We start from the raw sequence: 55,424 nt of genomic DNA on the forward strand, positions 1-55,424 counted from the left end.
ACAATTCAACCATAAACTTCATCTACCTTTCCTTTATTTGGATCTGAATCTATCATATCAAACTATCATTTTTCGAACAAGCGTTCGCGTTATCCACAAGTACATGTGGAAATCCTGTGTATAAAATGTGTGTAAGCGTTATAAAGGTACTAGCTACACAGTGGACTATGGGGATAATAGTTATACACAGGATTGAACCACTTGTATACAGCTAAAAATATATTTTTATTGTAAATAAATTACAATGTTATTTACCCCAAAAGAACGCAACTAAACGCAATTTTATCTTACTACTCTATTATCGTCAATTCTTAAAATAATTGTTAATTTATTGAGGTCTTGTATTAACCTCCAGAATCCATATTTTCCCTGAATAATCTACAGCATAATCAAAGCCCAGCTCACCTATTCCCGGAAAATGCCGTTCCATAATTCCGATACATACATGGGTTAGTCTCCGCATTTCTGCTTTCTTCGCTGAAGCTTTAATCCGCGGCAACGATCTACGAAGTCCTTCACGACATGATAGCATCGTTCCCCCTTTACAAAGATTGGTCACGAACAGACCTGGCCGAGCCAATCTACCTACCATGGAGCGAAATTCCCAAACATCACCATTTTTAACTACTTTGACCCGATAATCAATAGGCCGCCCGCCGATTCTCGCCAGGGAAATCCCTTGTTGAATCAAATATCTGCGTCTTGCTTTCACAGTATTAAGCGCATGTCTCATGGATCCAAAATCCTTGTAAATTCGAGTTCTGTCCATATAGGTGAATCCATAACCGCGACTATCCCGAAAAACTTTGATTACACCGTAACCTCCGCCACCCACAATAGGTTTAATGACAACATTTCCATATTTACGAAGCATTGCCAGGAGCGTTTCTGCCCTGTACCCCCTCGTCATTGGGATATAGGGTGCAACCCGAGCATCGGTCAGCAACGCCTCTGTCTTCAGCCACTTACTGGCCAATTGTCTTCCTGCCATCGTCCTTTCCCTCCCTTCACAATCCAGCCTACCCTATACATTACTCAGAGAAGGTCTCGCCCTCTTGTATGATTGTCCGTGTAAGATGCCGCTCTTAGCAAAAAGGGCTTAGTGTTTAGCACAGCATCAGTCGACAGCGACAGGGTACAACCGCGGATTTTGTAGATTCAGTTCTCAAGAAATTCGACATCATTATCTTAATGGATGAGTTCACTATAACTAGAATAATCTTCAAAATCGTTGTATTATTAATAGCGGTTACATTTTCAATTTCTACTATTATAGTGAGTACTAACAGAATCACTAAAAAGCACAGCGCGGGGAGGGCTCAGAATGGCACAGTTTTTTGAGGTTTTATATTGGGTGGCTATGCTTGGGATGTCCATTGTATTGGCTGGAACGACTATACTGATCTGCGCCATCGGCTTTAAATTTATTAAAGACAAACGCAGAGCACTGGGTACGGGCTGTATCGCCTTCTCCCTTGGAGCTGCAGCGCTCATCGTATTTATGATTAATTACAAGTTTATTATTCCAGCCTAATGTACGCAGGGACTGCCTATAAGCAGCTTATTTCTATGAACAGACGGTCCGACCATCGCAAAAAACAACAGAGCAGCGATTCTCCAGTTATGTGGAGAATCGCTGCTCTGTGTTTTTAATCAATAGCTATCTGCTTCAACAGTGTCGTTAACCCATAAGCGTTTCGGACCCAGATGACGTTATTTGCAGATTTTCAACCTTTTAGGCGTCGTTTCGGACTCCAGTGACACTATTGCTTAAAAAGAGCTTCATATTTACTGATTTTCATAGCAATAGCGGCAATGCGGTCCATTGGCACCACAAATATGGGGAAATGCGGCGTTTAGGGTCATCTGTGTCCGATACAAGGTTCGCGATACATGGTTTGCTTCCTATGTAAAAGAATAAAGAGCTACCCCAGTGCACATTAAATGGCTTCTGAGAAACTCCCCTTTTACTCATAAATCTAGCGACAGACGTATCATATCTATGACTTGAATCCCATTTTCAAAGATCTCTTCGCTGTAATGCCTAATAAAAAAGTCTCTATCAATTCCGGTGATTCTGAATCCGCATTTCTGATAAAGTGCCAATTGTCCAACGCTCGAATTTCCTGTGCCAATTTCAATGGTTTTTGCCCCAAGCAGCTTGGCATTCTGAATCGCATGGTTCAGCAGCTGCTTTCCTATACCTTGCCCGTGTTTATTTTCGTCGACGGCGATATTAACAATCTCTACAGTCTCCGGTCTTGTCTGCAGCACAACGTAGACTCCGATGATGCTGTTATCTACCTCAGCCACACAACATAACCCTCTTCGTAAATATCCGTTAACTAAGCTCTCCGAAGGATCTGCTAATAGAAGTAATTCTAATGGAGGCTGTTCACCAGCTTTTAATTTTCTGATTTCCATTTCCGAACTCCTTGTGATGATTTTTGTCATTGAGAATAAAAAAAACTCCAAGCCTGTGTTGTTAGAATCCAACACGGGGCTTGGAGCCGTAATTGCTGCTATTAGCAAGGCTCTTCGTTCGGTTTCCCTGCATCTGTAGCTGTCCGGAAGCTTGAACCGCAGCCGCAGGTTGCAGTAGCATTAGGGTTGTTGATGGTGAATCGACGTTAGGCTAACGCTCGGCTAAAAACCCCGTCAGATCAACGTTTTAATTCGGTGTCGGGGATTGTTAATCCGCACAACCACTTGTTAATTACGCGCCTCTACAACGCCTAATCTCGCTAACCGTATCTTACCCTAATGACGCGCGGTTTGCAACGTCAAGCGGTGTAGTAGTAATTTTTCCTTCCATTATAAATGTCGAATAATCTTGTACCCTGGTGAAGAGTCTTGCTTCTCATTATTCAGTGGTTTATAATACGAACATATATTCGCATATGAACGGAGGAAATCGAATGCCCACAGTACCCGCAAGTATTACCGAACAGGACCGCACGCTCATTAAGCCCTATGTTATCTTACCGATGGTACAGGCCGCGTTCGAGCGTGATTCTAACGTGTTCCTTAACTTAAAAACGCCGGACCCTTACGTAGATTGGTTAGCGCAAGCTCGTGAACGGTTAGCTAGTGAGGCGCGCAAGATTAAAAACGAAGCGTTTCGGCGCGGTATAAGAATGACGAGTAAACAGCGCATAGACGGCGGGCTTTTGGTGCGTTATCAATGCCGGGGTTTCTTCGGAGATCTTGCGTTACCAGATACGGAGGTCGCGGAAGAAGCAGCGGAATTAATGCGGAGGCTACTTAAATTTTAAACGCAAAAAAAGGCGCAGCCCCTACGGTATTTTCCCCGTAAGAACTGCGCCTTTTAAATCGTTATTACTCCGCCTTATCTCCGCTCACTTTGTTCGCTGCGTCAGAAATACCTTCCGCCAGCATATACGCAACGCACGCACCGACCGCGCCAATCACGCCAGTTACGTGAAGCACCGTATTGTCACCCGCACCGCTCGCCGTAAGTACCGAAGTAGCCAACGCAGCGAGTAGCGCCCAAAACTTTCGCGAGGATAATTTACGTAAGATATCGTTTTTGTTCATCGTATTATTTCGCCTCCTTTACGAATAACCCTACGCGATCTAACAGCGTCACGAACCGGTAGAAATCGTAGCTACCGTCCGCCGTCGTATCGATAAAGCCCGCCAGCTTAGCGTTAACACACGCCCGTGTTGCCCATACTGGAATTGCGCCCAACTTCGCCCTGCCTTCGAGCGATTCAATCCGTTTAGCTAGCGCCTGAACAACCGCAGCCTGTTCCTCTACCGTTTTCTGTAACGCGCTAATCTGCTCCGCAATCATTGCGTCATCCCCTTCGATTAATTTCAGTATCGCGTTTATCTGCGCCTGTGTCGGACATTTTCCAGCGCGATATTGCGCCGTGGTTAATCCGAATGTCATTTCGAAATGCGGCAGGTCAAGGAACGTTTTCCAATCGCCGCCCCACGTAAAGCCGAGCGCTTTCGCAGCCGCTACGACCTCGTTCCAATCCGCCTTGCCGTTCCGATTACCGTCGAGCTTCGTATCCCACGATACTGCGCGCCCGTCATTCGTAAGTAACGCGAAATCAATCGCGACTCCGAAGTTATGATTCGAATAACCTCCGCGCGCATTCGTTACAATACTTCCCGGTTTCGTGCGTCCCTGTTCGTATAGCGCATTCTGCTCCGCAAACGTACGTAACCCTTGCGTAACGACGATCGGAATACCTAGCGCATATGACCGATCAATAAGCGCTTCGGCTGCCGCTTTGACGCACGGAATAAGCCCGACCAACTTAGCGGCGGACTTCGCACGTACCTGTTCGATTGTGAGCGTCATTATTACGCAACATCCTTTCCGTTAATACTCGATTTAATTTCATGAACGTCTTGCGCCAGCCCTTCGTATTGACCCGCAAGCGCTTCGAATCGCGCCGTTAAACCCTCCGCTAACCGCATCAAGCGGTCTTCGCGCGCGAGGGACTCCGTGTGCATCCGTTCGCGCTCCGTCTTGGCTTCCGTACTTATACGTTCTTCACGCGCGCGAGCCTCGTCGGACATTCGGCGCATCTCTTTCCATAGTGTCCACGCGATGACTGCGGCTGCTACCGCAAATATTCCGTTCTTGGCGACCTCCGCCCAAAGTGATCCGTCCATTACGAAGCCGCCTCCGTTTCAGGCGCACGATAATCCGCAAGTGCGCGGCCGATCTCGTCGTCGAGCGCTTGGAGTACGGATAGGCGGGATTCAGCGTTAGGTAATGCGGCTAGGACTGCGCTAATAGTTGCGGCGAGTTCTGGCGCAGGGTTAGCGGTATCTATCGTACATTCGAGTAATGCGCGTACTTTCATAGTAAAACCCCTTTTGATTGAGTTAGATGTTAAAATAAGGTAGGGCGCAGATACATGGGAGGTAAAATGATTGGTAAAAGCTAAATTTACTAGTTCAAATTTGTTCGATAATATCCAACGTAAAGCGGACAAGCTATCCGAAGGGCAGCGTGTTACGTTAGATGAACTTTTTAATTCTTCATTTATGCGCAAGTATACTGACTTTCAATCTATTGATGAGTTATTCGATAAGGGCGGGTATGCAGTCGCTAGTCTTGAGGACATCGAAAAGACAATCGGCCCTAAGTTTAACGCCTACATTTCTGAGCACACTAAGTTCTCAAACTGGAACGAATTCCAGACGAAGGCTGTCGCGGAACAAGTTGCTCGTCAGTTAGGACTTTAGTTAATTTGAGTTATCTGCGCCCTTCCCGCGTTATCTTCAATGAACCTAACTACGCGCGCCTCTTTCTCGCGCCAGCCTGCTCGCATTTTTCCGGCTTCGACTGCCTCTTTTTCGAGCTCGAGTAACCACGGAATCTCGATTCTAACCTTAATTTCTCCGACACTCATTTCGTATCCCTCCGTTAATTAACGTCAATTTTAAGAGTCAATTCCGCTATTCCGCACGCGCCGTCAGCCTTAACCTCAAACCCGCGCAATCCTTTAATCTCGCGACCATCCAGCGTAAGGACTCCGTCAACAATCGCGAATTTGTATAAAAACCCTGCGGTATCTTCCGGCAATTCTCCGTTATAATTCGTTGCCATTCGTATCCCTCCGTTAATTAAAAAGAGCCCCGATGCGTAGGACGTTACGTCCGTAGCACGAGACTCTTTGTTATTTTGCGTTTATTTCGTGAGTTCTGCGATGCGCGCCTCCGCTTTGTCGATGAGTGCTTGTTGTTCAGCGACGTATGCACGGCTGTCCGAGATGCTCTTCTCAACACTGCTGATAGTAAAAGCGCTTTCGGCTGACCCGTTGTCGGATGCTTTAAGCTCAACTAGTCGCTTCTCTCGTGGTGCAATCTCATAAGTATTCGTTCTGTCTATATTCGCTTGGTAGCTTTGTACGTCCGCGTTAAGTCGACTTAACTCAACACTTAATACCTCGGCATCACTTGTTGAAGTTGTTGTGACCATTAGTATTTTCTTCCCTTCCACGTTCAGTGATACTCCTGCAGCCTCAGACACCGATCTGACAGGAGCGTAAGCTGTCCCGTTGATGATTACCGCGTCAGCTACCTTTATGCCGTTCTTCTCAATCGAAAACAACCCTTGAACCTTCTGCCCGATAAGTGATGATGAGTCTGCAAACGCGGATATGCCCGTAAATAAAAACACCCCGACAATTACTCCCGATATGAATTTTTTCAAATTAGTCACTCCTTTAGTCTTCATAGTATTATAACTATTATCGGCTAAGCAGTGATCCAATTCAATCCATTACACGGGAATATTTACCTGTGCAAGTAATGTCCCCGTCCCACTCCAAAGCTTTAGGTTCCGCGTCACTGGGTCGAATGTCATGTTTGAGGCAGCTGCGCTACGCTCTGCTTTGCCGCTCAACGCTGAGTCAAGTCCGTCTACGCTTGCTAATTTAAGTCCGTACACACTCGTCGTATTCGAAAAGTCCACCGTACCTGCGAAATGTACACGGTCCGTAAACGAAAATATCTGCAACGCGCCCATCCCGTTGAGGAAGAACAAATTATCGTCCGCGTACAATCCGCCCTTAACTGTGCCACTCGGCGCCCATAACTCGATCCCGGAGAAGCCGAGATTTCCGTCGTTTGAAATAGACACACGCCGACGCCCCGATGTATCAAACGAACGTAATCCAGCTGCGCTGACTTCGATGCGTTCGCCGCTTGGACTCGTACGTATCAAAGAACCCGTAACTGTCCCGCCTGTTATGTCCGTACCAGTTATTGACGAGGCGCTAATAAATCCGCTAAAGTCACCGCTCGTCGCTCGCATATTACCGGCGGTGTCTACCGTGAACACTCCGTTACCAACGTTAATCGACGAGCCGACGATCGCGCCATTCGTAAAATTGGACGATAAGATATTCGCAGAGTTAGCGGTCAGCTTATTGAGTACGACGTTGCCCACCATATCCAAACGAAAAGGCGCGGAGTTGAAATCGTCATGACCTGCGCTGATACCGTTCGTATTAATCTTGACTACGTTATTACCGCTGCCGATAACCATCGATACGAAACTGCCGAGCTGCCCCGCGATTACCTCCGCTGCTATTCCGCTCGCCGTTATCGCTGTTCGCGCAGTCGCTCCGCCATCCGTCGTTATAATAAGGCCGCGGGATGCGAGTATCATCTGACGGTTAGCGTCCGCGGTCTCCTGCAGGACGATTCCGCGCTCATCGTATTTGATCTCCGTTTTACTCGCGTTGATCTCGTTAACCGCCAGCCGCGCGAACTCCTCGAACACTTCCGCACGGATACGCCCGCCGCTAAACACGTTCTCAATCGCGCGCCGTCCCGCCTCCAAGTCCGCGAGTATCTGCGTGTAGTCGCGTTTCATTACGTTAGCAACGGTTAGCTGCGTATGTTTATCGGGCGCATACGGATACTCCGTCATTTCCGTAATCCGTGCAGTGATTCCCGTCAAGCCGAGCGCTGGGTCTACGAGCGTTACCGTATCGCCGAGACCGGGCCGCGCTTCTTGCTTATCAATCTTAAATAAATCCGCAGCGCTAACGGACACCTCAAGCGCCGGTACTTCGCGTTCGGATAAGCGCAATCTCGCGGCAGCTACGAGCTTTAACGGATCGGTTACGTCTTGCTCCGTTAACAAGTCGTCGTAAAACGGCACACTATCCGAAGCCCACGCGTCAGAATACGGAGATACGAGGTAGTTAACGCGGAGGATTCCGTCAGTGATTGCGCCAGGTATCGCGTTCAAACGTGCCTGTTCCTCCGCAGTTAATATCGACGCAGGCTGACCGATCCACGTCCGCGAGTCTTTCATCTCCGCGTATAATCGCGTACATAATGATGACGCGCTATCCGTAAAAGATGCCGCGATCAAATTGCGCGTTACTTGAATCCGATAGTCTGACGCGGGATTGCCGATCTTCTTGCGCAGATGAAGCGTAAAGTTATCCGGCTCAACTTCCGCACCGTACAGATTTATGACCGCGTTGAGCGCTTCGAGACAGTTGCCGCCGCCGAACGCTTTAACGTCCGCGAGGTCGAACGTATCATCGACGGAAATAGAAAAACGCCCACCGGTTGCCGCCGAGATGAGCGCTGTTAATTGCGTAATATGGATACCGTAGCCTTCATTTATATACGAAGCATACGGAAATTTATAATCCGCCAGTTTAAACATGACGTGCGAACACGATATCTGTGCGGTCAACTTGCGGTCTTCACGCGATCGTTCGCGCTTGTTAATTACGTAGTATTGACCGCGCTCGTCCATTACGTGACCTTTTAGCGGCAACTTATCGCGGAAATCATCGGAAGTCATCGGTACGGTGAAAGTCAGCGTATAATCTGCGTTGGTCCGCCGCGTTCGTGTGATATCGTAAGCGTCGCGTAAGATACCGATGCGCTTGCGGAAACGGTCGTACGATTGTAGTGCGCTTATCAAATGTGCGCGCCTCCTTTAATATAGATAACGGTCACGATGCGTAATACGCGTTAGGATTTCGCGAGCTGTTTCGTTGTCCGCGTAGGTGACTTCGTTAAGGCCGAGACCGAGTTCGAAGAAATCTCCGTCAAGCAAGTGAATCGCGTTGACTCCGTTTAGTGTAATCGTCTGCTTCTTAACGTCGATGACGAGTTTATCACCGGGATTGAATCCGCCAGTAAACGCGAGCTTATCAACGTGCATATAACGAACTTTAGCGCTGAATTGCGTAGCTGACCGTATGCCCGCCGTGTGTAGGCGTTCACGGATCATTGACGTGAGTAATTCCGTAGCAGATTCGAATACTGCAGCGGACGGGATGTCGCGCGTTGGGGCTCCGTTAAATTCCGTCGCGGTTTCAAATACGATACCGACCGCGAAGTCAGCGTTTAAGCGCGCGGATACGTCCGTTTCAGTTGCGATCGTAACGTTAAAGAACGTTTGGATTACGTAAGGGCGATTAAAGGGCGCGCGGTTGAATGCGCCGAGAAACGACATATGCGTGCGCCTCCTTTCTTGTAACGTAAAAAGCCCCCGGAATATACCTGAGGGCTTGCGTGATTGCTGGCGCGTTAGTGCGCAGTATAGTCCTGTAATTCCTTACTATACTAAAACTAATTGTAATATTTTTACTCTCTGATAGAATGAAAGCTGTATATGCTTGTCATATTATAAAAAGGAGATGTATAACTATGGGAAAAATTATCGCTTCGTGTAACAAATGCAAAAAGGAGTTTTTCACTGGTTTCGATATGCCTGTAGAGTCTTTAGGTAAAGGAAATAGCTCTAAATGTCCGTGTGGAAACGTAGTGGTTTTGACAAAGGAAAACGTTAGAGAAGAGTAGTAAAAAGAAAAGGAACAAAATGATTAAGTTGTGTGGAGATGGCGGCAACTTAATCATTTTATTTTTTTATCTGGTATTCAATAAACAAGCATACAACGTCTTATTACGCATCAATAGCACCGTAAAACTCTGGTAAAGTTTTAAGATATTTATAAGCTTGTTTATCCCACCTTGGAGAATCTTCATTCTCATCTGGCTCAAAAGCAAAACTTAAAAATGCTATAGGTGATTTGCCTTCCTCGCACAATTCTCTAGTTAGAAAAATTTCTAAACTGATTGCCACAACACCCTTGTTCCCGTTAAGTCCCTGTACACGGATATAAGCTTGTTCAATAATCAATCCTGATTCTAGTGTCATCTCTTTTAAAAGCGCCATTCCTTATACCTCCTACCAAGTTGCAACCGCAACTCGTCTCCATGTATTTGTGGCGTAGCAAACGTACAAGTAGCTTGCATCCGCAGCCCAATCACCTACAGAGCCAGTAGCAGATGCTGATGCTGGGACGGTTACATATCGACCCGACCTCACCCAATCCGCTACGCTCGATGTTCCGATGGCGGTGTACACCGAATTACCCACAATTGACAACTGTCCGACAAACGCAGGAACCGTTGTTATATTGGTTCTGTATCCGGGTTGATCAACTGTGATCGTGCCTTGCGTATTATAAAAATAATTGAAGATGGTATCAAAGTATGATGCGATCACTCTTCTCGATGTCCCATTTGCATCCAGACCAAGCTGAAATCCAGTTGCCGGCACATCTCCAGAATGTGTAAATCTACATCTATCTAGTGTGTAATAACCACCGAATAATGCAGCAGGATTCCTGTCTCCAGCTCCATTTCCGGTCATTTCAAACCTGCAATTTGTCATTACTTTACGATTCTTTTCTGTTGTTGCCCCGTTAAACGTTAAAAACCTACGATTAACCGCTGTTACTAAGCAATCTATATACGTGTTTGGGAAGTCGTTTCCATCGTTGATGGCGTATAAATCTGCATATTCATCCGTAATTAAAAAATCACAATTCACAAATGTCGTATTACGAATATTTATAGTGGCGCCTTTAAATCTACAAACAGTAAAATTGTTTTTCCCTTTACCCGGAAACCATAAACTTTTACTTGTAAATGTGGATTCAAAATCACAATCATAAGCGTTGATATCGTAGTTATCACCAACTGCCAGCATTGCAGGACCAACGTTACCACTAGACTTGCATGATATAAATGTGACCCTACGATTAGGTGAATTGATAGAGTCATTGGGTTCCAGGTCTATCCCTGCTTGCGGCGCTGTTCCGCTTGTATTGGTAAATACGCAGTTAGTAAAAATAGAGTCCTCCACTCCCACTAAGGAAAGTCCTTGTCTTCGATTGCTATCGGATACAACATTTTCGAATTTTATATGTTTGCTTGTCGTATCAACACCATCAACAACCGTTGAGCCAATGTAAATACCATCTCCCCAAAACTCGTGCGTTTTAAGATTACTTACCTTGATGTTGGATGAACTTTGAATCTGTATTCCGTGTCCGCCTTCGTCTAGTCCTCCACTTGGGGTATGAACATAACGATCTCCTTGAATCGTTCCTCCATTAATTTCAATGTTTTTCTTGTTTCTTATGAGAAAAACTTGATAACCAGGAGAATCATTCGGCATTACTTTTAAAACCGTGTCATCATCTAAAAATATCTTAGAGTTATTTCGAGGGACAAGGGGAGTTAGTCCGTTTATCAAGTAAGTACCGCTAGGTATTTTAACTTTCAGCCCTGCGTTTAATGCGGCTTGGATAGCAGCGGTAGAATCCGTGTTTTCAATCGCTCCAAACGTTTTTACGTTCAATTCAATATCTTTTAACTGCGATTTAGTTTCCGCCAACTGCGCATTAACGCTCACTAATTCCGCACTATGCTCCGCCACATTCTCCCGTAGCGCATCCGCATCGTACGCCGTAAAGTATCGCGCCACTCCTACGCCAGTCGTCCACGCCTTCGCCCCTGTCCCGCTGAATCCGCGCGTTACACCCGTTAAATCGTTACCGCTTTTGCCTTCGTATCGCACCGTCTCCGCGCTCTCATCTACGCCAATCGTCGCAATATTCGGAGCGTCCGGTAGCTTAGACGCGTCGAGTACGGATACGGTCGTTGCTACGTCCGTGATTGCTGCGGTCAATTCCGTTGCCGGAGAATTCGCTTTTGCTGCGAACATTTCTACCTGCGCCATCTATTCGTTCCCCTCTCCGTTATTATTGCGTGAATTTAACCGACGTACTTGAAACCGCGAAACGTGGGCGGTCGCCAACGAGTAATGTGCGCGGATTATCTAGCGGTTTCGTCCATAGTAAAGATCCGCCAGTCGCCGCCGTACGTAATCCGATATGCGTTACGAGTCCCCAATCCGCAGTAGCAACGGGAAATACGACTTCTGCGGTATTTGCTACGGATTGCTGCCCACTAACGAGCGTCGGCGCTCCGAATGTAACTGCCTGCCTTGCGTATGATCCTCCGCTTACCTCCGTGCCGGTATCCGCCGCCGTTGGGTCCGATTTATATAGCGCGATATATATAGTAGATGGTCCGGTAAACGCCGTATTGCGTAAAGCCGCGTTAAGAAGCGCCGCGCTCAGATAGTTCGAAATTTGCATCGCCATTATTCATTCTCCTCCGTATTTGGACAACGCAAAAAGGCCCGGCATATTTGCCGAACCCTCCGCGTTTCCTTCGTTTAATCTTCGAGTGTATATTCGTTCGTTAGCGTAAATCCGTTAACTGTCGTAACTCCCGTATTCGCCATCGTAATAACCGGCCGCGCCCTTACATCCGCTTCCGATTCGATCGCCACCGCTTGCCATGACGTATCAATCGTATACTCCGTAAGCACTTCGCTACCGGTCGGCCACGGATCATTCATGCGCAGATTGACGTCAATCAAACGCGATCCAGTCGCACCGAGCGCGAGCGTCCCCGCGTAAGTCGCTACGTAATACTTGCCAGGCATATCAGCAAACTCTAGCGTAATCTCTCCACGCTTAGCGTTAAATGTACGCGCTAGGTACGCCAACGTCCGGTGAAATTCCGCAGCCGATGACGTAATCTCGAACGTTAGTCCGATGGTACGCGGTCCGTAGGAAGCGCCGAAATCAACGACGCCGTCCGTATTCGCGAGTTTGACCGTATTGTCTTCGGTCTCCGGCAAGACCGGCAAGTTACGTTCATATAGCGCAGCTCCATGCTCCGATAGCCATACGCCATTTACCGCTACATCGTACGAAAAAGACGTAGTCATTACTCTTTCACCCCCATCGATTGCAGACGGGATAGCGCGCGTGTCCGTTCGTCATAAAACGTAGCGATATCGGCTTTATCTGCGAGTGTAACTTCATCTACGCCGAGGTCGATATTCTGCACAATATTCGTAACTGACGCAGGCGCTTGCGGTGACATCCGCGGGCTTGCGATCATATCGAACAACGTCGCTTGCTGCTGCGGATTTAAATACATCTCGCTCGCGTGCGCTATAACCGGAACAGCCGCGCCAGGTGCGCCCTTAACGATGCCGCCGTCCTTAAACGCCTGCAACACGCCAGTATCCGAAGATACTCCGTACAGTTTCCGTAGCTCTTCATTACGTGCGTTAAGCCGCGCCATCTCCGCCGTATTGCCGCTCGCCTTCGCCGCGGTCCATGCGGTTTTATTCGCATTATATTCAGCGAGGTCGGACGCCTTTTTCGACTCCGCATTGATCTGCGTAATCGACGCCATCTTCGCTCGATACTGCGTCAGGAATCCGTCGAGCTCCGTAAGGATCGCAGTGTTCGCGCTGCCACTTGCGCTAACACGATACGCTGCGATCCCGTCCTCTATCGACTTGATATCGCCTGAGTACGCATCAAATGCCGCTGTGAGTGCGTCGTACTGCGCTTCGGCTGCGATCTTCTCTGCTTCGTACGCTTTCGTCTGCGCATCCTTTTCGTCCTTAAGCGCGTCTTGCTGATCCGCGAGCGTACGGTCGGTTAATTCGCGGTCATGTTCGAGTTGCATGCGCGCGATCTCTTTAAGCAGCGCGTCACGTTCGTCTTTGCCCGTTTGTCCAACCGCAGACTCCAACTCCGCTAATCGTACGCGCTTTTCCGCTAATTGCGTTTCATAGTCCGCGTCAACATTTAGCTCTTTGTTGGCGTCACGTAAACGCTGAATAGCGTCAATCCGCGCGTCATAATCGTCGAGTGCCGCTTGCTTACGCTCTTCAATCGATTTAAGCTCCGCATCCTTCGCGTCCTTAATCGCGGCTTTCTGCGTCTTAACGAGATCGGTCGCGAGATCCTGCGTAAGCTTCGTTAGTGACTTGCGGAGGTTGTACAGTTGTTCGTCAGCTTGCGCATAATACTCCGAGTCCTTGGCGTAGCGATTACGTACACGAGTCCACGCGTCGATCTTCATTTGCGCGATCTCTGTCTCCGATTTACCCGCGTCAGACATGCGCCGTTCCTCTGCGCTAATCCACTTCGACGATGCGTTGTACTGAGCGCGTGCTTCCGCTTCGGTTGCGGTTGCTACGTTCTTGCGCGATTGGCGAACTTGATCATCGGCGGCAATATACTCTGCGCTGTCCTTCGCGTAACGATTACGTAGTCGCGTCCAGCTTGCGAGTTTCATTTCCGCGATCTTTAACTCCGACTTACCGCTGTCCTCCATCCGTTTCGACTCCGCATCAATCCACGTAGCCGAAAAGTCATAGCGTGATTGAGCGCTGTCTTCTCCGAGCCGTTTAAGCTGTAGCGCTAGGGTGCGCGCATCGTCTACGGATTCTTTGAGGAAAGTAGCGTGCTTCTTGCGCAACTCTTCGTATTTCTTAATCTGCGCATCAGCCGTCATATCGTAAAAATCCGCTTGGAACTGGACGGTTTTCATATCGGCATCGTACGCTGCTTTGCGCGCTTCGGCGGCAAGTTCTGCGGCTGTTTTGCCCGTCGCTTTCTTTTCCTTCGCCGCTTTCGGGGCATCTGGCGTGATTATATCCTTCGTGAACGTTTGGGTTCCCGTTTCAACCTCCGCGGCCAGCTTTTCGAGATCACGAGCAGCGTCGGAATACTTCTGTTGCTCTTTAAGCGCGTCGTCTCGTTGCTTTTCAAGTTCTTTAGATGCTCCGGACCCCACCATCATCTCCAGCGCGCCATTAGTCACGATGTCCATAACGTTGCCCGACTTTTTGCGTTTGTCAGCCTCCGCCTTTGCCGCCATATCTTCCTCAAAAGTTCCTGCCTTTGTACCGGATACGGCTGCCATCGCCTTTATTAGCCGCGTGTAGTTATCAATTTGCGTCTGTATTGATTTCGCTACCGCTTCACTTTCTTTAGCAGAATTACGTATACGCGCCACGCTGTTATCGGCGGCCATGTCTGTAAAACGCTTGTCCGTCGCAATTTGGTCGATAATTACATCGATGTTACTAGCGCGAATTCTTCCGTCCTCGCCTTGTTGAGCGTTCAATTCCGGATACTGCTCGACTAACTTCTGCGTAATATCAACGAGGCGGCTTTTCTGCGATGCGTCCAGATCCTGCGCTGCGTTAAGCGTTTTAAATTCCGCAGCCATTGCGGACATTTCCTTTAGCGTCTGCTTCTTCGTAGCGAGCGCTGTATACTCCGCTTTGTCCTGAGCGGATAGCGCGATAACACCTTTATCTATGACCGCGTTCATTTCTCCGAGCTTCTGCGTCGCATTCTCTACGCCAGTGTAACCGAGGTCTTCGAGCTTATCGTCGAGTATACTGATTGCATCGATAATATTGGGAAGTTCCGTATACATTTCCGGAAGTGCTGTTCCTGCCTTTTGAGCCGCCTGAAGCTCGTTTAACCGCTCTTGTAGCCGCGCGCGTTCTTCGAGGACAGGCGTTAGCTCCTCCGTTTTCGCCTTTAACTCTTCGACATCCGCAGCCGTGCGATCAATATCCCGCTTATTTAATACCGCATTGAGGTCGGACTGTGCCTTCGCGAGTTCCTTCGCTGAATTAGCGGCTTCTGATTGCGCTGTTGTTAGATAGGCGATACCTCCCGCTAATGCGCCGACTGCGAGAATTGCCCACCCTACCGGACCGGCTGCTAGTTCTAACGACTTTATCGCGCCTGAGATAAGTTTAATCACGGGCGGTACTGTCGCGAGAATGGCGACCAAACCTAACACGCCAACCGAACTCGCAGCGGCAGCGGAGACAAGCGCTTTATTTTCGGTGGTAAACTCGGCGAGCGCAATGATTGTCGGAGTCAACGTTTCGAGCACGGTTTTAAACAGCGGTGTGAACGCTTGTCCGAACGCAACCGTTGCTTCGTCCGTTGCGGCAGTGAACCGCGCTTGTGTGCCGGTGAAATCCTGCATCGCTTGGTCCGCATTTCCGGTGAATATCGCGCCCTCGTTGATAAATCCGTTATATGCGGCCTGGATCTTCTGCGCATCGGTTAACCTGCCCGCCGTCGTTCCGATCGTTCGTGCGTATTCCTTTTGCATAACGGATAGATTCTTCGTAACGCCGACCGCATCGGACAGTACCGAGTTACCGTTCTTGATACCGTCAAGTGACGCTTGGATAGCGCCACCCATCGTATAAAAGGACTGGCGGTTATATGCCGCCGAATCTGCAAGCGAGTTGATTAGCTTTGTTGATTGCTCCAACCCTAAACCGGTTGACATGGCGGTTTTATACGCTAATACCGATTCGGTCAGAGACAAGAATCCGCGCTTTGCTAAGTCCTGGGCGGCAGCCTGCGCATCCTTCGTCTGTATACCGAAACCCTTTGCCACCGCATTGAGTCCCGCAAACGCGTTATATAGTTTCGTAGCTGCGTCGACCGCTTGCTTCATCTCCGAAACAAGCTTCGTAAGGACCGCGCCTGCACCTATCCCGGCTAACGCGGAAGACATATCGCGCATGCCATCCGCACCGCGTCTGCTTTGATCTTCGAGTTCCTGTATCCGGCGCCTCGCTTCGTCTAAGTTACGCCGAAACTCTGCTATATCAAGCGTAATCCGCGCCTGAATTTCACCTACGTTAGTACCGCCCGTACTCATCTTAGCGCCCTCCTTACTGCATCCGCGATAAACTGTTTGTATATCCGTTCATTCGTTCGGAGTGGTCGCGATAAGAACTTTGGACGAGTGCCGGGCGTTGTCGGATTCTTATACTCGCCCATCTCGTGTACACGTAGCGCATAATTAAAGCGCGCACCACTTGCGCCCGTTTCCGTTGCGGAGTAAAATACCTCACCGTATATCCGTCCGTCCCTATTTACGACTTCCTTACCGGCTGTCATCCGCAATGTACTCGACTTTAACGGAGCCTCATTACGTGATGCCGCGAGTAGGTGGTCGGTAGCGTCATGTAATCCGACGGTCGCCCCATCGAGAACTCGCGTTTTCTGACGCTCTAAAAACTGACGTAGCGCCGCCGTTTCCATCCGAAAATCCATCCGTCTGTCACACCCTCCCCGCGCTCATCTGATCGCGTAATAGTTTAAATCCGGCTTCGTCAAACTTCGGCGTACTCTGTGTTGCAAATCCGGCCTCACGCTGCAGCCCCGTCGTAAACTTGCGGAAGCCTTCTACGTCAGTCGAGTGAGCATTTACGTTAACGTTTAGCGCGTCCAACATTTCGCCAGCCTTGTGCCGCTTAACCGCATCCAATACGTCAAGTAAGTCCATAACGTAATAGCCGCGCTCGAACTCAACTTGCGTCTTACCGAGGCGAACGGCTGCGTCTATGAAAAACTCATCTATCGTTACTCGGCGCTCGCTTCCGCTACTCCCGTCTGCAGGTTCGCGAGTTGCAGAGCGCCTTGCACGTTTTTTAAGAGACCGCCGAAGTTATTAACGCGCGCAACGGCGGTAAAATACGCCATCAATTCGTCAGGCGCTACGTTTGCCTCGATCCATTCCGGTTCAAATCCGGTCAATACGCTGACTACTTGAACGACGTCATTTAGCGCGTGCTCGATGAACGCGAATAAGTATGCTGCGCGGTTTTCGGCTGGCGCTGACATAACGCCCATAATCAATTCCGGCAGCATATTAACAGCGGCAAATAATTCGCGCCATTGACCGACCGGAACCTTCCGCACCTTTACTGTTCTATCTCCGAGCTTGATTACGTTTGGGTCAATTACGATCTCTTCTGGCGCGGCTGTTTCCGCTTTATCTGAACGCTTAAAAATAGGCATTATATTCGCTCCTTATAAAGAAATAGAGGCGCAATTAAGCGCCCCTTTCAACGTAAGTATTCGTTTAAACTGCGGTAATAAGATCGTCGCCGAGAATAAGGACTACGCCATCTTCATCCGGGGTTGACCGGAGAGTAACATTCGTGATGCGTTCATTTTCGTTGTTATACGAGTAAGAAATATCCGTCTCACTATACGCTAGTGGTAGTGTTGTCCAGAAATCCGGATCGTTTTTGTGCGCGAGAGGTTTAATAACTGCGATCTTGGCAGTGCTAAGTAGGCTTAATCCTACGCCAGTCTTGATTAACACCTTAGAGCCGCCCGTACCTGTAACGATCTCCGCACCCGTCATAATCTTCGGGACAATGTCAATTTGATACTCAGCAAACGGAATTTGCACGCTGACATTACGCCCCGTTATGCGCTTATCTACGACCGTCTCACCCGTCTGATCTGTCTTTTGCTCACGGTATGTTGTTTCCGTATTGAGCACAACGCCGCCGATCGTAGTTTCAAACGTAATCTTATCAGCGCCCGTACCGTACTCAACGATAGCCGGTCCTATTTCGATTTTTTTGAAATCTTGAGCCATTCGTTATTTCCCCCTTATTTTGAACGTACTAAAAATAGCCGCCCGATAACGGACAGCCCTGCGTTTATAGTGACGTAGTAAGCGTAAAATTCACGGAGTATAGCGCTCGGTTATTCGCGTCAGGTCCGAGATACCAAGGCGCGCTCTGATCCGCCAGGCATATGACGACGCGCGTAGTTCCGATTATAAACTCCGCCTTTCCGTGTAGCGCTTCGAATATTGCGTTAGCCTTCGTTTCTGCCGTTGCGGATGACTTCGCGCGAATCACGACTTGGAATGATGGGTAAGCAACGGATGACCATTCGCTCGGTGGTGGTCCGCCCGTTATCCGCGTATAAGCGCAATCGTCCGGATTAGCCGTTGTAAAATCGTTGCCGACTACGGTAAATCCCGGAACGATTAAGCGGATGGTTGCGTTAATATCCGCGACTGTTAATAGCGCCCCCATTATACGTCCACCTCCGTTATTAGCGGCTTTCCGTTGAGCGCCCGTTTTACGCTGATTGCGATTGGCGTGTACGTTGTCTCCGCTAATAGTTCGTTGGTGTACGTAAGGCGGTCGTCGAGCGATATGTCCGCGAGCTTATCGAAATAAAACGTACCGACGCTCACGACTTCCGCGCCGTGCTGATTGCGTACGAGTTTAACCGCCTCACTAAAGCGGCATTTCTGCGTGTAAGGAGTACCGTATGACGGCTCGTTATAATCCGGATCATATCCGGTAAACGGCATAATAATCACGTCTTGCTTAAGTGGAATGACCGGCATTATGGAATCAACCTCCCGACTCGGCGTGCCGGTATCCTTACCCCGTTCGCGTCCCCTATTAGATCCCGGCAAGATTGCGGAATCATACTTACTAATTCACGCGATCCCTCTCGGAAACTCGTTGAAGTAACTCCGCTCAAAGAGGTCGATTGAACTCCTCGCTGTCCCGCAACCATTACGTCGCTATAAACCGTAGCCAGTGCCGCAGCAAATTCGTACACAGCATCGTCCGGAATCGTATACTTCGAGTAGTAGCGAATTAAAGTACGCTCAGCCACGTTTAACATTCGTTGTTTTTTGGCTGCGTCTGAATCCGCCCATCCTTCGGTATCGATTACGTTCGCGCTAATATAAGTATCTGCTGCGATTACTGTCGTTGACATGCGCACACCTCCGTTTATTTACCGGAGGATTTTGCGGCAGTCTTGCGCGGTTTTGGCGCTTTTACGACGCTGACTTGCGGCTCCTCCGGCTTGCTTTCGTCTTCTTCCAACGTGTAGCCGTAATCGTTAATGAGAATCTTGCGCAGACCCTCGTCTTCAACTACAGCCGCACCATTACTAAACTTGACGCCTGCAGTCGTCCCGTCATAGTTCGGATTAGGCGTTTTGATTACGTACATCTGCGCACCTCCCGTAATTTTAGGCAATAATACCGGACAGACGAGCAGCGGACTTACCGTCGAAGAGCGCGAGGCCTGTGTAAAACTCGATCAGAGTACGATAAGCCGGCTTTTCTTGTAAAAGGCCAAGGTCTTCAACCATCACGCCGCCGTTAGTCAGACCGGATACGAACTCATCTGCACCAAATTTAACAGCGTAGATTGAAGTAGTGTTTGTTGCTGTTCCGGTTGTTTCGGCATGTCCGATAACCTTAGTTCCAGCAGCGTTGTCGCCTGCGTCGAACATTGGCACACCGTTGTAAGTAAGGACCGGTTTACCGAACGCATCCTCACTCTGTGTGAAATAGCCGAGTTTACGCGCAATGGAGTTCACTTTTATCATTGTCTTAGAATCCATGAACAGTGCATCTGCTCTACCGCGAGTCTGATAGATTAAAGCGTCCAGAGCTTCGAGGAACATGTTTGCATTAGCCACGTCACTCAGGTCCAAACCATTAGTGGCCGCAGTAATCAACTGGCTACCGGTTAGGCGTTTCTTCAACCCATCAAACGACTTAGAATCAACCGCTGTATCACCGTTAAAGAAAGTATCCTGAAACTTATGAGCCGCAGCTTTTGTTTTCATCGCCGTCTGAAGAGCTCGCTGATCGTTGATATTGGAGCGCGTTTGTTGAATAAACCTGTCAACGTCAGCAACTCCGCCCAGGATTACCAGGCTCTCAGTGACCGGGTTAACCGTACCAGTGGACTCAGTATAAGCTTCGTTTACGCCACGAAATGCAACTCCTGGTAGCGTAGCCTCGCGGTTGTAGGTGTAGGCGTTACCTTGAATGTCCATGAACGGCATAAGTTGAAGCACCGGCGCATTCTGCACAAATGTCTCAATTACCCCTTGTTGAAGCGTGTTTTGCGAAAGTTTCGCAGATTCCAATAGTGTCAAAGCCATTTATAAATCCCCCTAGTAATGTTTTTTGTAATAAAAAAGAGCCCACTAGGGACCCTTCTGCTTATTTATTTACTTACTTGTGTATCCTGCCGAAAGCTTCTCCCGCGTACTGAGTCCATCAGTTCCGGGCTTATGACTGCCGCCGTTTGTATCCCCGCCAATTTGACGATTCCCACCGCCAGCCGTGTTCGCTAAATACGGTTCTGCCGCAATAAGCGCCTCGACCGCTTCCTTTACGCCGACTGCATTTCCTTCGTCATCCACCGTAACCGCGCTTAAATCCGCCAGTTTCAATGCCGCCGCTAAACGGTCAGCCGGTACGTTAGCCTCACGCGCCAATGACTTAAACTCCGCGTTAATCAGACGTTGATTCGCTGTAGTGAGCGCCCTATCCCGCTCAGCCTTTGCGGACTCCGCTGCAGCGAGCGCGGCCGCCTTCTCCGCCTCTAATCGCTCCGTATCGCTTAACTTTGCGGCCTCACGATCCGCCTCCGCCTGTTCTAGTGCGGTTAGCTTCGTTTTGATATCGTCGTAATCTTCGCGTCCTTTACGGTCTCTCGCAAGACGATCGGCAACAATGCGGTCTAGATCCGCCTGCGTGAACGTCTTGTCCGTTTCGGAATCGCCTTCCGCAAATAGTTGAAGATTAAGCGGATATCGTGAACGTTTAATTTCGTTTTGCATCGTTAGTCCTCCCGCGTTTAAGCGCCGCGTAGCGCATAGTTTCCGCGAAGTTTATGGCGTCGTTTGCGTTCGGACGCGGAGTCATTGCTCCAATAACTTCGGATCGCGTATCGGTGATAAAACGTGGCGGCATGTCGGGTGAAAAAGCTCACGTTTCGGGATGTCGCCAACATACGGAAATTCGCCCGGAGCTTCCGGAATAAGCTTGACTATGCGGCCTTCCCAACTGCGGCAGGCATCTGTCGCACCATGACGCGAAACAACCGCGTAGTAAGCACCACGTCCAACCGCCTCGTTCGTCGTAGCTTCCCGGTGTACTTGCGATAACTTTGTTCGCGCCAGCATGTCGGTGTAAACTTTTGGGTCCCAGCGCCTTCCGGCCGCATCGATTATGCCGGTATTAACGGAATCGCCTAGTGTTTTCTTCATTCCGCTGAGAATATCGCGGCTAATTGTACGGCTACCGTTGACTCCCTTCGCCATGTTCCCGCGCAAGGAATCTGCGGTGGCTTGGCGTACTGCAATCCGAACCTTTCGCTCGATATTCTGCGTAACGGCCAATACGTCAGCTTGCGTATCCGCTACGGCTGCCGCGACCATCTCACGATTGATGCGGCTAAACTTCGCAATCTTCTCCGCCTCTTCTACCGTTGACACAACGCCTAAATCGACGATCGCGCGGATCACTCCGTCGGTCGCCGCCTTTGGTACGTATTTTTCTACCCACGCTGCAGACTCCGCGTTGAGTCCGCTTAGTATCTTTGAAACTTCCGCGAGTGCAAACTTTGAATTAGCGCGGGATAGGCCGGTTAGTTCAAGACGGGAGAGTTCGCCAGTTATATCGAGTATCGCGGTTTTAAATGCGCGAACGAGTTTGGCGACGTCGTAATCGTACTTCGGGTCTGGTATGACCATTACGCAGCACTCTCGTCGGTGTCATTAAATATCGAAGAGCCAACCGTTCCAACCGTTCGCGATTCGTCGCCGTCAATTCGTACAATTGCTTGTGCGGCCTGCTCGTCGTTCACTCCGTCCAGACGTTTAATCGCATCAGATACGGATAACGTCGGCTTTCCGCCGGTACGTATTTGCGCAATCTCCGCGAGCTCACGTGCGTCGGTAGGCAGCCCGTCCTTGAAAATAATGTGCGGCTTCGTTGAGGTGTAATCAAGCGTTTCCCGTGACTGAGCGTGTTCCAATAATTGCGCGATAAAAAGCACCTCAACTAGTGCCTTATCAAAATACTGGCGTTTACGCGTCGTCTTCGAAAGTAGCGGTCCCATTCGATACTTAACTGCGAGCCCCGTTGCTCCGCTTGTTCCGGCGTTCTCTTTACCGAGGGCTACTGGAGGAAGCTCGGCCACGGTTAACAGCGCGTCAATAAGTTTGTCTAGCTCCTTAAAGGCGGACTCAAGTTGCCCGTCCCAAGTAACGTACTGCGGTATAACGTCGTCTTTCCCTACGATCTCAAATACTTTAGCGTAAGCGGCCTTTTGCTGCGGTACTCCGTCCGGACCGTCTTCTAGTACGCCCGTTGGAACCGCTAGGATTGGGTCCGCGTGTTTATCTAAGATGTTGGATATCTGCGTAAGACGGTGATTAATCTCGCGCAGAAGCGCCCTATTCTCCGTGATGTCATCGACTCCATGCCATGACGTATCAAGCGCAAAGTTAGGAACGTGGACCACTAGCGGCAATGGCACGCCTGTCTCAGTTGGGGCACTTGGCGCTTCCAGTTCCTCGGTTATGTTCCACGAAATGACCTCGCCGTCTTTAGTCGATTTCGCAGACATTGCATATTTAGCCGTAATGAGTTCGTTCGGCCTGTGCGTCTCAACGAAAAGTTCCCATTTTACGGATTTCCCTTCGGTTACCTTTACCGGAACTGCGATATGATAAGCTGCGATCTTCTTCTCGTTCCCTGGAATTGTTTCCGGAAACACGTACGATGCGTTTTGCGCTTCAATTACGGCGCGGTAAGGATCGAGTGTTTCGTCTAAGGCTCCGCGATATTCCTGCGCCCATTTCACCTTATAGAACGAGTCGCCTCGATAGGCGTTACCGTAAGCCATTTCGTAATTTACCGTTCCTAGCGCGTTGTCCTTAACTAAACGTTCAAGGGCTTTTTGCTCCGTAGAACTGTCTTCGCCAGCGCTATATATCGGAGATTCGCCGAAAAGTAAATCCGCTGATTTCTTGCAGATCAGTCCGGCATAATTCGTATATATGAACCGGTGTTCTTCCGTTTCAAGTAATTGTGCGATGCGTCTAATCATGTACTTGTTGCAACTAACCAACTCAGCATTTTCTCGGTAACGTTCTATCCGATCTTCATGATCTACCGGTGGGTAAACTTGTCCTACTTCGAACAATCCCTAACCTCCTCATAATCCTTTTGGTTTCCGCTGCCAAGTCCGTCCACGTCTTCCCGTTCCACCAGCCGCCTCAACTGCGCCAGCTAATGCGTCAGGTAAATCGTCATGCGTGCCGGAAGGGAATTGCTCCATTTGCTCGAACAATAGGCGGTGTGATCGATGGAAACGCAAAGAACCGCTCTCTATGAGCGGCTCCAACGATTCTATGCGTATTTCTTTTTTAGTCCGTGATATGACGGGTTTTAGCTGCGTACCTCCGAGACGTTCCTTTGCCTGGCGTTCTTGTAGCTGCCTGTACATATCATGCTGCGCCCCGACCGTCTCCACTGCGAATGTTTTATGTCCGTAATCCTTTATGAGCTGTACGGCCTGCTCTAGCGCAACGTGTGCCGGGCATTTGCGCGCCCATGCGTCCAGTACATACATAACGCCGGTTAATCGATCTTTTCCAATCGTCACGATTGCGTTATAGTCTGACCGGCTGTTCTTCCCTTGCGCGATATCCCAAAATGCGTATAAATTAAGTACTCTAGGGCGTCCTAAGTTGTCAAATAAGTCGGACTCATCGTAGTAATGAAACTCCTCCGGATTGAATATCGCTGATTCTTCGTCAATCGGCGTATTTTGATACTCTGTATTAAATGCCTTCGATCCGTTAGCCCATTTCCACGTCATCAGTGTCCATAGCGGTTGAACCGTAGGCCATAACACGACGGCTCCGCGATCCATTTCGTCTCGATTCGCATCGTAGTAAGCCCGCGCCTTAATTACCGACTCATCATCGTCAGTATTCAGATAGATTGCGCGGCAATTGTCCCAAAGATCAGCGCGTTCCGGCTCCTCAATCAGCGCTTTATAAAGTTTATCGTTGAAGTCCGGCCGTTTCATTACGGTTCGTAACAATGACTCAACGTGTACGACCGTTCCCATATAGATAATCGCGGTCTTTTTACCTTCCGGATCGCCTAACGGTACGACTGTTTGCGAAAACCAGTCCCGCAACTTCAAGCGCTGTTCCGGTGTAGCCGCGTTCGTCCTTACGTCTTCTAAGTCATCGCAGATTATTAAATCCGGCCGTACGCCTTCCCAATTTCGCCCCCGTAACGTTTGGTTACTGCTCGCGGCCTCCATCTTCGTAAGTAAATGCGGTACTCCGCTAGGTTGCGGCTCCCAGGCGATAAACTCCGTTGAATTATCTCTTGGATTCGCCTGCTGTTTCGGTGATAGCAACGGACCGAAATCGCGCCGGAGCTTCTCGTTACTTTTAAGCTGACCCGCGATCCATTCGAGGTTGCCGGTTGATACCGTAGGCGTCTCCGAAATATTAATGATGTATTTACGGTGTCGGTACACAATCTCGCGTAATGGTTTAGCCTTTGATAAATACGATGATTTGGCGTGAGATCGCGGCGCCGCACGTACTACCTTAGCGTTTATCGTCCGCATGGAAACATCGTCCATTGTCGCGCATATTTCACGGTGGAAATCGGGCGATTCATCCAAACTTGCGATATCGAATCCGTCCCAATTACCGGCGTTACCGGGATTCCGCGTCTCAGAGAAGTATTCAAACGCAAAATAAAGAAGGTCGCCCTCCGCACGATGAATCCTCGTTAACCTGGCGCTCTCATCCAAGTATTGCGCGAGATCCGCCTCCTCCTCGTATGTCAGCGAGTCAAGGTTCGCGGTCATCGCGCCGATTAGTGCGTCGAGTTTTCCGATCGTCTCAGCGCGTTCGTCTTGTTTAATCCAGCGATCATTTATCCACGCGATAGCCGCGTCACCTCCTCTTCGTTATGTCCGTGCAATTACCGTTAGATTAGCGTCGTTCCTTCGTCCCCTAGCAAATAGTAGTCCTGCGCCCCTAACGCGCTAATTCAACGTGGAATTAACGGTTAAATCACGCGTAAGCTTGCGAGGTTCATCCGGCCGTCGAATATAACGTAAAGTTCAAAGTTAAAATTGATACGCAGATTGGTCCGGCACGAAACGCAGGGCCTTCGAGGGGTGCCGGGGGGTGGTCCGCCCTCTCATTCTAATTCGAATGTATGATTTTGTATCTTTTCGTACATTCAAAACGTTGATTTTACTAGGTTTACGTGATATGATTGGATCATGATAACGTAATCGTACATTGAACGTACTATTATGTATGAAAAGGACGTGTCGAAATGGGCGAAAAGAAAGCTATATACGATGTCCAACCTCTTCGAACTCGCGAGGAAATCGAGGACATGAAGCAATCACTCCGTCGGTGGTGTAGTGAGCGCGATCTACTTATGTTTATTCTCGGAATTAACACAGGACTGCGCGTATCTGATATAGTCACGCTAAAGGTTGCGGACGTCAAAGATAAGACGCACGTACGGATCGTCGAACAGAAAAGCGATAAGGTTCGCAACGTTAACCTAAAGGCGATACAGCCGGAAATTGCCGAGTATACGCGCGGTATGAGCCCAGAGGATTGGCTGTTCCCTTCTCGTAAGGGCAACGGCCATATCACGCCAACACAGGCGTATAGAGCGCTCGTAAAGGCTGGCGAGATGATCGACCGTACGGATATCGGTACACATACAATGCGCAAGACATTCGGTTATCACCACTATAAGCGCAATAAGGACGTTGCCGCGCTGCAGGAGATATTCAATCACTCCGCGCCATCAATAACGAAGCGTTATATAGGCATCCGTCAAGACGAGATCGACGAGTCTCTCGAAGGGTTCAAGCTGTAGGAAGCGTAGGGGTCGGCATTGAACGCAGTCCCTTTTCGCCATTCCGAAAATTCTCGGAGGGCACGCGTCCAAGCTTCGCAGCCGATGTATTTACCTACGCTGTAAGCCGTAGTCAAGCCGCACCCAATAGCGTTCCTTCATATATAGGCGTAAGAATATACGTGTTCCCTACGCTTTACACATCCGTAGTTCGTGCTCTATACTCCGCAATCTTACGGTCTAGTTCGTCTCTATCAAGTCCGGTTACATCCGTCTTCGTTACGTCTACACGCTCCGTTAACATATCGTTCATATTAAGCAAGAGCTTCGCGGCCGCTGCGTTACCGTCCCGTATGGCTGCGTCTGCCATTGCGTCCACTACTTCAGGCATCCGATCGAGAGTATTGCGCGCTATCTGCCGCTTGAGCTCACGTTCAAATAGCGGATCTTTTAACCAATCGTATATAGACTGGCGCGATACGCTTGCGGCCTCTCCGATCTGTTCCATCGTTAGTCCTCCGCGTCTAGGCAACGCAAGGTAGTTCAGCGCTATAAGGTGATGCGCTTCTAATCGTTTCAATGCCACCGCTATTCCTCCTCATTTAATGACTTCAAATACCTTCGATGTTACATTACGCTGGACATTAGAACGCGAGGTATTCACGTTTAGCTTCTCATACACCTCGATAGGCTTTCCGCGCTCACTAACAATAGATACGCCGCCTCCCAGAATCGGGATTTCCTCTCCACGTAAAAGTATCCTTACGTCGTCGGCTCCGTCTGTACTTACGAATACAAACGCCGGCATCTCGTCAAATACTAGCGCAAACTTTCCGCCTATAGTTTCGAATCTCATCCGTAATTCCTCCCGTATATTAGCGCCTAAACGACGCGTATAGGTATTTGTATTACCTTGCATGTGTAGCGCCTATATCAACGTGTATCTAACGGTAAAAATACGCATATAAAAACGCTGCTCCTACGCTCGGGCAAAGCGTAAGAACAGCGCTAACTATAACGTTATAACCTGCGCTCCGTGCGCTATACCTGCGCGTAATACTTCGTTAGTCCAACCGTAACCGTCGCGCTCCTTATACGCACATATCGCGAGCTTAGGACGCCTACCTAAGTAACAAAACCCGCATACATTAGCGCCATACCACGTTATCATTACGTTAGGCTGCGGTATAATCTTACGTAGTTCTAGCGACTGTTCCTTCGTTTGAGTAACGATGATAATTACGTCTGACATAGCGTTATCCTCTACGCCTGAATAACGCTTAATCATACGCTCAGTATCCGCAACTCTTACGATATCCTCCGTGTTAATAATACCGCCTACTATATCGCTCGTATTAACGTTATCCCTCCGTTTCATACCCATCCGCCAAATCCGTTCCTAAACGCATATATCAGCGCCCAATATAGCGGAGGACATACGATAATGAACGCTATAGTAAACGGCTGTATATCTCGCTCATAAACGCTAATATGATGCGCAATTCCTCCGATACCTAGCGCTATCCAAACGCATAAGAATACGATTAACATTACGTTATCCCTCCGCTCACTGTACGTTCGCTTACGCTGTAACATCCGCGCTATTCTTTGTGTTGTCTACATGAGATTCTACTTTGATTAATCATCATGAATAGGTAAGAGTTCATTCCTTTGCAAAACCTATCTCAGTCACTACCGTTCCTTCGAAACTATCTTTATGCGCGATTAATCTATTAATCCTATAGTTCCGCGAGGATTCATGAGCGTAGCGAATTAATCGGATGCGGTAATGTTTTGTTTATTCTTACATGTTCGTTATTACACGTTTGTTCTTATTACCGTCACTCTCCGGTGATTTAGGTAATTCACTCTACAGTGCATTAGGTAAATCACTCTCCGGTGAATGACCATATAGAACATCTAATTTAGCGCGTATCTGCTCGTCAGTAAGTCCGCTATAATATTGCGGATAGTAAAGTTTATCGCGCTTATTAGTTGTATAATCCATCGCTGATTTAACGAGTCCGACCGCCTCTAGTACGTCACAAAGTCGCTTTATCCGATTACGTCCGATACCCGTTTCGTCAGCAATACGTTGAACGGAAGGGAATGCGCTCATGTACCGGTCATTGTCCGGCTGTCCGTTCACCATCGAAAGTAAGTACGTATAGATAGCCGCTATATGCGCATTACCCTTATCGTACTCGCGCGCGATCGGTACTATCCGGCGGAATAAATCATGCGGGACCGGAGCGTAATGCCCACGGTCCAAAAACGCTGATTTGCGTCTAGCTGCTTCGTGTCCTATATCACGGAATTGCTTGCCCATACTCCATATCACTCCACTCCACGTAATTTACGAGCTAACTACCCGCACCATACTCGTCTAGACTCCGTTTAACCGCGTCATCCTTTGCGTATAGCCAGAAGCGTCCGCCAGTCTTTTCGTTGATTCCTACGCAGATATAGCGATGTCCTGCAGAACGTAAGAAATGGAACATAGCAGGCGAATAACAATAAAGGTAATTACTAGGCAACGAGCAACTCCCCTTTCAAACTACTTATAACCTCGCCGATCTCTTGAACAGACAGCGCGTACTTTATGCGAATCATAGGAACGCCCGCCTTTGCGCAATATCTGTTTTTTATCCGATCATACTCCTGCTGGAACGCGAAGTTATAGCCGGCCTTACTTGGGTCTTCCCCGTCAAATACCGCCGGACGGTAATGTTGTTCCCCATCGTATTCTATAAACGCGATAGGCTCTCCGGAGAGGCCCAGCACTGCGAAGTCGAATAGTAGAGGTCTCCTACAAACTCCGGTAACACCTTTTCTGCGCACTTGCGTTCTATATTCTAACTGGTAATAGTCTAACCAGTATTTTACTGTTTTCTCACCGACGGACTCACTATCGCCATGATCAATGATGACATTTATATCGTACATACACTTTGAACATAGATCGGTGCCGTACATGCGATCTCTTCTAACAAAAGACCATTTCCGAGGTCTCCCTACCATACCGCAAGCATCACACATAGGTGTAACTAACTTTTCGCACCCTCGCGGTAAGTCTTCTACCAATACCTCCAGCTTCTTTACGCCAGGTCCTATAAAGTACCCTTTGTCTATGTAGTACTGTCTGTTGTTGAACACTAGACTCACCTCTATCGTCTTCTCTAAAACTCCCACTCTACCATCCCCTCCATCGTTAAAATAACGTAAGGACGTGCGGAGTATACCCGCAGCATTCGTATCCAAACGGAATAAGACCGCTCGAAAGCAGTCCTTTCATATATGTGTGTAACTGTGCGCGTAAAATATAGGTATCAAAAAAAATAAATGTGCCTTTCTATATCTCCCGATAAGAAATCACATAAAAAGCAACCTTCGGAAGAAATAAACTTAAACGTAATCCGCCGCATGACTCGTTCGCCTTTTATCCCTTTGGTTTATGCGGGGGTTTTGCGGCAGCGATCTCCCTTATTTCTTCCTGCAAAGTATCTAAATATACATCCTTACGGATACATTTAGGCGACCCTTTCCGTAATTAATTTTCGAATTCTTAATAGCCGCATTTTCACGGTTGTGTAAGATAATCCGGTCTTCTCCGCCGCGTATTTTCGTGAGAGACGGTACTCACCGTCCGGAAGCACGTGGTAGGCCGCGCAATCCTCTGCAGCCATGTCCGTTTCGACAATACCGATGAGCTCACGCAGGAAATCCGCCTGTTTATCGGTTACGCGCTTATATACGTAATCTTCCGTAGAGTTAACGCCCAATATCGTTCGGATCGCTCCCTCATAAAAAGGCGCAATCATTTGGCGGCGCCCGTCTACGGTAACTCTCCGCATCCCTTTTCGGCGTGCTTGGGCTTCGTAGTAGCGTGTTAGCAGCGCCTTATTGACGTATGTGACGATCTCCCTCGGACTGCGGCTGACATCGACGTATTTTAGCGCGTACTCTAGTGCGCCGACCATGTCCGCCATAACCTCCGCCCGTATACGCGTTTCTTCAATCACGGCTTCGCGTTCAGTACGATCCGCAACGTCTAGGGCGCGTTGGTACTGCGTAAATGAACTGCCGAATCCTTCTTCGCGGAATCTTCGCTCTATGCGGCCGTTCTTTTCTCTTAGCCAGGCGGTAAATTCGGGAGTTAACGTGTACTCATAGCCGAAATCGTTATGGCGCACTGGTTTGAAAGGGATGCGCATACGTAAATCGAGCACCATTATGGATAAATAACGGTTAATCTCCGAGTGAGCCCATCCGGAATCTTTACGGATATAGAATACGCGCTTGACGGCTTTCTCGCGGATCGCCTTTATTCGATAAGCGATATACTCCTCCGGACTCGTCAGATTTATCGAAATGTCGTGCGTGAAGTTCGTTTTATATCTGCGTGAAGTATTCGCTAAGAAATCCGTTTCGACATCCTCTAGTATTGAGTTGATTATGTGGCGGTCGCCAGCCCTTTGGTACGCGGTTACTGCCTGGACAAATTCCATCCGTATTCCTCCTCCGTTTGTTTATGAAAAAGAGGCACCGCAAAGTAGCCGATACCTCTCTTATTAGTTACGCATTCAAGCGTAGGCTAACCTTCATAGGCCGTGATATATGCGGAATCGGCGGTTTGGACACCGCAGGTAACCCTTCCCGAACACGTTGATACATATCGACGATTAAGTCTATCCCCTCGGCGGTAGCCTTAACGGTGTTGTTAAGTAGGAATCCGCCCTTGAAATAAGGAACAACACGAAAATACTTCTCGTAACCTTTCCGCGGCGGAAAACATCTGTCAATTTTACGTGAGTAAAGAACGCCGTGCTTCTGTAGAAAAGCCGTGATTTCCTCCGCACCAACTACCCCGCCCATGAAGTGTTTACCGATCGTTGTAAACGCCGTTAATCCCTCGGAATCGAGAAACTCCGTGTATTTGTCCGCTTTTGGCTGTATAACCGCAATATGTTCGGTCTGTTTCCGGACAGTTTCGAGGGTAGCCGCGAACATCGCGCGAGTGGCCGCATCTGCGAACGGTAAGTATGTGTCGATAAAGAGCGCGTCGTTTACAACTGCTCCGCCAGTTTTGCGCATCGTTGGAAGTATTTCGTCGAATAACCAACGCTCGAACTGCTCGGCTTCCGGGAGCTTAGATCGGACAACGAGGCGGTAGACATTACCCTCATTTATGAACTTCATTTGCTGTGTGCGTCCAAGACTATCGATGACGTCGTGAATCACGACCCCATCCTCCCGACAGTGTCTTGTAATCGCATCCCGCGTGTTAGAATAGCCAAGAGCTGCGGCAACTTGCGTAGCTCCAAACATCTCCTTGCTGTCAATAACGAGCACATGAACACTCCCGAATCTCTCATGCGTAAACAATTTCGCCAACTGTCCCATTACGACGCCTCCTTTTGTTTGGTTTTATATAAACGACTAAGCCACGAAGGGCAGCCGCGTCGGTATTTGATCCGTCATGACGCGAATCTCCCCACTATCATCCCGCACGTTAACGTCTTCACCCTCGCGTACTTTCCGTATTAGTAGAACACCGTCGGGGGTCACGCCCGTGTAACGCATAATGAACGGAGGTTCTGGCGTCTCCGTCACCTCAAACTCGTGGATAACGAAATACTTTGGAATAAAGCGTTGTAGCGGCAGACCTTTTTTACGCAACACCTTGCGGCGGTACAAAAACTCGCGCATAGTACGCTCGTCCCATCCGAGCACTAGCGCAGCTTGTCCTAACGTAAATGTCGCCGAGCCGAAGCGCCCAACAACGCAGCGATTATCGTTCATGTAGCGTCCTCCCTTATCGTTTGGATTTTATAGTCAACGGATATACACCCCTATAATTATTAACGTAAACGTAGTCCCTCCCGCACACTTCCAGCGGAAATAAAATAAATCCGCCTACTCATCTACTTACAGGCTGCGCAGCCTCCCGCACCATTCACAGTATTATCTACAGCGCGGAGTCCTTTCGCACACTTCGGAGAAAATTGCGCCCTTACTATACTTGGTGCCGCAGACTACTGTTTCGCACACTTTCAATTGATATAACGTGGCCGATCGTATTCCGTACACACGCTATATTAATAAAGTCGACGTGCTCAAGCGATCCGCACGCACTCTGCGTTAATATCCGCAATGACTTCGGCCTCGCGCACCTTCTACGGAAAATAATCTGCCTACACTGCACATACGGACAATGATGCTGCAGATTGGGACATTGATTCTCTCCTTTACTGTATATAGGGACATAAACTTTCGGAATTGGGACAAGCGCTATACGGTAATATATAAAAGCCACAGACGCTCCCGCACCTCTCAATGAATATAAGGACAGATTTTTGTTGGATTGGGACACGCGCAAAATTATTTATAATATTTTGGAACCTATTGAACATACGTTCGTATTAGTGTAATATAAAGGACAAGCAACCTTGGATGCCCCCGAAGCTACTCGTAGTAAAGGCGGTGCCATCCGCTATATGTTAACGTAGCTTTGGACGGCCAAGTCCGCAGATACAGTAATTGGCGTTAGGAAGTCCGGTCACACATTGGCGTGAGTGACCGGAACACTGTTCCGCACACATTTGGCGCTGTATACGGTTGTTACGCGCAGCTTTGGCGTACTGCGTAAGGTTTAGGACACGCTGTCCTAGAGTTCCCCCTGCATGACGATCCGTCATTTGGCGCTGACAGTACAGGGTTAGGTTCACCGTGAACCTGAGTTATCCGCGGGGTGTTCCTCCGGGTGCAACCGGTAGGCGCGGAAGGAGGTCGTTTGAAGCTACATCCTAAGTTGAACATAGGCCGTCAACGCTGCAACGATGTCGGTCCGGTAGTACCTGGTACAAACATTGCTTTGGTCAGAGTATTCGGTGTTAGCGCACCGTTACCCAAGCCGTACACCCTGCGGACGCAGTTTAATCTCTGCGTATATGTCTCCGGCCTGTAGTATATAAAGGCGTCTACGGTCCCGGCGGACAATCCTTCTATTCCATTTCATCAAATCACCTCCTTCACATAATACCGCGATATTGATAACCAACCGGGGCATACTCGTCCGGTAGCGCGATTTCACCAAGAGCCCGCGCGTGTACAATCGCTATCTCAATAGCCAGCGGTAACAGTTCCTCACCAGTTAGAGTCCTGTCAGTGTATACGTTAGTAGTGATACGCCAGTGCTCGCGGTCGAGTACGCAAGAATACCAGTGTTGGCCCGGCATCATAGCGGAACTATGCTGTGACTGCGAAGTCATAGGCGGCGACCTCCGATTTTTCGCGGACGATGAAGCCGAGTTCGTGCGCCTGATTAGCGGTAATTTCGATGACATTTGCGACAGATCTACGATCAACGGAAGGCAATGCACGGAAGAATGCGCCAGGAAGGACGACGATTTGTTGGCGACGGAATTTACTACTTGCGGGGAAGATGTAATCGAGTTTAGTGACGATGAAATTGCCGGTTCTGCGGTCGAGCGCGTATCCAATTTCAATTGTTTGTGCCATGAATGACCTCCGCGTTTAAAGTCCGACGACTATTGTATGAGTGCGGAATCCGCGACCGGGCGTGCATGTTCCCCGGTTTCAACCCGCACCGCAGCGGGCCATCATCAGGCGGTCTATATCGTCAACCCCAATTCCAGCAACGGCGCGGCAATCAAATCGCGTACGATGAATTCCAACGCGGTCATGCTTGTCCACCGTTTAATCAGCGCCGGTATTACGTCAGCAGCCGAGCCATTCACGTTCTCCGCAATAATCACGCCAGCGTCTTCGTTGCCTCCTACGTAAATATCCGGATCTGCTTCGCTCTGGTGGACTTCGTGCGCCCATAACTGTCCATCGGACACGAATAGCGCACGATCCTCTCCGATTAGGTACGCCGGTAGCGTTTCATACTGTGGTTCCTCGTCATCAGCGTCATACAGGTAGATTAGCGTTATAGGCTTAGCGGTCATTATGCGCCCTCCTTACTATGCCGGACTAGCACGGATAAAAGCTCGACGGCCGACATTTCCGTTATGCGATCGAAAAACGTTACATCATCTACCGGTAAATCGAAGCCGACTGCGCCGGGGCCTCCGGTTGTTAGATATTCGCCGCTGACAGAATTAACACGCTCAAGGATAACGGTGCGGTATTCAGCGTCGATATAAAACGCGTGGTTATCGTCAACGAGGACGCCGGGATATTCGTAGCGCTCTAATTCTTCGTTCCTATCGTACAATTCAGTCACAACGGTAATTTTAGACATTGGCGTAATCCCTCCGTGTTATAGAAGTAGTTCCTTAATGATAATTGCGCTGAGAGTAAAGAAGGCTTTTACAAACGGCCAATTTGAGTTCACTATACTACTCGCGAAGTAATACGTCAATAGTAAACTCGAAAAAGTTTTACGATGCGGGTAATACGCTGTATAATGAGGTTAACAAGTTATAAGGAGCGTTTGAAGCCGTGGAAGATAATCGTATTAAATTTAAATTGGGCGCTACCCTTGACGTACTCGGCACCACTCGTAATAAGATCGCGGTCGAATCCAAGACACGGCCAGCGACTATTCTAGACCTCGCAGGTGGAGATACCCGAACGATCAAGCTCGATACGTTAGCGAATATCCTCGACGCCCTTAATGAGCTGGCAAAGGAAAAAGGCATTGAGCGTACTATTGGAATAGACGATATAATCGAGTACATACCGACCGCCGAACGTTAATAGCGGTCTCTTTACGTATAATTACCGTCAAATTAGCACCTTTACTCCGCACCCTTACGGTTTACCCTCGGACAGCCCTAGCGGGGCTAATTCAAGGGCTTACGCAGGCAGAACGGTCGATATATGAACGAAGAAAGGCGCAGCCCTAACGGATACTCTCCGCTAAGACTGCGCCTTTTTATTAAGTTCTATAATTATGTATTCGAAGTTCCTAACTCTCTAACGGTTTCTCTGAATCGGTACTCAAGGCCCTCCGCAGACGACTTCATTCTGTACTCTGCTTCTTGAATAGCGTTCACAATCAATAAGGCGCTCGCCACTAGAGCCGCAATTAATCCCGCTATAAGTAACACAACACCTCTAGTTGCTATTATTGTGTAGTTATAAGCGTCACCACCAACTATGTGTCCGAACATACTCCCCGTCGTGTTATAGTCTGCATTATAGTCGCCGTAGTGGAAGGTAGTAACCAGACCAAAAATAACCAAACCCAACGAAACAACATACAGCAAGATAGACCAACCCTTCATATTCTCACCTCTCTTTGAAAATATAGATCACCTCTTCCAATTATACACATATTTTTCATAGAAGTGTCAACATTAACTGCCGAGATACACGCATATAAACGGGTGGCAGGCGAAGCGATATTCGAGATCGGGCGGAGGTTGAAGGACGTACGGGACGCTAAGCTAGACAGCGGCGATCCGGATGAGCGTAGGCTGGCGCAGCAGCGCGAAGAAGTCGGCGGCTGGATACGTTGGCTTGAGGATCACGTCGACTTTAAACGATCCTACGCGCACAAGTTCATCTCCGTGTTCGATGAGTACGGCAGTGACGTTTCGACGTCGAAACACCGGGGACTGGAGGCGCTCTACGAAATCACGCTGTTTCCGCCAGAAGAACGCGAACGCCCACATACGGTCCCATCAACAGGCGCAACGAAGACGCCGTCTCCTTTTAGTTAAATATCGAGCTGACCGGCGAGAACTTATCGTGTTGCTTCGAAATATCTGCCTGAAACATCTCCGTATATAGCTGCGCCATATGTAGACTCTTGTGTCCCATGATGCGCATCAAACTTACGACGTCGCCAGAGTTTAGCACATAATTTCTGGCGAAGGTATACCGCAAAGTATGACATGACACACGAACACCCTTTATCCCGGCCATCTTCCCGTACTCAGATATTTCCTCCTGAATCGTTCGACGTTTCAAGGGTTGTCCTTCAACGTTAACGAAGAAAATGGAAGAGTCCGTCTCACCGCGCAACTCTAGATATTCGCGCATGTGAGCAGCGAGTATGTCACTAAACGGGACGAATCTTTCCTTACGACCTTTTCCAAAAACTTTAATTACTCGCTCCTGCCAATGTACGTCCTCAACACGAAATGTCAACGCTTCTTCCAGGCGTTGGCCGGTATCTAGGATCAACAGTAAAAACACGTAGTTACGGTAGCCTATTGGTGTTGCTCGATTAGGTATGTCAAGTAATGCCCTAACTTGATCGCGGCTTAGCGTACGCAAAACACGTTTTTCCTCCGAAAGCTTCTCAACTGACTCTATTGGGTTCTCTGTTAGATAACCGGCACTGCAAAGGAAATTAAAGAATGCTCGCAAACTCCTTATGTACTTATTTATCGTCGGTGCGCTGTTACCCTCATCCATTCTCGTTCGAATGAACTCATGAATATCTTCAACAATGATGTCGTTTATTCTCTCAATACCATTGTCGTCTAAAAAGTTGCTGAATTTAGAGAGAGCTTGACTGTATGAAGCTGTTGTATTTTCGGTCAAATTCTTAATCTTACGCGATATTATGAACATGTTTATTGCAGAATACATATCCAATTTTTCCTTTTCCTCGCGTGCCCCAAGTATTAGTTTCCTTTTCTCCTTGTAATCCATATATGTAACCTCCTCGTTGTGTCCTCGAAAGGCTACCACAAAACGACAAACAGAGAAAGCGCCAGGCCCCATTATATTCCGGAGCCAAGCGCTGCTTTTTATTTCCGTCTCTTAATAAACCTATCTGCGGGCGAATATTCGTCGTGACTCTTCCGCATATCGTCCGTATCCATCTGAATGTATCGGCGCATCGTACGTATATCGGACCACCCGCCCATTTTCTGTAACGTGAACGGATCGGCTCCGTTTAAAATCATTGCGCGCGCCCACGTATGGCGATAAACGTGCGCAGTCATCTTCTTACCAGTGACGCCCGCCTTCTCTCCGTAGTATTTAAGCCGCTTATTGAAGTGCGTAGCGGTCACAGGCTCACCAAACGATGACATGAATATGCGATTTGTCGTAAAAAATTGACGATTCTCTTCTATTAGTTGCAATAGTAATTTCGCAGTGTGTGCGGAGATTGGAACCATTCTTGGCTTTCTGTTTTTGTTCATCTCGCCAGGTAGAACGATAAATCGTGTTTGAAAGTCGATATCTGTGACGCTTATTCTTAGTAATTCCGAAATTCTAAGTCCGCTGTCCAAAATCGTTATAATCGCCACATAATCCCGAAAGCCTACGAAATCCCGTTGATTAGGCTGCGCTAGTATCGCCTTAACTTCATCATCCGTAAGGCAATTCGTTAAGTCCACGTCCTGGCGTATAAGCTTAACCTTAGTAAACGGATTGATTTCCAGTAGTTCGTCGCGCTCAAGCTGATTAAATATCGCCTTAAGCGTACGAAGTCGGATATTAACCGTCGTATCTGACAAGCCTACTCGCTGATTTTCTTCCGATATATACTTGTGCCCCTCATAGCGCACCTGATCGTACTTCATAAACGCGATATGATCTCGCACCATCGCCGTCGTTATATCCCCCGCATATTCTACCTCCGGATATTTATCGTTCAACCACTTTAGAAAGTAACCATAATGCTTTCCGTAATCCATTAACGTCCGATCGCGCAATCCCTCAGCCCGTTTCGCACTAATCGCGAAGTCTAACGCTTGATCTAGCGTTATCTTCGGAAACTCTCTTAGCGTGCGGGCTCCGTTCGGAACGCGCCGGGTACGTTTATTTAACGACATAAAAACGACCTCCAATATGCATTAGTCGCGGACTAAATACGTCGTAGAGGTCGTAATCCACAACCCACAAACGGCCATTTCCGGGTTGTTAACTCCGGGCCTTCGGGGTTGTTAACGTTCAATTTCACCGGTACAATCCGCAGTTCCAAACGCCTGTTCGCGAGTGGCTACCGTCTCGGCTACCGTTCAGATCAACGGGGTAAAAACGTTGATACACCGCGTGATTAGCAAGGCTCTTCGTTCGGTTTCCCTGCATCTGTAGCTGTCCGGAAGCTTGAACCGCAGCCGCAGGTTGCAGTAGCATTAGGGTTGTTGATGGTGAAGCCACCCGTCATGCCGGATTCTTCAAAGTCGATTTCGAGACCGTCCAGGTAACGAAGGTTCTCCTTCTCCACAACCACTTTCATGTCTTGAATGTCCATATATACGTCCTGATCGGTTTCATTATCATCAAAGCCCATAGCGTACGAGAATCCACTGCAACCGCCGGGCGTTACTCCAATACGGAGGAACATGTTCGGTACTTCTTGTTCAGCAAGCATCGCCTTTAATTGTTCTGCTGCTTTTTCACTAATATTAATCATGATCTCATCCTCCTACAAATTCGTCTCACTTCATAAGCGGAAACTTATGTTTAAGGGGCCTTCCGGCCAAAAGTTATTTCTTAAAAATATAAGAAAGTATAAGTGTTGCACCTATTCTTTATGTCTTATATTTCTCGCTCAAACGCTTATCACCTTTATAAGGATGCCAATGACGTTTATGCTTGATAAATTCAGTATAACCGACTATTCCGTTACCCTCAAGTCACAACTGCCTTAGGCATGACCCTTCACAGGAAAAAACACCATCAATATCAAGCTGTTGATACCCTTAGGAGAGTAGGTTTATAATAGGGAAGGCACTCTAAGTAAAAATTCGGAAATTTGTCACGGAGGCAAGCTCGCCTCTTTCTTTTTTAGAATGAACAGCTACCACTTGGGTACGTCTGGAATTTATCTTCGAGCAATCTGCTCGTAAACTTTCAGGAGGAAATCATAATATGTCTACTCTTTTTACTCCCCACACGGATGCCCGAATGGCGAACATTATTGATAAGGTTCGCAGCGGCGAAAGATTGAATTTGGAAGATGGCGTTTATTTATATCAAAGCAACGATTTACTTACCATTGGCCAGCTAGCGAATGAAGTCAATATCGCCAAGAATCACAACCGGGTATATTTTATCGAAAACATGAGTCTATATTTCACCAATGTTTGCGAATCGCACTGTGCATTCTGCAATTTCCGCAAAGATGATGGAGAAGAGGGAGCCTATACCCTTTCCGGTCAGGAAATGGTGCAATATGTCGAACAACATATCCACCCAGGCGTACGCGAATTCCACATTGTTGGTGGCCATAACGACAAGGTTCCCTTCCAATATTATGTGGATTCTTTAAAAGCTTTGAACGAACGTTTTCCTGAGGTTACCTTAAAAGCCTACACTGCCGCTGAAATTGATTTCTTTACCCGTATTAGCGGTTTGAGTATTCGTGAGGTACTGGAACAATTGCGTGCTGCTGGACTTAAAACACTCACCGGTGGTGGCGCAGAGATATTATCCGACCAATATCGTAAAAAAATGCGTGTAGACAAAGCTAATGTGGAAGAATATCTGGAAGTCCATCGGACAGCACATCAGCTTGGGATGAAGACCCATACCACTATGCTGTACGGCTCCATTGAATCTCACGAAGACCGTATCCGCCATATGATGCAAATCCGTGATTTGCAGGACGAAACCAATGGCTTTATGGTATTCATTCCATTGTCCATGCAGCCTAAGAATAAAAACGCTGGCATCATGCGCCGCAACTCTGCTTATGAGGATCTGAAGACCATTGCGATCAGCAGATTGATGTTGGACAATTTCGATCACATCAAAGCGTACTTCATTAACATTGGCCCTCAGCTTACTCAAGTTGCGCTGAACTTCGGTGCATCAGACGTGCATGGCACAATTCTAAAAGAACGGATCAGCCACGCGGCTGGCGCCTTAACACCGGAAGGTCTGACTCGCGACGAATTGATCTGGCTAGTGAAAGGTGCTGGACGAATTCCTGTCGAACGTGACACTTTCTATAATGAGGTTAAGGTATACGAATAAGAAGACTACCTGAGATTTGTTATCCCATATTGGAAAGGAAGTTCGGTCAGCATGAGAACAATACTCGTTCTTGGCGGTGGCTACGGCGGCCTAGCCTTAATTCAAGAATTACTCAATAATCATCTTCCTCATGATGTTGAAATTATCTTAATTGACCGAATGCCTTATCAAGGAATCAAAACGGAATATTATGCGCTCGCCGCAGGTACCGTAACTGATTATCACCTGCGCATTCATTTTCCGGTTCACCCCCGGCTTACTGTCCGGTACGGTGAAGTGAGTTCCATTGATTTGGAGAGCAAAATAGTCAGTATGGAATCCGGTGAGATTGTATCTTATGATCTCCTAGCCATTGCTCTTGGCTGTACCGATAATTACCACAACATCCCTGGTGCTGATCAATATACCTGCAGCATCCAGACCTTTGCTGGTACTCGGGAAACCTACCGCCGTTTAAATGATGTGAAGCCTTACGGAACGATAAACATCGTAGGTGGAGGATTAAGCGGTGTTGAATTAGCCGCAGAGCTTCGGGAGAGCCGTCCAGACCTTAACATTGCTATTCTGGATCGCGGTGAACGTGTTTTGTCTGCCTTTCCGGCAAAGCTGTCACAGTACGTAGAGGAATGGTTTCATCACCATCAGGTGCAAACGCTCGGACGAATCTCTGTATCTCATGTAGAGAAGGATTCGATTTTTAACGGTACCGAGGAAATCCTTTCAGATGTGACAGTATGGACCGCAGGAATTCAACCTGTAAAAGTAGTTCAAGATTTGAATGTGTCGAAGGACCGCGGTGGACGGATTATGCTGGATGAGTATTATCGTATACCGGATTATCCTGAGGTATATGTGATTGGTGACTGTGCCAGTCTGCCATTTGCACCAAGCGCACAAGCCGCTGGAGCACAGGGTGAGCAGGTAGCTCAGGTTATTCAAGCCACCTGGCGCGGTGAGACTCCTAAGCTTCATCCTATTCGCCTGAAGGGTACTTTAGGGTCACTAGGCAAAAAAGCAGGATTCGGACTTATGGGACAACGCTCCGTCAAAGGACGGGTTCCCCGCATCCTCAAGAGCGGAGTGCTCTGGATGTCGAAACGCACTTTAGGATAAGCCTAAGATTGGTTCATAAGTATTCAACGAAGCTACTCTCAGATAAACACGAGAGTAGCTTTCTTACGTTATTGGTGCGTATACCCTACGGACTCAGATATCCTTATTCGCAAATTTTTAGCCTTTGGAGGAGAGTTTCGGACTCCAGTGAAGTTATTGCTTATAATGAGGTTCATTTATGCTGTTTTTCAGGTGAATAGTGACTATGGGGTCCGATAGCAATCCAAATGTAGGAAAATACTCAATATAAGGTCGCCTGAGTCCGGTGGCACCTTCACGGTAGCACCTGCACTCTCCAATATGTTGCCTAATCGATCAAATTGGTGGATTTTGTTCAAGTAAGGTTCCAAAAAGAGGGAGCACTCCATAATTTAGATTATGAAGTGCTCCCTCTTTTTTTCTCGAGAAATTTAGTCAAGATCTATATTAAACCAAGCCTCAAGCTCTTTGATCTTGGCCTCAATTTTCTCTTCTAGCTCTACAACAGTGTCTGCTGCAATAATGTCACCTTCAACCATGGCGAAAGGCATTAAATAACACTCTCCACAATTGTTCAGACATCCGTATTCAATGACATCATAATCCGGATTTTCCTCCAGCTTATGCATTAGCTTGTCTGTTCCGTGACCCATGTTGCTGGAACAAAATTCAATAATTGGTCTCATGATGATCTCCCTATTCCGCCTAACCATTTTATTTTTTAACTTTTTGTACTATAATGAACTTACGAAAGGAGTGATTGAGAAATGAGTGAGAATGCACAAAGCACCGAAATGTATGATGAAGTACTAGAAGTGCTGGATAAGCTTCGTCCGTTCCTGCAGCGCGATGGCGGTGACGTAGAACTGGTCGATGTGGAAGACGGCATCGTTAAGTTGAAACTTATGGGTGCCTGCGGCAGCTGCCCAAGCTCCACGATCACCTTGAAAGCCGGGATTGAACGCGCCCTCCTTGAAGAAGTAGAAGGCGTTGAAGAAGTAGTTCAAGTATTCTAAATCCCGTTCAATAACCCTCCCGATTCTCCTGTGAAGGAGATCGGGATTTTCTTATTATAGAGGATTTAACATTCTCTCACAACCTTAGAACATAAAACCCGCAAGCCAACTTGGCTGCGGGTTCTTGTTATGACTATAGACGAATTTAGCTTAATTCCTTAAAACGCTGGAATGATCGCACCTTCGTACTTTTCTTCAATGAAAGCTTTAGCTTCTGGAGAATTCAGGGCAGCAACCAGCTTTTTGATGGCTTCGGAATCTTTATTGTCTTGACGGGTTACCAAAATGTTAGCATAAGGGGAATCTACACCCTCGATGAACAGCGCATCTTTAGTTGGCACAAGACCAGCGTCTAGTGCAAAGTTCGTGTTGATCAAAGCAAGGTCTACCTCATCCAGTTGACGTGGGAGCATTGCTGCTTCCAACTCAATGATGTCGAGGTTTTTCTTATTTTCTGTGATATCTGCTTTCGTTGCAGCAATATTTGTATCATCTTTCAAGGTAATCAGACCATTTTTCGCAAGTAGGATTAGTGCACGGCCACCGTTAGTAGCATCGTTCGGAATGGCAACTTTTGCACCATCAGCCAACTCATCGATCGATTTGATTTTTTTGGAATAAGCTCCAAAAGGCTCAACGTGAACGGATGCAACGGAGACCAGATCTGTTTTATTATTTTTGTTTTGGTCATCCAGATACGGTTGGTGTTGGAAAAAGTTAGCGTCTAACTCCTTCTCATCAAGCTGCACGTTAGGTTGAATATAGTCAGTAAATTCTTTAATTTCAAGTGTAATTCCATCTTTTTCAAGCAATGGAGCAATAGCCTTCAAAATTTCAGCATGAGGCACAGGTGAGGCACCAATAACCAGTTTCACAGGATCTTTAGTAGGTTCACTTGTTGCTTCTGCATTTGGTGCTGTTGTAGCAGCCGAGCTCCCAGCATTATTAGATGCATTGTTGTTACCGCAAGCCGCAAGCACCGCAACCAGTGTCAGGCTAAAAAATGTAAGTAGTACTTTTTTCATTGTAAATCCCCCTCTAATCTATATTTTGTATTGAATAAGGATATATATGGATGTACCTTATTTCCGTGTGTAATGTTTTACGAGTCGGTCACCGGCCATTTGTAGCAATTGCACCAGTACGACAATAAATAATATAGAAACAATCATAATCTCCGTCTCATAGCGGTGGTAGCCGTAACGAATCGCCAAGTCACCTAATCCGCCGCCCCCAACCATACCAGCCATTGCTGTATAGGAGACCAGTGTAACCAGTGTGATCGTAACTCCAGCTAGCAGACCTGGACGAGCTTCTGGCAAAAGAACACGCATAACGATTTGGTTCGTCGATGCTCCCATACCTTGTGCGGCTTCGATGACTCCGCGGTCTACCTCTCTTAACGACGTCTCTACCAAGCGGGCAAAAAACGGAGCTGCACCAATCACCAGAGGTGGAATCGTACCGAGTACACCAATGGAGGTTCCAACAACGGCTTTGCTGAAAGGAATTAGAGCCACCATCAAAATGATAAAGGGTACGGAACGTAGGATATTTACAAGTAATGATAAGACCGAGTAAGTTACTCTGATTACTATACTATTCGATTTCCCCCATAAATACAATAGAATTCCGAGTGGTAAACCAAGAATAATTGTGAACAATCCGGAAAAAAATATCATTTTTATAGTAGCAACCGTAGCATCCATCATTTCTTGCCAATTTAGATCTGCAAAATTCATTACGAAATCACCTCCACATCAAGGCCTTGAGCAATTAGTCTGGAGATCGTTACAGCAATTGCCTCAGCTGGCCCTTCAAACCGCACAATCATCTGTCCATAAGGCACATCTTTAATCGTTGAGATGGTACCATGTAAGATTGCAAAGCTCACACCCGTATCACGCACGACATCGGATAGTGCCGAGCCGTAAGTTTTTTCTCCGAAAAAAGTAATTTTGACAGCTTGAGAGTTATCCCCGGCAGCAGCATCAAGCGCCACTCGAAGAGGCCCTTCATTCTGTGTCTCACTGCGGATGAAATCGCGTGTAACCTCATGCTGCGGCTTGAGAAATACCTCTGTAACTTTGCCTTGTTCAACAATCCCACCACCATGTATGACCGCGACACGGTCGCAGATGCTCTGGATTACATGCATTTCATGCGTGATCAGCACAATGGTCAAATGGAATCTTTTATTAATATCAAGCAGCAGCTTAAGAATGGAATCCGTTGTCTGGGGATCAAGCGCAGAAGTGGCCTCGTCACACAACAGCACATCAGGGTCACTGGCTAGTGCCCGGGCGATGCCGACCCGCTGCTTTTGTCCTCCAGATAACTGAGAAGGATACTTATCTGTATGTTCTTCAAGCCCAACTAGAGCGAGCAGATCTTTCACTTTTGTATCAATAGCTGTTCTAGATGTACCTGCAAGTCGCAGTGGAAAGGCAATATTATCATACACCGTCGCCGAAGAAAGCAAATTGAAATGTTGAAAAATCATCCCAATCTTGCGCCGCTGTTCCTGTAATTGACCTTGGTTAAGGCTAGTTAGTTCAACACCGTCTACCCAGACCTCACCTTCTGTCGGACGTTCCAACAGATTAATGCAACGGATCAATGTACTTTTCCCCGCTCCAGAGTGGCCGATGACTCCGAATATTTCACCTTTCTCGATGGACAGATTCAATCCAGAAAGCGCTGTTGCCGCATTACTCCCTTTTCCATAAACCTTTGTTATCCCTTTTAGATTAATCAACTCTCGTCGCCCCCCCTTTATATTTCACTTATTCTATACAAAAAAACCTCCAACGATCGATGCAGATCGCAAGAGGCTCTGTGGGTTTATTAAGACAATGCCTTCTCATCTGCCAACGACCGCAACCTGCGCCATTGTAGGAATTAGCACCATGACATTTGTACAACGCTTCCCGCGCTGGATACAAATCGGTTGCCGGGCTTCATCGGGCCTATCCCTCCGCCGCTCTCGATAAGATAAAGTTATGAAATTATATTTTTTCTGAAATCGTACATACTTTAATGCAAGCATAAGTATAGTGAGTTTATCGATTTTTGTCAAAAGGAAATATATTGAACGATTACGATTTTATGCTCTTTGCCTTGCTTATTTCCTTACGCAGCTGTTCATTGCTGTAGCTGAATGCCGCGATTAATGTCTTACAGTTCATTTCGAGCGATTGTTTTAAATCCTCAAGATGGCTATCCAGATCCTCGAGCTGAATTTTGTCATGCAGACCTTGGTGCCGCTGCCACAAATCATCCTGCATTTCAGAATTCATATAATGAATTTCAGCATTTCTGCGCTTGCGTAAATTCTCCAATGGATCGCGGTAGGAGTTCTTGATCTGTTCCAGTTGATCCGCTAATGCAGGATGCACATTCAATAATTGAAGCTGACGCAGCACTGTAAAGTAAGAAAAGTGCGTTTTTAATTTGGATGTTTTGAGATCATAAAAATGATTCAGTACCGTCCCAAGCTTGTCCAGAAGAGAGAAAACCCGGATAAAGCCATCTTTATAAAAATAAACATAACGTGCATAATCGCCCTGTTCCACCGGTGTCATATCATCCATATAACCCGCAATCACTAATTTCCGGTAAAAAGCGGCCGCGAACCAACTTTGCTCCAGTTCATCCAGAGAGGAAATCAGCCCACGTGTCCAAATCTCCAGCTTGCGGTATTCATGGTCATTATCCTCATGGGCACTCATTTCCTTGCGCAGCAATGCTGCAAAAGTGGCCATATTCTCCATCGCATCAGCCAACACACCACTGTTCTTTCGAGGCGGCTCTCCAAGTAATACCCGCAGCATATCCCAGTCCTCCTAAAGTTTTGTTCAGCGTCTGCTTCCATGGACTGCTTCGTACAAAACTCGCGACGTAAGCATCGGCCAATCAGCTCCACGATATACCGATTTCCACTTTATTATTCCGCGGGTGAAGCGCCTCTATCCACGGAGGGAATGTTCTACCAAGGCGGTGGAATCATTGGGTTCGTTACATTTTTTCCAGACACGACACTACCCGCACGATTTAGCTGCCAGACTCTTACACTCATATAACATAAGACACCAAACAAACTGGCAATCAGCAAAATATGAGCCAAAGCGGCAAATATGTACAATCTTTCATTATCTAGGGTGTAAACCACAGCCGCCCCACTAAACACCTGCATCAAGCATAACAGCACTGCAGCTACACCTAGCGCTCTAAGCTCTGGATAATCCTTATGTTTCCAAAATGCTAAATGCCCAAGCAGCGCAGTAAGCATGAATAAGAGCAAAGCCGCAATCCGATGCGTAAAAACAACACCTACACCTCCGGAAAGCTCCGGAACCCATTCTCCATTACAAAGCGGCCAACCCGAACACCCGCCCTGTGAATCCGTATGACTTACAAAGGCTCCAATATACACGACAATATAAGAATAGATGGCAGTAAAACAAGTTAAATTGCGAAAAGCCTTACTTACGGGCTTCTTTTGAGCCTCCAACGTATGATCATATTCGCGCGATTCATGCCATCTCTTGGTTCCAAGAGCCAACATCATAGCGCTCGAAAAGGCGATCAAAGAAAAACCCATATGCAGCGCCATTACAGCAGCGGATTGGGATTTAATTACTGCAAGCGCTCCCATACCACCTTGAACGATGACGAATAATAAAGTCATAAATGCATAGCCCAGCAAATCGCGCCGAGTACGGGCATAACGCCAAAAAGCAAACATCGAGGCAAGTGAGAATAACCCTGCCAAACCGCTAAACAAGCGATGGGTGTATTCAATCATCGAGCCTATAGTATAAGCCGGAATTAATTTCCCATGACAGAGCGGCCATTCATTTCCGCATTCCAAGCCCGATCCAGTCTTCGTCACTACCGCTCCTCCGAGTACAGCGAGGAACATGATAAGGCAAGTAAGATAACTAAGCCATTTCAACTGATTTGTCGTCAAAAATATCACCCGCAGTTTTTAGTAATGAAGAAGCAGCCAGACTTATATTTCAAAAAACCACCGCTTTTGCACAAACAGGCGAAAGCGGTGGTTCCTTAGGAATTACTTTTGAAGGCTTTGATGCACTTGGACCGCTTTATCAAGGAAATTCTCAATCTCTTCACGGGATTTGCGCAATTTATTAACGAATCTAACCAATTCCCGTCCATCCGAATATGCGACGAAGCTTGGAATACCCATAATATTTTGTTCTTGGCTAACATCGCCCACGGCATCAACATCTACCTCAACCAGTGTAAGGCGGTCTGCATAAGCCTGCTCTACCTCTGGGATAAAAGGATCGATAAATTTGCAATCCGAGCACCAGTCAGCCTTGAAGATGGCCACTGTTAATCGAGGTGATTGAATGGCTACCTGAAATTCAGCAGGAGAACTAATTTTGTCCATGATTTACTCAGTCCCTTCTTCAATATCTGTCTATTTTCTACTCTTTAAGTGAAGCAAAATGCAGGGTAGAAGTCAAACCTATTCTCTCATACGAACACGTGCAGGCTGTAACTTCATCAGCGGATTCAATAATTTTTGCAGCGCCCGCGGATAACTGGAGATTTCCTGTTTAGTCAGCACGCCCAGCACAATAAGCAGTACTAGATAAATAACAACAACTGCTGCTCCTACAACAAGACAAGTGATCAGAAACGCCAAACGTGCCGGCATCAGATCTGTTAATAGAATCCCAGCCTCATTCAAGCCATAACCAATCCCGCCGGACACAAGTACCGCAATCGCGAAACCGCCCCAACGTTTGCCCATAATTTCAAAAGGCACGATCGATTTCAGCATGCGTAAGTTAAGCAAAGTAATGACCACGAAACAAAGTGCTGTTGCACCGATGATTCCGTAGATGCCAAATACCTTACTAAGTAATAAGCTTGCCACTAATTTTACAATAATACCCGCTAACACATAATACATGGAAATTCGCGATTTGCCCATACCTAACAAAATAGAGTTCGTTGTCATCATCGTAATCTGAAAGATCGTTCCTAAAGTAAGCATGGCTACGATACCACTGCCATCTAAACTGGCGAACAATAATCCATTTACAGAATAAGCAGCTGCTACAAGCGCCAATACAATCGGCATCCCTGTCAAAATAGAAATCCGCAGAGCAAGCGTTATCTGCTTTTTCAAATGCCCCTCATCACGGCGGGCATAGGCAGCCGAAATGATCGGAATCAATGAAGTTCCAAGTGCGATAGCTAGAACAGGTGGAATGCCCGCTACACTCTGAGCACGATTGGATAAAATACCTAGCGCTGAAGTGGCACTCTCCCTACCTATCTGATCAATCAATAATCGTACCGTAAGAGAAGTGTCAATTACATTCACAACCGGAATCGTAAGGGAAGACAGCACAATGGGAATAGACAGTGTAAAAATATCCTTGTAGATACCCCAAATCGGTAATTTTTGAGCAGTATCATAATTCAATCCTAATTGCTTGTCCTCACGACGAAGTTTGACTGCAAAATAAATCATTACGCCAAACGCCGCGATACTACCGATCACGCTACCAAAGGATGCTCCCGCAGCAATTGTAGTGTTGCTATAACCTTGATGTAATAAAATATAAGCCAGCAAAATAGCGGTCAGTACGCGAGCGAATTGCTCCACGATCTGAGAAATCCCACCTGCCATCATATTGTTGCGGCCTTGAAAATATCCACGCATCATCGCTATTGCCGGAAAAAGCAGCAGCGCAGGCGCAATAGCTTTTATCGCCATCGCCGATTCAGGGACATCAGCAATATGAGTTGCATAAAATGGAGCCCCTATGTACAGCAAGACAGTCATAAACACCCCTGCAGCCACTGAAAACAGCAGTGCAGCATGATACACTTGTCTCGCCTCTTCAGGACGATTCAAGGCGTATCGTTCAGAGACCATTTTGCTGAGTGTACTTGGAATCCCAGCGGTGGCTACGGTTAGAAGCATTAAATAGATATTGTTAGAAACTCCGAACGATGCTCTCCCCACACCGTCAAAGATATGGTCCAGCGGCACCCGCTGGACAAGCCCGAGTACCCTTGCCACCAAAGCTGCAGCAGCAAGGATAAGCGTGCCTTTAACAAAAGACTCTTTCTTGGACAAACTCTTTCCCCTTCTTCACTGTTAAATTAAAACCGGGCGACCCATATAAAAAAGAGGACGACCATAATTACCTGCAACACGATTTTGACCAAGGTGCTGCTAAATAAGCCAAGTATGGAGCCAACACTTACCTTAGCAGCTTTAGAAGGTGAAGATCCCACGATCAATTCTCCAATAAAAGCCCCTAGAAATGGCCCAATGATAAGACCAAAAGCCGGGATAACAAAAGGTCCCAAGATCAGCCCGATCGTGCTCCCGATAATCGATGAACGTGAGCCGCCAAATTTTTTGACACCCCACGCTCCTACAACATAATCAGCAACAAAAAGAACTACAACAATCAGTGTTTGAATAATCCAGAACCAAACCCCAAAGGGCTCAAAAGAAAAGAACCAGCCGTATACAAAAAAGGCAAGATAGATCGCTAACGCACCCGGCAGTATGGGATACACAGCCCCTGCCAATCCTACAGCAAACAAAACAATGATAAGAATCCAACCCAGGATCGTCAATTCCTTAACCTCCTACTAGCATAATGCTCCATGGATTCACTTCGCAGTACTGCTTTTATTATTTGCTGCCTACAGAGGCTGCAGCTTCGGTAAAGATATACTTTTGGATGACCTCGGCAATCCCGTCTTGATTATTGGTCGCCACCACAACATCAGCCTCTTGTTTAACCGTCTTTTGCGCGTTGCCCATGGCAACCCCAAGTCCAGCCTGCTGGATCGCCGCCAGATCGTTAAGGCTGTCGCCCACAGCTACAACTTGCGACATTTCTATTCCCAGCAGCTTGCAGACTTCCTTTATTCCTGCTGCCTTATTCACGCCTAGAGGATTAATCTCCAGATTGTGCGGAGAAGAGTTCGTAATCTCCAGTCCACCCATATCTTGAAGACGAAGCAACAGCTTATGGCGAAGCTCATCATCTTCAGTGTGATAACCGAACTTAAGCCATTCTCTACCCGTTACATCCCCATCCCAGTTATCCTGTTTGAGAACTTCGTCCAGAGAATAAGCCCAGAACCAGATGTCATCTGCTTTTGCAAGATCATACATTTCTTGTACCAGCTTGGGATCCATTAGCGATCTCCGGTATATTTCATGTGGCGCTCTCCACACCTCACTGCCGTTCACAGTGATCATCGGTGTCTCTAAACCTAGCTGCTCTGCATAGGGTAAGGCACTTACAAATGCCCGGCCTGTCGACAGACAGACATGAACGCCTGCGTTGACCGCCTTTTGAATCCATTCCACCGTTGTGGGTGTAATTATCTGTTCATCATTCAGTAGGGTTCCATCCATATCCAATGCAAGCAGGCGGTATTTGGCAATCATTTGCCACCCCTCCATTCTTGTATGCTCTCTATTGAGAAGCTGTTTATTTTTTTAAATCTTAGCCATAGGGTCAGAGTTACTCGGTACCTGTAGTCTCTCCCTCCTTCGCATTATCATTAGTATTATTGCCAGACTGGAGACTTTTCTTTGGAACTCCATCAAGCCCATATTCCCAATCATAGGCATCAAATATTTTACGTGCGACTGGTGCCGCACTTTGTGAACCAAAGCCACCTTCAGGGATTACAACCGCCACAGCCAACTTAGGATTATTACGTGGAGCATATGCAATAAATACCCCATTATCGCGAATTTCACCCTTAGCTACTTGCTGAGAGGTTCCCGTCTTACGGGCAAAGTCATAAGGGAAATCAGAAAAAGCACTAACTTCACTTCGCATCCCCTGCTTAATTTCATTCCAGTAGGACTTATCGAAGTTTGTTACTTCATCAAGCACCTCACGTTTAAATTCTTTGATTATATTTCCATCTGCATCAGTAATCTTGCTAACCAGTTGAGGTTTAATCCGCTGTCCTTCATTAGCAAGTGTAGTAACATACTGTGCAAGCTGCATTACTGTATAACTTCCTTGTTGTCCGAAAGAGGCATAGACCAGTGCGGACTGCGCACTACCAGCAGCTTCTATATTGGTATAGTTTCTTTGACCCAAGAATTCATTAGGCAGGTCAATTCCCGTAGATACACCAAGGCCGAACTCTTTCATATAGACATCCCAGATGTCTATCCCTTTGCTTTTATATTTGTCATACAATCTTTTACCGACCATATCGACCATAAATGCATTCGAGGATTTCTCAATGGCTCTAGCAGGATCCAAAGAACCATATACGTGGTTAGAAGAGTTTCTTACCTTCGTTTCATGCCCAGACTTACCAAAAGTCGCAAAACCTCTATCCTGATAATAAGAAGAAGTTGAAAACAACCCTTCATTCAGACCCACGAGTACACTCAAAGGTTTAATCGTTGAACCTAGAAGCAGTACAGATCTTAGTCCGTTCCCTGAGGTTCCCGAAGAAATAGGAGTGATCGTACCGTTCTGATAATTATCCATAATACTGTTCCAGACATCTGAAGACAAAGAACCTGATGTCCAAACATTCGTATCATAGTCAGGCATACTCGCCATAGCGACAATATTACCAGTATCCACTTCCATCGCTACTGCATATCCCGTTAAAGCATTCGGATGCGTTCTGCCTTGTACGGTATTAGAGTGCAACCATTTGAGCTGATCTGTTATCGCCTGTTCTGTCTTCATCTGAACATTCTTATTAATCGTTGTCCAGATGTCATTTCCTTTGACAGGCGGAACGACACGCTCAATTTTCTCCGCCATATTCTGTGGATTAACGGAAATTTCCTGATAGCCGTTTTGCCCGCGAAGCTCACGCTGATATTTCAGCTCCAGCCCATCGAATCCAACAAATTCGTCATCCTTATACGTTAGCCCTGGCTCTGGATTGTTTTTCATAGCACTTAGAATGTTTTTATAAATATTAAGACTGTTCGCGGATTTGAAGGGTTTGATATAACCAATCGTCTGTACAGCAACCGTATCTTTATCATAATGACGAATGCTCTCCTCGACAATCTCAAGCCCCGGATATTCTCCTTTATGCTCCATGAAATAAGCTACTTCTTCAGTAGTCAGATCAGCCTTAATTCGCCGTGCCATAAAGCCAAGTGATTTACGAAAATATAAATCCAGCGCATCAATTACATCTTTCTCCGTCATCTTCTCTGCATTTGGATTACCATATTTATTGAAATCAGCTACCAGCTTGGCTGCCAAGGCATCAGACTTGGCCTTAGCCTCTGGGGTCAGCGTTGTTTTACCGGTGACTTTATCTGTTTCCTTAGCCGTATACTCTTTATTGAGCGTGATATACAGCGATTGAACAGGTGTGGAATAAGCTAGCTTCTCACCGCCTGCAGCGTATATAACCCCTCTCATGGAAGCTAACGGTACATTTTTAGTATCTCTACTCGTCTCTACCTCAGTTAAAGTTGGACCTTCCACGAACTGCAGGACAGCTAGCCGGATGATGATTACGCAAAATATAACGAACGTGCTAAAGAAAAACACGTTGAGTCGCAGGCCAATGGAACTTTTGCTGCTGGTCTCGTCAGGAGGTGAGGCCTGCTTACGGAAAAAACTCACAGTTTTTCTCTCCTTTTTCTCTAATTTAAGCTTATTGTTCTTGAACGGGATCTGCCACAGGAGGAATATTCTTCTTTGGAACCCCATCCAGCCCATATTCCCAATCATAAGCATCAAAAATCTTACGGGCAACCGGAGCTGCACTATTGGAGCCAAAGCCGCCCTCCGGAATCACAACCGCTACAGCCAGTTTCGGATTCTCACGTGGAGCAAAGGCAATAAAAACCCCGTTATCACGGTTTATATTTTTTCTATCCGTTTTTTCAGAGGTTCCTGTCTTACGGGCAAAATCATAAGGAAAATCGTCAAAAGCACTAACTTTACTGCTCATTCCCTGTTTGATTTCTCTCCAGAACGATTTATCAAAGGTTACTTTATTAAGCACTTCTTTTTTAAATTCCTTAACCACCTTACCTTGCGCATCCGTAATCTTACTTACAAGCTGTGGTTTAATTCGCACACCTTCATTTGCAAGTGTAGTAGCATACTGGGCAAGCTGTAATGTAGTATAACTGCCTTGCTGGCCAAAAGATGCGTAGACGAGCGCGGCCTGCGAGCTCCCTGCAGCCTTGAAATCTGTATAGTTAATCTGACCTGGTGATTCACCGGGAAGACCACTTTGTGTTGACACACCCAGTCCGAACTTTTTCATATATTGGTCCCAGACCTCTACGCCTTTATCTCCCAGGTATTTCTTATAAAGTTGCTTTCCGACCATATCCACCATAAATACGTTAGAGGATTGCTTGATAGCATCAGCCGGATACAGTTTTCCATAGACATGACCTGATGAATTTCTAACCGATGATTTATCATCCTTACCGAAATAGGTAATCCCCACATCTGGATAAGTGCTCGAGGTGCTAAAAAATCCTTCATTTAAACCAATTAATACACTTAACGGTTTGATGGTCGATCCCATGAATACAAGAGAGCTAAAATCATGACCCGATCTCCCGGAAGAATTCGAGGTAATAGTACCATTCAGATGATTGTTCATAATTTTATTCCAGACGGATGTAGGCAACGAGTCCTTTGTCCATACATTCGAATCGTAATCCGGCATACTCGCCATAGCGACAACATTACCAGTCTCTACTTCCATTGCTACTGCATAACCTGTTAAAGCATCTGGATGAGTTTCGCCTTGAACAGCATTGGTGTGCAGCCATTTAATCTGATCCAATATGGCCTGTTCAGTCTTCATCTGAACATTCTTATTAATAGTCATCCAAATGTTATTGCCTTTTACAGGGGGAACGGTCTGTTCTACCTTCTCCGCCATATTTTGAGGAGTGACCGAAATGACCTGATAACCATTTTCTCCGCGCAGTTCGCGTTGATACTGCATTTCCAGACCATCAAATCCTACATATTCTTCCGTTTTATACATAAGTCCCGGTGAAGAATTGTCTTTCATTGCACTACGAATATTTTTGTACATCGCTATGTCTTCGGTTGATTTAAAAGGTTTGCCAAAACCCACCGTCTGCACAGCTACCGTATCTTTATCGTAGTGGCGTACACTTTCTTCCACAATGGTAATACCTGGATATTCATCCTTGTGTTCCATGAAATAAGCTATTTCTTCTGAAGTTAGCCCTGCTTTTATACGACGCGGTACATAACCCAGATACTTTTTAAAGTCCAGATCAAGTAAATCCAGCACGTCCTGCTGCGTTAACTTGGGGGCATCTGCACTTCCATATTTCTCAAACTCCGCTACTAATCTTGCTGCAAGGTCATTAGACTTATTTTTCGCTTTTTCCGTTAGTGAGGTTTCACCCGTTACTTTATCGGTAGTTTTAGCTGTATATTCCTTATTTAGGGTAAGATAGAGCGACTCAACAGGTGTAGAATAGGCTATCTGCTCACCCCCGGCAGCAAAAATAATCCCTCGCATGGCTGCCAGCGGAACAAACTTCGTATCCCGTTTAATCTCTTCTTCTGTCAGCAAAGCTCCCTCAGTAAACTGCAAACCTGCAAGACGCACAATAATGATACAAAAAATAAAAAAAGTGCCAAAGAAAAACAGATTCAATCTCAGACCTACAGAATGTTTCGAAGATTTCCCGTCCGCAGGCGGGAGCTGCTTCCCAAAGCTCACCAGCTTTCTTCCCTTCTATATAAAAATAATGTCTGAATTGCCTTAGCCAGCGACATTGCTCTTATAATGAAGGTGATTTCTAAGAAGCTGATTGTGAGCATTGCACTCGCATTTATGTTAGAGCAGTTGGTATGAGTTTATTGTACCACACGGAAGGAGTGCGGCGCCCTCACTCAGAGTGCGTTCTCCCTAATATGCGTATCGTCAAAATCCTTCGGATTAAACCAATCTCCGCTGCTCGCCCAAGTGGGATCCAATGGAATCCAAGCTTGCCGGTCACTTATATAAACTTCATTCCAGGCATGTGCGCCATACCCGCCTCGACCATCATAGCCTTGCCCCGTTACAACGCGCACCTGTAACCCTTGAGAGCGGGCCATAACAGCGTAAAGACGGGCATAATCA

General features: G+C 47.2%; 69 protein-coding genes, 1 pseudogene and 1 riboswitch (2 of these 71 only partly in view). Of the genes and pseudogenes, 9 read left to right on the forward strand and 61 right to left on the reverse strand.

From position 1 onward, the window contains the following. Window positions 1–13 carry the beginning of a sporulation histidine kinase inhibitor Sda gene (gene sda, locus MKZ16_RS27040; protein WP_036685584.1) on the reverse strand. Its footprint begins 131 nt before the window's first position, so the window shows 13 of its 144 coding nt (coding positions 1–13); the start codon lies at window positions 11–13; the stop codon falls past the left edge of the window. Window positions 14–328: 315 nt separating this feature from the next. Continuing rightward, a complete protein-coding gene (locus tag MKZ16_RS27045) occupies window positions 329–991 on the reverse strand; it encodes a YheC/YheD family protein (RefSeq protein WP_076103728.1) in 663 nt (220 codons plus the stop codon). A 333-nt stretch (window positions 992–1,324) separates the two neighbouring features. Here MKZ16_RS27045 and MKZ16_RS27050 point away from each other — a divergent pair, with 333 nt between their 5' ends. After that, complete coding sequence (locus tag MKZ16_RS27050) at window positions 1,325–1,534, forward strand: hypothetical protein (protein WP_036685233.1); 210 nt, start codon at window positions 1,325–1,327, stop codon at window positions 1,532–1,534. Window positions 1,535–1,971: 437 nt separating this feature from the next. On the opposite strand, the gene MKZ16_RS27055 is transcribed toward MKZ16_RS27050, so the two are convergent. Both MKZ16_RS27055 and MKZ16_RS27060 read right to left on the reverse strand, forming a co-directional pair. Further along, window positions 1,972–2,424 carry a GNAT family N-acetyltransferase gene (locus MKZ16_RS27055; protein ID WP_036685234.1) on the reverse strand — a complete coding sequence of 151 codons (453 nt, stop codon included), beginning with the start codon at window positions 2,422–2,424 and terminating at the stop codon, window positions 1,972–1,974. Window positions 2,425–2,525: 101 nt separating this feature from the next. Continuing rightward, window positions 2,526–2,624: pseudogene (locus tag MKZ16_RS27060) on the reverse strand (iron-sulfur cluster assembly accessory protein); the annotation flags it as partial. Between the two features lie 294 nt (window positions 2,625–2,918). Between MKZ16_RS27060 and MKZ16_RS27065 the strand changes: the two are divergent. After that, window positions 2,919–3,275 (forward strand): hypothetical protein, encoded by a 357-nt coding sequence (locus MKZ16_RS27065; RefSeq protein WP_076106878.1) that lies wholly within the window; start codon window positions 2,919–2,921, stop codon window positions 3,273–3,275. 64 nt (window positions 3,276–3,339) lie between these two features. Here the strand turns inward: MKZ16_RS27065 and MKZ16_RS27070 are convergent, their stop codons facing one another. From MKZ16_RS27070 to MKZ16_RS27085, 4 genes are read right to left on the reverse strand one after another with little or no spacing between them, the layout of a single operon-like run. Further along, window positions 3,340–3,558 carry a hypothetical protein gene (locus MKZ16_RS27070; RefSeq protein ID WP_076106880.1) on the reverse strand — a complete coding sequence of 73 codons (219 nt, stop codon included), beginning with the start codon at window positions 3,556–3,558 and terminating at the stop codon, window positions 3,340–3,342. 4 nt (window positions 3,559–3,562) lie between these two features. Beyond that, window positions 3,563–4,336, reverse strand: a complete 774-nt coding sequence (locus tag MKZ16_RS27075) for a M15 family metallopeptidase (protein ID WP_076106882.1) — start codon at window positions 4,334–4,336, stop codon at window positions 3,563–3,565. A gap of 2 nt (window positions 4,337–4,338) precedes the next feature. Continuing rightward, on the reverse strand, window positions 4,339–4,653 hold the full coding sequence (locus tag MKZ16_RS27080) for a hypothetical protein (RefSeq protein WP_076106883.1): 315 nt from the start codon (window positions 4,651–4,653) through the stop codon (window positions 4,339–4,341). After that, a complete protein-coding gene (locus MKZ16_RS27085) occupies window positions 4,653–4,847 on the reverse strand; it encodes a hypothetical protein (RefSeq protein WP_076106885.1) in 195 nt (64 codons plus the stop codon). The genes MKZ16_RS27080 and MKZ16_RS27085 overlap by 1 nt, the downstream gene beginning before the upstream one ends. A 70-nt stretch (window positions 4,848–4,917) precedes the next feature. Between MKZ16_RS27085 and MKZ16_RS27090 the strand changes: the two genes are divergently transcribed. Next, the gene (locus tag MKZ16_RS27090) at window positions 4,918–5,232 is read left to right on the forward strand and encodes a hypothetical protein (protein WP_076106887.1); all 315 of its coding nucleotides are present in this window, start codon (window positions 4,918–4,920) and stop codon (window positions 5,230–5,232) included. Here MKZ16_RS27090 and MKZ16_RS27095 read toward each other — a convergent pair. The 23 genes from MKZ16_RS27095 to terL all read right to left on the reverse strand — a co-directional run bounded on the left by MKZ16_RS27095 (window position 5,229) and on the right by terL (window position 25,222). After that, entirely contained in the window at window positions 5,229–5,399 is a 171-nt protein-coding gene (locus MKZ16_RS27095; RefSeq protein ID WP_178944308.1) for a hypothetical protein, read from the reverse strand. The genes MKZ16_RS27090 and MKZ16_RS27095 overlap by 4 nt on opposite strands. 14 nt (window positions 5,400–5,413) lie before the next feature. Further along, window positions 5,414–5,596 (reverse strand): hypothetical protein, encoded by a 183-nt coding sequence (locus MKZ16_RS27100; RefSeq protein WP_076106889.1) that lies wholly within the window; start codon window positions 5,594–5,596, stop codon window positions 5,414–5,416. Between the two features lie 81 nt (window positions 5,597–5,677). Next, window positions 5,678–6,202: a hypothetical protein gene (locus tag MKZ16_RS27105; RefSeq protein WP_076106891.1), complete on the reverse strand. Its 525-nt coding sequence runs from the start codon at window positions 6,200–6,202 to the stop codon at window positions 5,678–5,680. Between the two features lie 69 nt (window positions 6,203–6,271). Next, complete coding sequence (locus tag MKZ16_RS27110) at window positions 6,272–8,443, reverse strand: phage tail protein (protein WP_076106893.1); 2,172 nt, start codon at window positions 8,441–8,443, stop codon at window positions 6,272–6,274. A 15-nt stretch (window positions 8,444–8,458) separates the two neighbouring features. Continuing rightward, window positions 8,459–8,755, reverse strand: a complete 297-nt coding sequence (locus MKZ16_RS27115; RefSeq protein WP_339814969.1) for a hypothetical protein — start codon at window positions 8,753–8,755, stop codon at window positions 8,459–8,461. A gap of 675 nt (window positions 8,756–9,430) precedes the next feature. Next, window positions 9,431–9,703 carry a hypothetical protein gene (locus tag MKZ16_RS27120; protein ID WP_076106897.1) on the reverse strand — a complete coding sequence of 91 codons (273 nt, stop codon included), beginning with the start codon at window positions 9,701–9,703 and terminating at the stop codon, window positions 9,431–9,433. A 12-nt stretch (window positions 9,704–9,715) separates the two neighbouring features. Beyond that, complete coding sequence (locus MKZ16_RS27125; RefSeq protein ID WP_076106899.1) at window positions 9,716–11,557, reverse strand: right-handed parallel beta-helix repeat-containing protein; 1,842 nt, start codon at window positions 11,555–11,557, stop codon at window positions 9,716–9,718. A 22-nt stretch (window positions 11,558–11,579) separates the two neighbouring features. After that, complete coding sequence (locus MKZ16_RS27130; protein WP_076106901.1) at window positions 11,580–11,984, reverse strand: hypothetical protein; 405 nt, start codon at window positions 11,982–11,984, stop codon at window positions 11,580–11,582. 74 nt (window positions 11,985–12,058) lie between these two features. Beyond that, on the reverse strand, window positions 12,059–12,619 hold the full coding sequence (locus MKZ16_RS27135; protein WP_076106903.1) for a phage tail domain-containing protein: 561 nt from the start codon (window positions 12,617–12,619) through the stop codon (window positions 12,059–12,061). Continuing rightward, window positions 12,619–16,398, reverse strand: coding sequence for a hypothetical protein (locus MKZ16_RS27140; protein ID WP_339814973.1), 3,780 nt, complete (start codon window positions 16,396–16,398; stop codon window positions 12,619–12,621). Before MKZ16_RS27140 ends, MKZ16_RS27135 begins: the two co-directional genes overlap by 1 nt. Then, window positions 16,395–16,796: a hypothetical protein gene (locus tag MKZ16_RS27145; RefSeq protein WP_076104009.1), complete on the reverse strand. Its 402-nt coding sequence runs from the start codon at window positions 16,794–16,796 to the stop codon at window positions 16,395–16,397. The genes MKZ16_RS27140 and MKZ16_RS27145 overlap by 4 nt, the downstream gene beginning before the upstream one ends. Before the next feature lie 7 nt (window positions 16,797–16,803). After that, on the reverse strand, window positions 16,804–17,028 hold the full coding sequence (locus MKZ16_RS27150; protein WP_076104010.1) for a hypothetical protein: 225 nt from the start codon (window positions 17,026–17,028) through the stop codon (window positions 16,804–16,806). 77 nt (window positions 17,029–17,105) lie between these two features. Further along, on the reverse strand, window positions 17,106–17,543 hold the full coding sequence (locus tag MKZ16_RS27155) for a hypothetical protein (RefSeq protein ID WP_339814976.1): 438 nt from the start codon (window positions 17,541–17,543) through the stop codon (window positions 17,106–17,108). A 64-nt stretch (window positions 17,544–17,607) separates the two neighbouring features. Further along, window positions 17,608–18,135 (reverse strand): hypothetical protein, encoded by a 528-nt coding sequence (locus MKZ16_RS27160; RefSeq protein WP_076105275.1) that lies wholly within the window; start codon window positions 18,133–18,135, stop codon window positions 17,608–17,610. A gap of 64 nt (window positions 18,136–18,199) precedes the next feature. Beyond that, window positions 18,200–18,583 carry a minor capsid protein gene (locus MKZ16_RS27165; protein WP_076105276.1) on the reverse strand — a complete coding sequence of 128 codons (384 nt, stop codon included), beginning with the start codon at window positions 18,581–18,583 and terminating at the stop codon, window positions 18,200–18,202. After that, the gene (locus tag MKZ16_RS27170) at window positions 18,583–18,975 is read right to left on the reverse strand and encodes a hypothetical protein (protein ID WP_179090014.1); all 393 of its coding nucleotides are present in this window, start codon (window positions 18,973–18,975) and stop codon (window positions 18,583–18,585) included. Before MKZ16_RS27170 ends, MKZ16_RS27165 begins: the two co-directional genes overlap by 1 nt. Further along, the gene (locus MKZ16_RS27175; RefSeq protein WP_076105278.1) at window positions 18,903–19,286 is read right to left on the reverse strand and encodes a hypothetical protein; all 384 of its coding nucleotides are present in this window, start codon (window positions 19,284–19,286) and stop codon (window positions 18,903–18,905) included. Before MKZ16_RS27175 ends, MKZ16_RS27170 begins: the two co-directional genes overlap by 73 nt. Window positions 19,287–19,300: 14 nt before the next feature. Beyond that, window positions 19,301–19,525, reverse strand: coding sequence for a hypothetical protein (locus tag MKZ16_RS27180; protein ID WP_076105279.1), 225 nt, complete (start codon window positions 19,523–19,525; stop codon window positions 19,301–19,303). 19 nt (window positions 19,526–19,544) lie between these two features. Next, a complete protein-coding gene (locus tag MKZ16_RS27185) occupies window positions 19,545–20,471 on the reverse strand; it encodes a major capsid protein (protein WP_076105280.1) in 927 nt (308 codons plus the stop codon). Window positions 20,472–20,540: 69 nt separating this feature from the next. Beyond that, entirely contained in the window at window positions 20,541–21,155 is a 615-nt protein-coding gene (locus MKZ16_RS27190; protein WP_076105281.1) for a hypothetical protein, read from the reverse strand. 81 nt (window positions 21,156–21,236) lie between these two features. Then, window positions 21,237–22,070 carry a phage minor capsid protein gene (locus MKZ16_RS27195; RefSeq protein WP_076105282.1) on the reverse strand — a complete coding sequence of 278 codons (834 nt, stop codon included), beginning with the start codon at window positions 22,068–22,070 and terminating at the stop codon, window positions 21,237–21,239. Next, window positions 22,070–23,527 (reverse strand): phage portal protein, encoded by a 1,458-nt coding sequence (locus MKZ16_RS27200; protein WP_076105283.1) that lies wholly within the window; start codon window positions 23,525–23,527, stop codon window positions 22,070–22,072. Before MKZ16_RS27200 ends, MKZ16_RS27195 begins: the two co-directional genes overlap by 1 nt. A 12-nt stretch (window positions 23,528–23,539) precedes the next feature. Next, the gene (terL, locus tag MKZ16_RS27205) at window positions 23,540–25,222 is read right to left on the reverse strand and encodes a phage terminase large subunit (RefSeq protein WP_081393406.1); all 1,683 of its coding nucleotides are present in this window, start codon (window positions 25,220–25,222) and stop codon (window positions 23,540–23,542) included. Between the two features lie 479 nt (window positions 25,223–25,701). On the opposite strand from terL, the gene MKZ16_RS27210 reads away from it, so the two are divergent. Further along, window positions 25,702–26,262: a site-specific integrase gene (locus MKZ16_RS27210; RefSeq protein ID WP_076105285.1), complete on the forward strand. Its 561-nt coding sequence runs from the start codon at window positions 25,702–25,704 to the stop codon at window positions 26,260–26,262. 175 nt (window positions 26,263–26,437) lie between these two features. Here the strand turns inward: MKZ16_RS27210 and MKZ16_RS27215 are convergent, their stop codons facing one another. The 13 genes from MKZ16_RS27215 to MKZ16_RS27275 form a co-directional block, all read right to left on the reverse strand. Then, window positions 26,438–26,827 carry a hypothetical protein gene (locus tag MKZ16_RS27215; protein ID WP_076105286.1) on the reverse strand — a complete coding sequence of 130 codons (390 nt, stop codon included), beginning with the start codon at window positions 26,825–26,827 and terminating at the stop codon, window positions 26,438–26,440. Between the two features lie 12 nt (window positions 26,828–26,839). Further along, on the reverse strand, window positions 26,840–27,097 hold the full coding sequence (locus MKZ16_RS27220; protein ID WP_076105287.1) for a hypothetical protein: 258 nt from the start codon (window positions 27,095–27,097) through the stop codon (window positions 26,840–26,842). Window positions 27,098–27,253: 156 nt separating this feature from the next. Further along, window positions 27,254–27,619, reverse strand: coding sequence for a hypothetical protein (locus MKZ16_RS27225; protein ID WP_076105288.1), 366 nt, complete (start codon window positions 27,617–27,619; stop codon window positions 27,254–27,256). Window positions 27,620–28,111: 492 nt separating this feature from the next. Beyond that, window positions 28,112–28,570, reverse strand: coding sequence for a hypothetical protein (locus MKZ16_RS27230; RefSeq protein WP_076105289.1), 459 nt, complete (start codon window positions 28,568–28,570; stop codon window positions 28,112–28,114). Window positions 28,571–28,770: 200 nt separating this feature from the next. Next, a complete protein-coding gene (locus MKZ16_RS27235; protein ID WP_076105290.1) occupies window positions 28,771–29,433 on the reverse strand; it encodes a DUF2726 domain-containing protein in 663 nt (220 codons plus the stop codon). Window positions 29,434–29,771: 338 nt separating this feature from the next. Then, on the reverse strand, window positions 29,772–30,749 hold the full coding sequence (locus MKZ16_RS27240) for a hypothetical protein (RefSeq protein ID WP_076105291.1): 978 nt from the start codon (window positions 30,747–30,749) through the stop codon (window positions 29,772–29,774). A gap of 67 nt (window positions 30,750–30,816) precedes the next feature. Then, window positions 30,817–31,644 (reverse strand): BRO family protein, encoded by an 828-nt coding sequence (locus MKZ16_RS27245; protein WP_076105292.1) that lies wholly within the window; start codon window positions 31,642–31,644, stop codon window positions 30,817–30,819. Window positions 31,645–31,680: 36 nt separating this feature from the next. Beyond that, the gene (locus tag MKZ16_RS27250) at window positions 31,681–32,043 is read right to left on the reverse strand and encodes a hypothetical protein (RefSeq protein WP_076105293.1); all 363 of its coding nucleotides are present in this window, start codon (window positions 32,041–32,043) and stop codon (window positions 31,681–31,683) included. 698 nt (window positions 32,044–32,741) lie between these two features. Further along, window positions 32,742–32,939: a hypothetical protein gene (locus MKZ16_RS27255; protein ID WP_339814985.1), complete on the reverse strand. Its 198-nt coding sequence runs from the start codon at window positions 32,937–32,939 to the stop codon at window positions 32,742–32,744. A gap of 333 nt (window positions 32,940–33,272) precedes the next feature. Then, window positions 33,273–33,512 carry a hypothetical protein gene (locus MKZ16_RS27260; RefSeq protein ID WP_076105294.1) on the reverse strand — a complete coding sequence of 80 codons (240 nt, stop codon included), beginning with the start codon at window positions 33,510–33,512 and terminating at the stop codon, window positions 33,273–33,275. Further along, a complete protein-coding gene (locus tag MKZ16_RS27265) occupies window positions 33,490–33,762 on the reverse strand; it encodes a hypothetical protein (protein WP_076105295.1) in 273 nt (90 codons plus the stop codon). The genes MKZ16_RS27260 and MKZ16_RS27265 overlap by 23 nt, the downstream gene beginning before the upstream one ends. Window positions 33,763–33,875: 113 nt before the next feature. Continuing rightward, on the reverse strand, window positions 33,876–34,214 hold the full coding sequence (locus MKZ16_RS27270) for a hypothetical protein (protein ID WP_076105296.1): 339 nt from the start codon (window positions 34,212–34,214) through the stop codon (window positions 33,876–33,878). Continuing rightward, a complete protein-coding gene (locus MKZ16_RS27275; protein WP_076105297.1) occupies window positions 34,214–34,510 on the reverse strand; it encodes a hypothetical protein in 297 nt (98 codons plus the stop codon). The genes MKZ16_RS27270 and MKZ16_RS27275 overlap by 1 nt, the downstream gene beginning before the upstream one ends. Window positions 34,511–34,710: 200 nt before the next feature. Here MKZ16_RS27275 and MKZ16_RS27280 point away from each other — a divergent pair, with 200 nt between their 5' ends. Next, on the forward strand, window positions 34,711–34,968 hold the full coding sequence (locus MKZ16_RS27280) for an XRE family transcriptional regulator (protein ID WP_081393407.1): 258 nt from the start codon (window positions 34,711–34,713) through the stop codon (window positions 34,966–34,968). A 194-nt stretch (window positions 34,969–35,162) separates the two neighbouring features. Here MKZ16_RS27280 and MKZ16_RS27285 read toward each other — a convergent pair whose 3' ends face one another. Beyond that, window positions 35,163–35,498, reverse strand: a complete 336-nt coding sequence (locus MKZ16_RS27285; RefSeq protein ID WP_076105299.1) for a hypothetical protein — start codon at window positions 35,496–35,498, stop codon at window positions 35,163–35,165. A gap of 102 nt (window positions 35,499–35,600) precedes the next feature. Between MKZ16_RS27285 and MKZ16_RS27290 the strand changes: the two genes are divergently transcribed. After that, the gene (locus MKZ16_RS27290; RefSeq protein ID WP_339814989.1) at window positions 35,601–35,936 is read left to right on the forward strand and encodes a DUF3102 domain-containing protein; all 336 of its coding nucleotides are present in this window, start codon (window positions 35,601–35,603) and stop codon (window positions 35,934–35,936) included. On the opposite strand, the gene MKZ16_RS27295 is transcribed toward MKZ16_RS27290, so the two are convergent. The 3 genes from MKZ16_RS27295 to MKZ16_RS27305 all read right to left on the reverse strand — a co-directional run bounded on the left by MKZ16_RS27295 (window position 35,929) and on the right by MKZ16_RS27305 (window position 38,593). Further along, window positions 35,929–36,876 (reverse strand): tyrosine-type recombinase/integrase, encoded by a 948-nt coding sequence (locus tag MKZ16_RS27295; RefSeq protein WP_076105301.1) that lies wholly within the window; start codon window positions 36,874–36,876, stop codon window positions 35,929–35,931. The two genes, MKZ16_RS27290 and MKZ16_RS27295, sit on opposite strands and share 8 nt — an antisense overlap. A gap of 98 nt (window positions 36,877–36,974) precedes the next feature. Next, complete coding sequence (locus tag MKZ16_RS27300; RefSeq protein WP_076105302.1) at window positions 36,975–38,009, reverse strand: tyrosine-type recombinase/integrase; 1,035 nt, start codon at window positions 38,007–38,009, stop codon at window positions 36,975–36,977. Between the two features lie 224 nt (window positions 38,010–38,233). After that, window positions 38,234–38,593, reverse strand: coding sequence for an iron-sulfur cluster assembly accessory protein (locus tag MKZ16_RS27305; RefSeq protein ID WP_036685235.1), 360 nt, complete (start codon window positions 38,591–38,593; stop codon window positions 38,234–38,236). 458 nt (window positions 38,594–39,051) lie between these two features. Here MKZ16_RS27305 and mqnE point away from each other — a divergent pair, with 458 nt between their 5' ends. Both mqnE and MKZ16_RS27315 read left to right on the forward strand, forming a co-directional pair. After that, a complete protein-coding gene (mqnE, locus tag MKZ16_RS27310) occupies window positions 39,052–40,158 on the forward strand; it encodes an aminofutalosine synthase MqnE (RefSeq protein WP_036685236.1) in 1,107 nt (368 codons plus the stop codon). Between the two features lie 51 nt (window positions 40,159–40,209). Beyond that, window positions 40,210–41,271, forward strand: coding sequence for an NAD(P)/FAD-dependent oxidoreductase (locus MKZ16_RS27315; protein ID WP_076099373.1), 1,062 nt, complete (start codon window positions 40,210–40,212; stop codon window positions 41,269–41,271). Between the two features lie 410 nt (window positions 41,272–41,681). Here the strand turns inward: MKZ16_RS27315 and MKZ16_RS27320 are convergent, their stop codons facing one another. Beyond that, the gene (locus MKZ16_RS27320; RefSeq protein WP_076105303.1) at window positions 41,682–41,936 is read right to left on the reverse strand and encodes a YuzB family protein; all 255 of its coding nucleotides are present in this window, start codon (window positions 41,934–41,936) and stop codon (window positions 41,682–41,684) included. 81 nt (window positions 41,937–42,017) lie between these two features. On the opposite strand from MKZ16_RS27320, the gene MKZ16_RS27325 reads away from it, so the two are divergent. Continuing rightward, on the forward strand, window positions 42,018–42,266 hold the full coding sequence (locus MKZ16_RS27325) for a NifU family protein (protein ID WP_036685249.1): 249 nt from the start codon (window positions 42,018–42,020) through the stop codon (window positions 42,264–42,266). A gap of 158 nt (window positions 42,267–42,424) precedes the next feature. Here the strand turns inward: MKZ16_RS27325 and MKZ16_RS27330 are convergent, their stop codons facing one another. The 12 genes from MKZ16_RS27330 to MKZ16_RS27385 all read right to left on the reverse strand — a co-directional run. Further along, window positions 42,425–43,291: a MetQ/NlpA family ABC transporter substrate-binding protein gene (locus MKZ16_RS27330; protein WP_036685252.1), complete on the reverse strand. Its 867-nt coding sequence runs from the start codon at window positions 43,289–43,291 to the stop codon at window positions 42,425–42,427. 57 nt (window positions 43,292–43,348) lie between these two features. Next, window positions 43,349–44,008: a methionine ABC transporter permease gene (locus MKZ16_RS27335; RefSeq protein ID WP_036685255.1), complete on the reverse strand. Its 660-nt coding sequence runs from the start codon at window positions 44,006–44,008 to the stop codon at window positions 43,349–43,351. After that, complete coding sequence (locus tag MKZ16_RS27340; protein WP_036685258.1) at window positions 44,008–45,024, reverse strand: methionine ABC transporter ATP-binding protein; 1,017 nt, start codon at window positions 45,022–45,024, stop codon at window positions 44,008–44,010. Before MKZ16_RS27340 ends, MKZ16_RS27335 begins: the two co-directional genes overlap by 1 nt. A gap of 102 nt (window positions 45,025–45,126) precedes the next feature. Then, a riboswitch (SAM riboswitch) is annotated at window positions 45,127–45,262 on the reverse strand. 102 nt (window positions 45,263–45,364) lie between these two features. Then, complete coding sequence (locus MKZ16_RS27345) at window positions 45,365–46,099, reverse strand: Cthe_2314 family HEPN domain-containing protein (protein ID WP_036685261.1); 735 nt, start codon at window positions 46,097–46,099, stop codon at window positions 45,365–45,367. A 155-nt stretch (window positions 46,100–46,254) separates the two neighbouring features. Next, window positions 46,255–47,238 (reverse strand): COX15/CtaA family protein, encoded by a 984-nt coding sequence (locus MKZ16_RS27350; RefSeq protein WP_076099376.1) that lies wholly within the window; start codon window positions 47,236–47,238, stop codon window positions 46,255–46,257. 102 nt (window positions 47,239–47,340) lie between these two features. Next, window positions 47,341–47,685: a thioredoxin family protein gene (locus MKZ16_RS27355; protein WP_036685265.1), complete on the reverse strand. Its 345-nt coding sequence runs from the start codon at window positions 47,683–47,685 to the stop codon at window positions 47,341–47,343. A 78-nt stretch (window positions 47,686–47,763) separates the two neighbouring features. Next, window positions 47,764–49,392, reverse strand: a complete 1,629-nt coding sequence (locus MKZ16_RS27360) for a polysaccharide biosynthesis protein (RefSeq protein ID WP_036685266.1) — start codon at window positions 49,390–49,392, stop codon at window positions 47,764–47,766. Window positions 49,393–49,418: 26 nt separating this feature from the next. Next, window positions 49,419–49,904 carry a DUF456 family protein gene (locus MKZ16_RS27365; protein ID WP_038573189.1) on the reverse strand — a complete coding sequence of 162 codons (486 nt, stop codon included), beginning with the start codon at window positions 49,902–49,904 and terminating at the stop codon, window positions 49,419–49,421. Window positions 49,905–49,962: 58 nt separating this feature from the next. Beyond that, window positions 49,963–50,730: a Cof-type HAD-IIB family hydrolase gene (locus MKZ16_RS27370; protein ID WP_036685270.1), complete on the reverse strand. Its 768-nt coding sequence runs from the start codon at window positions 50,728–50,730 to the stop codon at window positions 49,963–49,965. Between the two features lie 76 nt (window positions 50,731–50,806). Beyond that, on the reverse strand, window positions 50,807–52,912 hold the full coding sequence (locus tag MKZ16_RS27375; protein ID WP_076105304.1) for a penicillin-binding transpeptidase domain-containing protein: 2,106 nt from the start codon (window positions 52,910–52,912) through the stop codon (window positions 50,807–50,809). Between the two features lie 31 nt (window positions 52,913–52,943). Next, complete coding sequence (locus MKZ16_RS27380) at window positions 52,944–55,019, reverse strand: penicillin-binding protein 2 (RefSeq protein ID WP_256715499.1); 2,076 nt, start codon at window positions 55,017–55,019, stop codon at window positions 52,944–52,946. A 173-nt stretch (window positions 55,020–55,192) separates the two neighbouring features. Further along, window positions 55,193–55,424 carry the 3' end of a transglutaminase-like domain-containing protein gene (locus MKZ16_RS27385; protein ID WP_036685274.1) on the reverse strand. It continues 914 nt past the right edge of the window, so 232 of the gene's 1,146 nt are visible here — the last part of the coding sequence; its start codon lies off the right edge, out of view; its stop codon occupies window positions 55,193–55,195.

It is taken from the genome of Paenibacillus sp. FSL R5-0928, from assembly GCF_037970385.1.
GTDB classification, from domain to species: Bacteria; Bacillota; Bacilli; order Paenibacillales; family Paenibacillaceae; genus Paenibacillus_AQ; species Paenibacillus_AQ odorifer.

Excerpts from the sequence above, each read along its gene's own strand:
- MKZ16_RS27045 (WP_076103728.1), bottom strand. The coding sequence starts at position 991 with ATGGCAGGAAGACAATTGGCCAGTAAGTGGCTGAAGACAGAGGCGTTG.
- MKZ16_RS27050 (WP_036685233.1), top strand. The coding sequence starts at position 1,325 with ATGGCACAGTTTTTTGAGGTTTTATATTGGGTGGCTATGCTTGGGATG.
- MKZ16_RS27055 (WP_036685234.1), bottom strand. The coding sequence starts at position 2,424 with ATGGAAATCAGAAAATTAAAAGCTGGTGAACAGCCTCCATTAGAATTA.
- MKZ16_RS27065 (WP_076106878.1), top strand. The coding sequence starts at position 2,919 with ATGCCCACAGTACCCGCAAGTATTACCGAACAGGACCGCACGCTCATT.
- MKZ16_RS27070 (WP_076106880.1), bottom strand. The coding sequence starts at position 3,558 with ATGAACAAAAACGATATCTTACGTAAATTATCCTCGCGAAAGTTTTGG.
- MKZ16_RS27075 (WP_076106882.1), bottom strand. The coding sequence starts at position 4,336 with ATGACGCTCACAATCGAACAGGTACGTGCGAAGTCCGCCGCTAAGTTG.
- MKZ16_RS27080 (WP_076106883.1), bottom strand. The coding sequence starts at position 4,653 with ATGGACGGATCACTTTGGGCGGAGGTCGCCAAGAACGGAATATTTGCG.
- MKZ16_RS27085 (WP_076106885.1), bottom strand. The coding sequence starts at position 4,847 with ATGAAAGTACGCGCATTACTCGAATGTACGATAGATACCGCTAACCCT.
- MKZ16_RS27095 (WP_178944308.1), bottom strand. The coding sequence starts at position 5,399 with ATGAGTGTCGGAGAAATTAAGGTTAGAATCGAGATTCCGTGGTTACTC.
- MKZ16_RS27100 (WP_076106889.1), bottom strand. The coding sequence starts at position 5,596 with ATGGCAACGAATTATAACGGAGAATTGCCGGAAGATACCGCAGGGTTT.
- MKZ16_RS27115 (WP_339814969.1), bottom strand. The coding sequence starts at position 8,755 with ATGATCCGTGAACGCCTACACACGGCGGGCATACGGTCAGCTACGCAA.
- MKZ16_RS27120 (WP_076106897.1), bottom strand. The coding sequence starts at position 9,703 with ATGGCGCTTTTAAAAGAGATGACACTAGAATCAGGATTGATTATTGAA.
- MKZ16_RS27125 (WP_076106899.1), bottom strand. The coding sequence starts at position 11,557 with ATGGCGCAGGTAGAAATGTTCGCAGCAAAAGCGAATTCTCCGGCAACG.
- MKZ16_RS27130 (WP_076106901.1), bottom strand. The coding sequence starts at position 11,984 with ATGGCGATGCAAATTTCGAACTATCTGAGCGCGGCGCTTCTTAACGCG.
- MKZ16_RS27135 (WP_076106903.1), bottom strand. The coding sequence starts at position 12,619 with ATGACTACGTCTTTTTCGTACGATGTAGCGGTAAATGGCGTATGGCTA.
- MKZ16_RS27140 (WP_339814973.1), bottom strand. The coding sequence starts at position 16,398 with ATGAGTACGGGCGGTACTAACGTAGGTGAAATTCAGGCGCGGATTACG.
- MKZ16_RS27145 (WP_076104009.1), bottom strand. The coding sequence starts at position 16,796 with ATGGATTTTCGGATGGAAACGGCGGCGCTACGTCAGTTTTTAGAGCGT.
- MKZ16_RS27150 (WP_076104010.1), bottom strand. The coding sequence starts at position 17,028 with ATGGACTTACTTGACGTATTGGATGCGGTTAAGCGGCACAAGGCTGGC.
- MKZ16_RS27155 (WP_339814976.1), bottom strand. The coding sequence starts at position 17,543 with ATGCCTATTTTTAAGCGTTCAGATAAAGCGGAAACAGCCGCGCCAGAA.
- MKZ16_RS27160 (WP_076105275.1), bottom strand. The coding sequence starts at position 18,135 with ATGGCTCAAGATTTCAAAAAAATCGAAATAGGACCGGCTATCGTTGAG.
- MKZ16_RS27165 (WP_076105276.1), bottom strand. The coding sequence starts at position 18,583 with ATGGGGGCGCTATTAACAGTCGCGGATATTAACGCAACCATCCGCTTA.
- MKZ16_RS27175 (WP_076105278.1), bottom strand. The coding sequence starts at position 19,286 with ATGTCAACGACAGTAATCGCAGCAGATACTTATATTAGCGCGAACGTA.
- MKZ16_RS27180 (WP_076105279.1), bottom strand. The coding sequence starts at position 19,525 with ATGTACGTAATCAAAACGCCTAATCCGAACTATGACGGGACGACTGCA.
- MKZ16_RS27185 (WP_076105280.1), bottom strand. The coding sequence starts at position 20,471 with ATGGCTTTGACACTATTGGAATCTGCGAAACTTTCGCAAAACACGCTT.
- MKZ16_RS27190 (WP_076105281.1), bottom strand. The coding sequence starts at position 21,155 with ATGCAAAACGAAATTAAACGTTCACGATATCCGCTTAATCTTCAACTA.
- MKZ16_RS27195 (WP_076105282.1), bottom strand. The coding sequence starts at position 22,070 with ATGGTCATACCAGACCCGAAGTACGATTACGACGTCGCCAAACTCGTT.
- terL (WP_081393406.1), bottom strand. The coding sequence starts at position 25,222 with ATGACCGCGAACCTTGACTCGCTGACATACGAGGAGGAGGCGGATCTC.
- MKZ16_RS27210 (WP_076105285.1), top strand. The coding sequence starts at position 25,702 with ATGGGCGAAAAGAAAGCTATATACGATGTCCAACCTCTTCGAACTCGC.
- MKZ16_RS27220 (WP_076105287.1), bottom strand. The coding sequence starts at position 27,097 with ATGAGATTCGAAACTATAGGCGGAAAGTTTGCGCTAGTATTTGACGAG.
- MKZ16_RS27225 (WP_076105288.1), bottom strand. The coding sequence starts at position 27,619 with ATGAAACGGAGGGATAACGTTAATACGAGCGATATAGTAGGCGGTATT.
- MKZ16_RS27230 (WP_076105289.1), bottom strand. The coding sequence starts at position 28,570 with ATGGGCAAGCAATTCCGTGATATAGGACACGAAGCAGCTAGACGCAAA.
- MKZ16_RS27240 (WP_076105291.1), bottom strand. The coding sequence starts at position 30,749 with ATGGAATTTGTCCAGGCAGTAACCGCGTACCAAAGGGCTGGCGACCGC.
- MKZ16_RS27245 (WP_076105292.1), bottom strand. The coding sequence starts at position 31,644 with ATGGGACAGTTGGCGAAATTGTTTACGCATGAGAGATTCGGGAGTGTT.
- MKZ16_RS27250 (WP_076105293.1), bottom strand. The coding sequence starts at position 32,043 with ATGAACGATAATCGCTGCGTTGTTGGGCGCTTCGGCTCGGCGACATTT.
- MKZ16_RS27255 (WP_339814985.1), bottom strand. The coding sequence starts at position 32,939 with ATGACGGATCGTCATGCAGGGGGAACTCTAGGACAGCGTGTCCTAAAC.
- MKZ16_RS27260 (WP_076105294.1), bottom strand. The coding sequence starts at position 33,512 with ATGACTTCGCAGTCACAGCATAGTTCCGCTATGATGCCGGGCCAACAC.
- MKZ16_RS27265 (WP_076105295.1), bottom strand. The coding sequence starts at position 33,762 with ATGGCACAAACAATTGAAATTGGATACGCGCTCGACCGCAGAACCGGC.
- MKZ16_RS27270 (WP_076105296.1), bottom strand. The coding sequence starts at position 34,214 with ATGACCGCTAAGCCTATAACGCTAATCTACCTGTATGACGCTGATGAC.
- MKZ16_RS27275 (WP_076105297.1), bottom strand. The coding sequence starts at position 34,510 with ATGTCTAAAATTACCGTTGTGACTGAATTGTACGATAGGAACGAAGAA.
- MKZ16_RS27285 (WP_076105299.1), bottom strand. The coding sequence starts at position 35,498 with ATGAAGGGTTGGTCTATCTTGCTGTATGTTGTTTCGTTGGGTTTGGTT.
- MKZ16_RS27295 (WP_076105301.1), bottom strand. The coding sequence starts at position 36,876 with ATGGATTACAAGGAGAAAAGGAAACTAATACTTGGGGCACGCGAGGAA.
- MKZ16_RS27300 (WP_076105302.1), bottom strand. The coding sequence starts at position 38,009 with ATGTCGTTAAATAAACGTACCCGGCGCGTTCCGAACGGAGCCCGCACG.
- MKZ16_RS27305 (WP_036685235.1), bottom strand. The coding sequence starts at position 38,593 with ATGATTAATATTAGTGAAAAAGCAGCAGAACAATTAAAGGCGATGCTT.
- mqnE (WP_036685236.1), top strand. The coding sequence starts at position 39,052 with ATGTCTACTCTTTTTACTCCCCACACGGATGCCCGAATGGCGAACATT.
- MKZ16_RS27315 (WP_076099373.1), top strand. The coding sequence starts at position 40,210 with ATGAGAACAATACTCGTTCTTGGCGGTGGCTACGGCGGCCTAGCCTTA.
- MKZ16_RS27320 (WP_076105303.1), bottom strand. The coding sequence starts at position 41,936 with ATGAGACCAATTATTGAATTTTGTTCCAGCAACATGGGTCACGGAACA.
- MKZ16_RS27325 (WP_036685249.1), top strand. The coding sequence starts at position 42,018 with ATGAGTGAGAATGCACAAAGCACCGAAATGTATGATGAAGTACTAGAA.
- MKZ16_RS27330 (WP_036685252.1), bottom strand. The coding sequence starts at position 43,291 with ATGAAAAAAGTACTACTTACATTTTTTAGCCTGACACTGGTTGCGGTG.
- MKZ16_RS27335 (WP_036685255.1), bottom strand. The coding sequence starts at position 44,008 with ATGAATTTTGCAGATCTAAATTGGCAAGAAATGATGGATGCTACGGTT.
- MKZ16_RS27345 (WP_036685261.1), bottom strand. The coding sequence starts at position 46,099 with ATGCTGCGGGTATTACTTGGAGAGCCGCCTCGAAAGAACAGTGGTGTG.
- MKZ16_RS27355 (WP_036685265.1), bottom strand. The coding sequence starts at position 47,685 with ATGGACAAAATTAGTTCTCCTGCTGAATTTCAGGTAGCCATTCAATCA.
- MKZ16_RS27370 (WP_036685270.1), bottom strand. The coding sequence starts at position 50,730 with ATGATTGCCAAATACCGCCTGCTTGCATTGGATATGGATGGAACCCTA.